At 44.0% G+C, this 52,479-nt stretch carries 40 protein-coding genes and 1 pseudogene; 24 read left to right on the forward strand and 17 right to left on the reverse strand.

What is annotated here, in order from left to right; genetic code table 11:
• The coding region (locus tag MiSe_RS19815) for a type I polyketide synthase (RefSeq protein ID WP_226584069.1) at nucleotides 1–2,260 on the reverse strand (2,260 nt) is incomplete at its 3' end.
• A complete protein-coding gene (locus MiSe_RS19820; protein WP_226584072.1) occupies nucleotides 2,257–12,075 on the reverse strand; it encodes a type I polyketide synthase in 9,819 nt (3,272 codons plus the stop codon). The genes MiSe_RS19815 and MiSe_RS19820, both read right to left, overlap by 4 nt.
• A gap of 197 nt (nucleotides 12,076–12,272) precedes the next feature.
• Here MiSe_RS19820 and MiSe_RS19825 point away from each other — a divergent pair, with 197 nt between their 5' ends.
• From MiSe_RS19825 to MiSe_RS19845, 5 genes are all read left to right on the forward strand, one after another.
• Nucleotides 12,273–12,515, forward strand: coding sequence for a hypothetical protein (locus MiSe_RS19825; protein WP_226584074.1), 243 nt, complete (start codon nucleotides 12,273–12,275; stop codon nucleotides 12,513–12,515).
• 352 nt (nucleotides 12,516–12,867) lie between these two features.
• Complete coding sequence (locus MiSe_RS19830; RefSeq protein ID WP_226584077.1) at nucleotides 12,868–13,164, forward strand: hypothetical protein; 297 nt, start codon at nucleotides 12,868–12,870, stop codon at nucleotides 13,162–13,164.
• A gap of 68 nt (nucleotides 13,165–13,232) precedes the next feature.
• Nucleotides 13,233–13,406, forward strand: a complete 174-nt coding sequence (locus MiSe_RS19835) for a hypothetical protein (protein ID WP_226584080.1) — start codon at nucleotides 13,233–13,235, stop codon at nucleotides 13,404–13,406.
• Nucleotides 13,407–13,473: 67 nt separating this feature from the next.
• On the forward strand, nucleotides 13,474–15,018 hold the full coding sequence (locus tag MiSe_RS19840) for a DUF2142 domain-containing protein (RefSeq protein ID WP_226584083.1): 1,545 nt from the start codon (nucleotides 13,474–13,476) through the stop codon (nucleotides 15,016–15,018).
• Between the two features lie 10 nt (nucleotides 15,019–15,028).
• Nucleotides 15,029–15,679: a class I SAM-dependent methyltransferase gene (locus tag MiSe_RS19845; protein WP_226584086.1), complete on the forward strand. Its 651-nt coding sequence runs from the start codon at nucleotides 15,029–15,031 to the stop codon at nucleotides 15,677–15,679.
• A gap of 163 nt (nucleotides 15,680–15,842) precedes the next feature.
• On the opposite strand, the gene MiSe_RS19850 is transcribed toward MiSe_RS19845, so the two are convergent.
• Nucleotides 15,843–16,085, reverse strand: coding sequence for a hypothetical protein (locus MiSe_RS19850; protein ID WP_226584089.1), 243 nt, complete (start codon nucleotides 16,083–16,085; stop codon nucleotides 15,843–15,845).
• 21 nt (nucleotides 16,086–16,106) lie between these two features.
• Here MiSe_RS19850 and MiSe_RS19855 point away from each other — a divergent pair, with 21 nt between their 5' ends.
• The 3 genes from MiSe_RS19855 (at nucleotide 16,107) to MiSe_RS19865 (ending at nucleotide 21,443) form a co-directional block, all read left to right on the forward strand.
• The gene (locus tag MiSe_RS19855; protein WP_226584093.1) at nucleotides 16,107–17,972 is read left to right on the forward strand and encodes a GtrA family protein; all 1,866 of its coding nucleotides are present in this window, start codon (nucleotides 16,107–16,109) and stop codon (nucleotides 17,970–17,972) included.
• A 200-nt stretch (nucleotides 17,973–18,172) separates the two neighbouring features.
• Nucleotides 18,173–19,861, forward strand: coding sequence for a hypothetical protein (locus tag MiSe_RS19860; protein ID WP_226584096.1), 1,689 nt, complete (start codon nucleotides 18,173–18,175; stop codon nucleotides 19,859–19,861).
• Nucleotides 19,862–19,997: 136 nt separating this feature from the next.
• Nucleotides 19,998–21,443 (forward strand): glycosyltransferase family 39 protein, encoded by a 1,446-nt coding sequence (locus tag MiSe_RS19865; protein WP_226584097.1) that lies wholly within the window; start codon nucleotides 19,998–20,000, stop codon nucleotides 21,441–21,443.
• A 389-nt stretch (nucleotides 21,444–21,832) separates the two neighbouring features.
• Here MiSe_RS19865 and MiSe_RS19870 read toward each other — a convergent pair whose 3' ends face one another.
• A complete protein-coding gene (locus MiSe_RS19870; protein WP_226584099.1) occupies nucleotides 21,833–22,714 on the reverse strand; it encodes a 3'(2'),5'-bisphosphate nucleotidase CysQ family protein in 882 nt (293 codons plus the stop codon).
• A gap of 94 nt (nucleotides 22,715–22,808) precedes the next feature.
• On the reverse strand, nucleotides 22,809–23,675 hold the full coding sequence (locus tag MiSe_RS19875) for a sugar kinase (protein ID WP_226584101.1): 867 nt from the start codon (nucleotides 23,673–23,675) through the stop codon (nucleotides 22,809–22,811).
• Nucleotides 23,676–23,740: 65 nt separating this feature from the next.
• Between MiSe_RS19875 and rsmI the strand changes: the two genes are divergently transcribed.
• A complete protein-coding gene (gene rsmI / locus MiSe_RS19880; protein WP_226584102.1) occupies nucleotides 23,741–24,589 on the forward strand; it encodes a 16S rRNA (cytidine(1402)-2'-O)-methyltransferase in 849 nt (282 codons plus the stop codon).
• Between the two features lie 121 nt (nucleotides 24,590–24,710).
• Here rsmI and MiSe_RS19885 read toward each other — a convergent pair whose 3' ends face one another.
• The 4 genes from MiSe_RS19885 to MiSe_RS52770 form a co-directional block, all read right to left on the reverse strand.
• Nucleotides 24,711–25,733, reverse strand: coding sequence for a hypothetical protein (locus tag MiSe_RS19885; protein ID WP_226584104.1), 1,023 nt, complete (start codon nucleotides 25,731–25,733; stop codon nucleotides 24,711–24,713).
• A gap of 449 nt (nucleotides 25,734–26,182) precedes the next feature.
• Nucleotides 26,183–27,205: a hypothetical protein gene (locus MiSe_RS19890; protein ID WP_226584106.1), complete on the reverse strand. Its 1,023-nt coding sequence runs from the start codon at nucleotides 27,203–27,205 to the stop codon at nucleotides 26,183–26,185.
• 364 nt (nucleotides 27,206–27,569) lie between these two features.
• Nucleotides 27,570–27,884 (reverse strand): hypothetical protein, encoded by a 315-nt coding sequence (locus MiSe_RS19895; RefSeq protein ID WP_226584108.1) that lies wholly within the window; start codon nucleotides 27,882–27,884, stop codon nucleotides 27,570–27,572.
• Nucleotides 27,885–28,070: 186 nt separating this feature from the next.
• Complete coding sequence (locus MiSe_RS52770; RefSeq protein ID WP_226584109.1) at nucleotides 28,071–28,160, reverse strand: DUF4291 family protein; 90 nt, start codon at nucleotides 28,158–28,160, stop codon at nucleotides 28,071–28,073.
• 119 nt (nucleotides 28,161–28,279) lie between these two features.
• Between MiSe_RS52770 and MiSe_RS19905 the strand changes: the two genes are divergently transcribed.
• The 3 genes from MiSe_RS19905 (at nucleotide 28,280) to MiSe_RS19915 (ending at nucleotide 33,387) form a co-directional block, all read left to right on the forward strand.
• Nucleotides 28,280–28,516 (forward strand): lipopolysaccharide assembly protein LapA domain-containing protein, encoded by a 237-nt coding sequence (locus tag MiSe_RS19905; protein ID WP_226584112.1) that lies wholly within the window; start codon nucleotides 28,280–28,282, stop codon nucleotides 28,514–28,516.
• 407 nt (nucleotides 28,517–28,923) lie between these two features.
• Nucleotides 28,924–32,844 carry a Rossmann-like fold-containing protein gene (locus MiSe_RS19910; RefSeq protein WP_226584115.1) on the forward strand — a complete coding sequence of 1,307 codons (3,921 nt, stop codon included), beginning with the start codon at nucleotides 28,924–28,926 and terminating at the stop codon, nucleotides 32,842–32,844.
• A gap of 3 nt (nucleotides 32,845–32,847) precedes the next feature.
• Nucleotides 32,848–33,387 (forward strand): hypothetical protein, encoded by a 540-nt coding sequence (locus MiSe_RS19915; protein ID WP_226584117.1) that lies wholly within the window; start codon nucleotides 32,848–32,850, stop codon nucleotides 33,385–33,387.
• 13 nt (nucleotides 33,388–33,400) lie between these two features.
• Here the strand turns inward: MiSe_RS19915 and MiSe_RS19920 are convergent, their stop codons facing one another.
• Nucleotides 33,401–34,021 carry an alpha-ketoglutarate-dependent dioxygenase AlkB gene (locus MiSe_RS19920; protein ID WP_226584119.1) on the reverse strand — a complete coding sequence of 207 codons (621 nt, stop codon included), beginning with the start codon at nucleotides 34,019–34,021 and terminating at the stop codon, nucleotides 33,401–33,403.
• 158 nt (nucleotides 34,022–34,179) lie between these two features.
• Here MiSe_RS19920 and MiSe_RS19925 point away from each other — a divergent pair, with 158 nt between their 5' ends.
• Complete coding sequence (locus MiSe_RS19925) at nucleotides 34,180–34,854, forward strand: Imm5 family immunity protein (protein WP_226584122.1); 675 nt, start codon at nucleotides 34,180–34,182, stop codon at nucleotides 34,852–34,854.
• On the forward strand, nucleotides 34,851–36,008 hold the full coding sequence (locus tag MiSe_RS19930; RefSeq protein WP_226584123.1) for a type III secretion system chaperone family protein: 1,158 nt from the start codon (nucleotides 34,851–34,853) through the stop codon (nucleotides 36,006–36,008). The genes MiSe_RS19925 and MiSe_RS19930 overlap by 4 nt, the downstream gene beginning before the upstream one ends.
• On the opposite strand, the gene MiSe_RS19935 is transcribed toward MiSe_RS19930, so the two are convergent.
• A complete protein-coding gene (locus MiSe_RS19935; RefSeq protein WP_226584125.1) occupies nucleotides 36,000–36,560 on the reverse strand; it encodes a thermonuclease family protein in 561 nt (186 codons plus the stop codon). The genes MiSe_RS19930 and MiSe_RS19935 overlap by 9 nt on opposite strands.
• Nucleotides 36,561–36,689: 129 nt before the next feature.
• Between MiSe_RS19935 and MiSe_RS19940 the strand changes: the two genes are divergently transcribed.
• The 8 genes and pseudogenes from MiSe_RS19940 (at nucleotide 36,690) to cbiD (ending at nucleotide 43,320) form a co-directional block, all read left to right on the forward strand.
• The gene (locus MiSe_RS19940) at nucleotides 36,690–37,565 is read left to right on the forward strand and encodes an SDR family oxidoreductase (protein ID WP_226584127.1); all 876 of its coding nucleotides are present in this window, start codon (nucleotides 36,690–36,692) and stop codon (nucleotides 37,563–37,565) included.
• A 56-nt stretch (nucleotides 37,566–37,621) separates the two neighbouring features.
• The gene (locus MiSe_RS19945) at nucleotides 37,622–38,041 is read left to right on the forward strand and encodes a UPF0175 family protein (protein ID WP_226584129.1); all 420 of its coding nucleotides are present in this window, start codon (nucleotides 37,622–37,624) and stop codon (nucleotides 38,039–38,041) included.
• Nucleotides 38,034–38,390, forward strand: coding sequence for a type II toxin-antitoxin system PemK/MazF family toxin (locus MiSe_RS19950; protein ID WP_226584132.1), 357 nt, complete (start codon nucleotides 38,034–38,036; stop codon nucleotides 38,388–38,390). The genes MiSe_RS19945 and MiSe_RS19950 overlap by 8 nt, the downstream gene beginning before the upstream one ends.
• A gap of 248 nt (nucleotides 38,391–38,638) precedes the next feature.
• A complete protein-coding gene (locus MiSe_RS19955; protein WP_226584134.1) occupies nucleotides 38,639–39,040 on the forward strand; it encodes a response regulator in 402 nt (133 codons plus the stop codon).
• Entirely contained in the window at nucleotides 39,033–41,042 is a 2,010-nt protein-coding gene (locus tag MiSe_RS19960; protein ID WP_226584137.1) for a response regulator, read from the forward strand. The genes MiSe_RS19955 and MiSe_RS19960 overlap by 8 nt, the downstream gene beginning before the upstream one ends.
• A gap of 8 nt (nucleotides 41,043–41,050) precedes the next feature.
• The gene (locus tag MiSe_RS19965) at nucleotides 41,051–41,230 is read left to right on the forward strand and encodes a hypothetical protein (RefSeq protein WP_226584140.1); all 180 of its coding nucleotides are present in this window, start codon (nucleotides 41,051–41,053) and stop codon (nucleotides 41,228–41,230) included.
• Nucleotides 41,231–41,617: 387 nt separating this feature from the next.
• Nucleotides 41,618–41,855, forward strand: a pseudogene (locus MiSe_RS52775) (ATP-binding protein).
• A 370-nt stretch (nucleotides 41,856–42,225) separates the two neighbouring features.
• Nucleotides 42,226–43,320, forward strand: coding sequence for a cobalt-precorrin-5B (C(1))-methyltransferase CbiD (cbiD, locus tag MiSe_RS19975; RefSeq protein ID WP_226584146.1), 1,095 nt, complete (start codon nucleotides 42,226–42,228; stop codon nucleotides 43,318–43,320).
• A 485-nt stretch (nucleotides 43,321–43,805) separates the two neighbouring features.
• Here the strand turns inward: cbiD and MiSe_RS19980 are convergent, their stop codons facing one another.
• From MiSe_RS19980 to MiSe_RS19995, 4 genes are all read right to left on the reverse strand, one after another.
• Nucleotides 43,806–44,144 carry a toxin-antitoxin system TumE family protein gene (locus MiSe_RS19980; RefSeq protein WP_226584149.1) on the reverse strand — a complete coding sequence of 113 codons (339 nt, stop codon included), beginning with the start codon at nucleotides 44,142–44,144 and terminating at the stop codon, nucleotides 43,806–43,808.
• Nucleotides 44,145–44,269: 125 nt separating this feature from the next.
• A complete protein-coding gene (locus MiSe_RS19985) occupies nucleotides 44,270–44,440 on the reverse strand; it encodes a hypothetical protein (protein WP_226584152.1) in 171 nt (56 codons plus the stop codon).
• A 148-nt stretch (nucleotides 44,441–44,588) separates the two neighbouring features.
• A complete protein-coding gene (gene polA, locus MiSe_RS19990) occupies nucleotides 44,589–47,477 on the reverse strand; it encodes a DNA polymerase I (protein WP_226584154.1) in 2,889 nt (962 codons plus the stop codon).
• A 94-nt stretch (nucleotides 47,478–47,571) separates the two neighbouring features.
• Nucleotides 47,572–48,300: a PEP-CTERM sorting domain-containing protein gene (locus tag MiSe_RS19995; protein WP_226584157.1), complete on the reverse strand. Its 729-nt coding sequence runs from the start codon at nucleotides 48,298–48,300 to the stop codon at nucleotides 47,572–47,574.
• A 432-nt stretch (nucleotides 48,301–48,732) separates the two neighbouring features.
• Between MiSe_RS19995 and MiSe_RS20000 the strand changes: the two genes are divergently transcribed.
• Nucleotides 48,733–49,614, forward strand: a complete 882-nt coding sequence (locus MiSe_RS20000; RefSeq protein ID WP_226584160.1) for a Cof-type HAD-IIB family hydrolase — start codon at nucleotides 48,733–48,735, stop codon at nucleotides 49,612–49,614.
• A gap of 52 nt (nucleotides 49,615–49,666) precedes the next feature.
• On the opposite strand, the gene MiSe_RS20005 is transcribed toward MiSe_RS20000, so the two are convergent.
• Together MiSe_RS20005 and MiSe_RS20010 are read right to left on the reverse strand one after the other, a co-directional pair.
• Entirely contained in the window at nucleotides 49,667–49,921 is a 255-nt protein-coding gene (locus MiSe_RS20005) for a hypothetical protein (RefSeq protein ID WP_226584163.1), read from the reverse strand.
• 268 nt (nucleotides 49,922–50,189) lie between these two features.
• Nucleotides 50,190–51,131, reverse strand: coding sequence for a DALR anticodon-binding domain-containing protein (locus MiSe_RS20010; protein WP_226584166.1), 942 nt, complete (start codon nucleotides 51,129–51,131; stop codon nucleotides 50,190–50,192).
• A gap of 227 nt (nucleotides 51,132–51,358) precedes the next feature.
• On the opposite strand from MiSe_RS20010, the gene MiSe_RS20015 reads away from it, so the two are divergent.
• Nucleotides 51,359–52,084 (forward strand): Crp/Fnr family transcriptional regulator, encoded by a 726-nt coding sequence (locus MiSe_RS20015; RefSeq protein ID WP_226584169.1) that lies wholly within the window; start codon nucleotides 51,359–51,361, stop codon nucleotides 52,082–52,084.
• Nucleotides 52,085–52,479: the final 395 nt, after the last annotated feature.

Raw genomic sequence — 52,479 nt, forward strand, 5'->3', positions numbered from 1 at the left:
ATACTTGTAATCGTTTTGTCTTGACTCCCTGTGCTTCTAACTTTTGACAAATAGTAGCCAGAGCGGCACTGGCTCCAGATATTACCACACTTTCCGGACCATTAATCGCTGCTAGAGCCACTGTCTGATCGTATGGTGCGATCGCTTCCCTGACCAGTTTCTCGGAAGCCATCAGTGAAATCATCTCACCGCCATTGGGTAACTGCTGCATCAAGCGTCCCCGTTGAGCAATCAGTTTCAGTCCATCTTCTAGGCTAAAAACTCCGGCGACAGTTGCAGCAACATACTCGCCAACGCTATGTCCCATTACTACATTTGGCTCTATCCCCCAGGATTTCCACAGTTGATAGAGGGCGTATTCAATGGCAAATAGTGCTGGTTGAGTATATGCGGTTTGATTTAATCTAGATGCGACATCTTCTCCGGTTTGGGCAGGATAGAGTATGTCTAATAATGAATGCTCCAACTCAGGACGGAGAATTTCATTGCATTGTTCTAATATTTGACGAAACAGGGGTTGGGTGTCGTATAGTTGGCGACCCATGTTGATATATTGAGAGCCTTGTCCAGTGAATAAGAAGGCTATCTTTGGTGATTTTTTGTTGGTTTCGGCTTTCTTTCCACTTTTCAAATCAGCGATTTGAGCGACTAACTGTTCTTTAGAATCAGCAACAAACCCTAGACGATAATTAAAATGTTCCCGTCCTGTATTCGCCGTATAGCAAATATCTGCTAGTGGCAAATCTAAATTAGTCTGAATATAGTTTTGATAGCGAGAAGCTAACTGTTCTAAAGCTGATGGTATCTTTGCCGATAGGGTGAGTAGATGTAAAGGACGTTCTATTGATGGGGTGACGGGATCAGATGTTGGGGCTTGTTCCAACACCACATGGGCGTTAGTACCGCTAATGCCGAAAGAACTGACTCCCGCTAAGCGTGGTTTGTCTGTTGTTTGCCAGGAAGTTTTATTTTTGGGCACTATCAGGGGCAAATTCTCCCAGTCAATATGAGGACTGGGCTGTTGAAAGTGCAAATGTGGTGCAATTTCAAGGTGCTGCAATTGCAACACTACCTTGATCAAACCTGCGATTCCAGCAGCAGCTTCTAAGTGTCCAATGTTCGTTTTGACCGAAGCAATAGTTAGGGGTTGGTCTAGTGGGCGGTGATTGCCAAATACCGCACCCAAAGCTCCCATTTCAATCGGGTCTCCCAAAGAAGTACCTGTACCATGAGCTTCGATATAGCTGACAAGTGATGCTTCTACCCCTCCATTTTCTAAAGCCTGACGAATTAACGTTTGCTGGGATGACCCGTTAGGTACTGTTAGACCGCTACTGCGACCATCTTGGTTGATTGCCGAGCCGCGAATCAATGCCAGGATACGATCTTTGTCTTTGATGGCATCAGATAGACGCTTCAGGACAATCACCCCACATCCCTCGCCACGCACATAGCCGTCGGCTGACTCATCGAAGGTTTTGCAACGCCCATCAGGTGACAGCATCCTGGCTTTGGAGAAATTAATACTTAATTCTGGCGAAACCATGATGTTCACACCGCCAGCGATTGCTAAATCACACTCTTGATTACGGAGACTTTGACAAGCCAAATGAACCGCCACTAAAGAGGAGGAGCAAGCCGTATCCACTGCCAAGCTAGGCCCAGTTAGACCCAGAATATAAGATAAACGACCTGCTGCCACACTATGACCATTGCCTGTAGCTTGGTAAGCATCTATCTGTGTAATTTCTCTGGTAAACAAACGTAGTAAATAATCATTGCTAGAGATGCCAATGAACACTCCCGTTTTACTCTCAGCCAGTCCCTCAGATTTGATCGCAGCATTTTCCAACGCTTCCCAACTTACCTCTAATAGCAGACGTTGCTGGGGGTCAAGGCTAACAGCTTCCTTGGGAGAAATGCCGAAAAACTGGGCGTCGAATTCCTCTAACTGACTGACAAACCCACCATAGCGAGTGGACATTTTTCCCGGAGCATCTGGATCTGGGTCGTAGAAAGCATCAATATCCCAGCGATTCGGTGGAACTTCGCTGATGGCATCTACCCCATCGCGCAACAGTTGCCAGAATGTTTCTGGGTTGTTAGCACCTCCAGGAAATCGGCAACCCATGCCAACGATCGCGATCGGCTCTTTTTTAGCCCTTTGCAAAGCATCAAGCTGAGATTTCATCTCCTTTAGTTCCAGGAGTGCCTTCTTCATCAAAGATTGGCGGTCTGTGTTCGCTGAATTTTCGCTCATTTGCCCTTACTTTCCTGAATAATTGTTAATTCTTGTGCCAGCAGCTTTTCAATTTCGCTTTCCGATAGTTCGTCGAGGGCGGTTGATAAATCAGAGCTTAGGCGCAGATTGCCTTCGGCATCGCTTGCTTGTTGTTCGCTAGCAGATGGTTCTATTGAAAGCACTTCTTTGGCTAGATAATCAGTGAGCTTTGTAATTGTGGGATAATCAAAGACTAAGGTAGAAGGCAAAGAGCAACCCAAAGAGTTTTGCAGACGGTTTCGTAACTCCAAAGCTGTTAGTGAATCGATTCCTAGCTCTAAAAACCCTTGCTGGAGGTCTAGCGTTTGCGAAAGGTTGTGCCCTATTACTTGAGCTACCTGTGAGCAAATGTGGTCAATTAAAAGCTGATAACGCTCGTCGGCTTTAGCCGCTGCTAATCGAGTCCGAAAATCAGATTGTTCAAGTTTCTTAGCTAAGGTATGGGTGAAGTTAGCGAAGAACGGCGATCGGAAACTTAATTTCATGAGAAATTCCGACCATTTGAGGGGTACTACCGCTACTTGGGCAGAAGATTGGCTTAACAATTGCTCCAGAGCAACTAATCCCTGTTCTGGGGTAAATGTTCCAATACCCTGCATTTTTGTTTGTTGATCAAGTTGACGCTGTGCGAAGGCTCCGATTTGCGACCAAGCTCCCCAGTTGATGCTCAAACCTGGTATTCCCTGAGCCTGACGATGATGCGCTAAGGCATCAAGAAAAGCATTGGCTGCTGCATAGTTAGATTGACCTGGATTACCAATTAAAGAAGCTATAGAAGAAAACATGACAAAGAAGTCTAAGGGCTGGTTCTGAGTTAAAGTATGGAGATGCCAAGCTCCTTGTACTTTTGGAGCCAGAACTTTTGTAAAGCGTTGCCAGTTCTGTTGTTGTATAACGCCATCATCCCAAACACCGGCCGAGTGAATAATTCCGCGCAGTGGTGGTAAAGTTTGCTCAATTTCTGAAAGTACTTTTGTGATTTGTTCGACATCAGACACATCCGCCTGAGCAACCTTTACCTGAGCGCCAGCTTGTTCTAATTCTTGAAGTTGCTCATTAACAGCAACACTTAAACCACTGCGCCCAACTAGCACCAAATTTCTTGCTCCCTGCTGTACCATCCAACGAGCTATCAGTAAACCCAAACCACCCATACCGCCAGTTATCAGGTAGGTGCTATCCTCACGGAAACTTAGAGGTTTGTGCGCTGCTGTTTCTACATCTTCAGGCTTTCGGTAGCGAGCTAACCTGGCGACATAACGCAACTGGTCTGTCAAGGCAATCTGGTCTTCTGTAGTCGGGAACCAAATTTCTTCAAATAGGGCTTGCACTACTTCAGCATCTGCCTTTGGAGTCAAATCTACCCGCACACAGTTGAGTTCTGGATGTTCGTTAGCAATCGCCCTTGCCATTCCCCACAAGCTTGATTGCGCTACTCCCTCCAGGTTGGTGATTGCCACTGCTCCTTGAGTTACTAACCAGAGGCGAGGATGAGCAGATAAATTAGCTCCTGTCAATGCCTGGACTAAATGCAAGGTGCTACCACATCCTAGCAAAGATGCCTGTGCTAAATCGGCTGCGGTGAGTTCTGCTGCTTTAACTGTATCTAAACTCCAGCAATGAACGACACCATACAAAGGCAATGGTTTGCTATTGATTGCCTGCAATAGCTTTTGATAATGTTGTGGATTGCTTGGGTTAATTTTGAACTGTTGCTGGTCTAATTGTTCATATTCCTCACCAACAAATACCAAAGTACAAAGTTGTGAGTGAGTAGCTAGCTTGTCAGCTAACTGTTGCGAGATGCCTTGCTGATCTGCCAATAACAGCCAATGTCTTGGCTCAACTTGTACCAACTCATATTGTGCCTGAAGATTAGGGCTAATTTCTGCAAGTGCTGGCAGATAATCTGGAGACAGTTGCTCACTGCTAAAGCGCACTTGAGGATGCCACTCTACTTCATACAGCCAATTCTCTAAATAATTTTCTTTTAACTCTTGCTGGAGACTTGGTAACAATGTGTTAGGAGTCGCTTTGCTAGCCTCAAAGCCTTTAATTTCTGCAATCAACTGTCCGTTAGCATCAAACAGCCTGATATCTGATTTCTCCGACTGCGATCGCACCAGATGACACCATAACTGCTGACTTTGAGGACGTTGGTAAAACTTGAAACTCTCAATTGCGAAGGGTACAAAAGTCTCATCGTCAGAGAAGAAAATGCTGCTCAGTTGCCCGCAGGAGTCCATCAGACCTGGATATAATTGATATTCCTCTAAACCATCTAATACTGAAAGCCATTTGAGCTTGGCTAGAGCTTCTCCTTCTCCACACCAGACCGAATCAAGCCACTGGAAGCTTGCACCCAATTGAATCTGTCGCTTTTGCCAACTTTGGTAAATTTCGATTGCAGGTATTTGTTGAGTACAGCGTGTCTGTATCTGTGGGAGAAAGACAGTTTCTGGTGTAGTGTTAACGCCTTGAGAGATTTTGCCTGTGGCATGAACTAGCCACTGATTTACCTGAGTACTATTATTGGGAACTGTATCAAAGCTGATGAGTTTGAAAGATGCGCCACTCTCCTCCAGAGACAGCACCAGCTGCACCGTGCGTGCCCGATCTTCGGGGATAGCCAATGCCTGCGGGAAAACTATATTTTCTAACAGACATGCCTCATTAGCGAAAGTCAGCTTTGCTGCACCCAATATCATGGAGAGATGACAGGCTGCGGCCACGACAACTTTGTTATAAACTTGATAATCTGCTAAAAACGGTAGGTTTTGGGTACTGAATTCAGATTCAAACAAGATTTCCTTGCTTAAGGGCAACTGGAGCTTTTTGTCTATTAAAGGGTGCAGTTTTGTTGAGTATTGTTGCTGTTGATGGCGAGGTGATGTATTTTCAATCCAATAGCGCTGTCGTTGAAACGGATAGGTCGGTAGTGCAACTTTGCGGTGGGGATAATCTTGCTCAAATCCTGACCAATTAACATTGACTCCCTGGACGTATAATTTAGCTAAACTCTCCAGCAGTTGTTGCCATTCTGGTATTCCCTCACGTAAAGAAGGTAGCCACAAACCCTCACTATCTGGCAAGCATTGATGTCCCATGCCCAACAAAATCGGCTTCGGTCCGATTTCTAAGAATACTTCATATCCCAGCTGATGCAATGTCTCCATACTATCAGTAAACCGCACTGTTTGGCACACATGATGCACCCAGTATTGCGCTGTTGTAATCGACTCATCAGCAATTTTTCCGGTGACATTGGATACTAAGGGAATTTGAGGCTGATTGTATGTGACTTGATTGGCTATTGCTTCAAAGTCAGCCAACATCGGTGTCATCAACGGGGAATGGAAGGCATGGGATACTTGTAAACGCTTTGTCTTGATTAAGAGTGCTTCTAGTTGCTGACAAACAGCTGCGATATCTTCCCTAGCTCCAGAAATTACCACACTTTCAGAGCCATTGATAGCTGCTAATGCCACCCGTCCATTATAGGGTGCAATTACTTGCCTCACCCTCTCCTCTGAAGCCATCAGTGAAACCATTTCACCCCCAGATGGCAATTGCTGCATTAACTGTCCCCGATTGGCGATGAGTTTAAGTCCATCTGACAAACTAAAAACACCAGCTACAGTTGCAGCCACATACTCGCCAACGCTATGCCCCATTACTACATCTGGTTCAATACCCCAGGATTTCCACAGTTGATACAGGGCGTATTCAATAGCAAATAATGCAGGTTGAGTATATGCAGTTTGATCCAGTAGAGATGAAGCTTGCTCAAGAGCTTGGCTAGGATAGAGTACCTCTAACAAAGAATGGTCCAGATAGGGGCGGAGAATTTCATCGCACTGCTCTAGAGTTTGGCGGAAAATGGGCTGGGTGTCGTAGAGTTGGCGACCCATGTTGATATATTGAGAGCCTTGTCCAGTGAACAAGAAGGCTATTTTTGGTGACTTGTTATTGGACTGGGCGCTGTTTGGAGATGTCAAATCAGCGAGTTGCTCTATTAATTGCTCCCTAGAGTCAGCCACAATAGCTAGACGGTGCTTAAAATGCTCCCGACCTGTATTCGCCGTATAGCAAATATCTGCGATGGATACCTCAGCATTTGTTGTCAACAATTCCCAATAACGCTGTCGCAATTCTGCCAAAGCCTGGTCATTTTTGACCGAGAGAGTGAGTAGGTGGTATGGGCGATTAAATTCATTTTTTACCTGTGCTATTTCTGGCGCTTCCTCCAGAATGACATGGGCATTAGTACCACCGATTCCCAAAGAATTGACCCCAGCACGACGGGGATAAGCTGAAGTCTGCCAATCCTGCAAAGTAGTATTAACGTAGAAGGGAGTATTGGGTAAATCCAGTTGGGGATTGGGTTGTTCAAAGTGCAGACTGGGGGGAATTTTTTTATGATAAAGTGACAGGACTGTTTTGATAAAACCCGCCACCCCGGAGGCAATTTGGAGATGACCGACATTGGTTTTTACTGAACCAATACCACAAAAATTCTTTTGTTGAGTACTAGCACGAAATGCTTGGGTTAATCCGCCAATTTCAATTGGATCTCCGAGGGGTGTTCCAGTTCCATGAGCTTCCACATAGGTAATAGTTTCTGCATCGACTCCAGCCATCGCGATCGCTTCTGTTACCACGGCTGCTTGACCATCTCCATTGGGAGCCATGTAGCCGACTTTTGTGCCACCATCGTTATTGACGGCGGAGCCTTTAATCACAGCATAGATGTGGTCTCCATCTGCGATCGCATCTTCCAATCGCTTCAAAACCACCATTCCCACACCACTACCAAAAATAGTCCCTTGAGCGCGAGCATCAAAAGCCCGACAATGTCCGTCTGGAGTGACAATCATTCCCTCTTGATACAAATGACCAGCTTTTTGCGGTACATGTACAGACACCCCACCAGCTAACACCATGTCACTTTCGCCACTCAATAAGCTGGCGCCAGCCATGTGAATTGTCACCAAGGATGTAGAGCAAGCGGTTTGCACATTCACACTCGGACCAGTTAGGTTGAGTTTGTAAGAAATCCTTGTGGTTAAATAATCTTTATCATTGGCAACCATCATTTGCAAACCGCCCATTGAATCCACAGTTGCGACTTGCAAATTATCGTTGACATCAAGCTGATGGCGGTTGGGATAAATATTATTCAGTAAGTAAGTGTTCATCACCGCACCGGCATAAATTCCAATCGCACCATCATAGGTGAAAGGATTGTAACCAGCATCTTCCAGGCTTTCCCAAGCACATTCCAGTAAAAGACGCTGCTGAGGGTCGATTAATTCTGCTTCTTTGCTGCTATAGCCAAAGAAATCAGCATCAAAGGATTCCACATCTGATAATATTGGCTTGGCTTTGACGTAGTTAGGGTTTTTCACCACTGCCGGATCTACACCTGTGGCGATAATTTCTTCATCGCTGAAAAACGAAATCGATTCTACGCCGTTGCATAAATTTTGCCAAAATTCATCGATGTTGTTAGCACCGGGAAAACGACACGACATCCCGATAACGGCAATATCCGATTTATTAGCAGCTTGGCGAGAACTGCGAACTTGAGCGCGTTTTTGACCTTGCACTACTGCAGGCGATTCTGTTTGTCCCTGACTTAAGTACTTGGCTAAGGTGCTGATGGTGGGATATTTAAACATATCCACAATCGACAATGGGATACGGAAGAAATCCTGTAATTTACTCTGAGCCTGTGCTAATAGCAGTGAATGTCCTCCTAGCTCAAAAAAGTTATCATGAATGCCTACTTCTTCCAGACCCAAAACTTCTTGCCAAATCCGCCCCACTTGACGTTCAATGTCTGTCACTGGTTGTGCTTGGTCGTTGGCTGGTTCGCGCAGATCGCCTCTAGTGAGCTTTTCTCGGTCAATTATCCCTCTCTGGGTTAACGGCATCTGTTGTAGCTGGACAAAATTGCAAGTACTGAGTATGCCAAAGCGATCGCGTACTACCAATTTGGACAATCCCTCTGCAACCGAGGAATCGCCACTAGCAGTAAAATAAGCAGTGAGTTTTTCCAGAGAGTAAGTATCTTCTACATGACCACGGATATGTCGGTTGCTACCATCCAATCCCACTAACAACTGCTCCTGCTGATAGTTTAAACCGATCAGCAAAGAATACAATCCTTGTCGTGCATTTATAGCACAGTAGCCCTTAGTAATCGCTAACTTGCTCCTTTGATAGTCTTGGCTAATGCCGATACCATCCCAGAGACTCCAACTAAAGCAGTAGCTATTTAGCCCACACTTTGAGCGCTGGTAGTGAGCAAAACTCTGCAAAAACTGATTGGCTGCTACAAATGCGCCAACAGTAGCGCCTCCTAAGAAACTACTTACCGAAGAAAAGCTGATGAAAACTGCTTGCGGATCATCTTTGAGTAGTTGATTTAGCACCCAAGCTCCCCCAACTTTTGAGCGTAAAGCTGCTGACCAACTTTCGTGACTTTCTTCGATCAGCGATCGCTGTTGATAAGTTCCCGCTAGATGCAGCACCCCATCTAATTGGCATCCCCAGCGAGATTTCGTCTGTGCAACCACCTGTTGCAAACGCTGCAAGTCGCAGACATCGACTGCTTCATAGGTGATTTCTCCTCCCAACTGCTCTAGTTCTTGATAAGCCGCGATTTTTTGAGATATGACATTGGACTGACCTATGTAAGTCTGCCATGTACTTTTTTCGGGTAAAGAAGTTCTACCAACCAACAACAGCCGTGCTTTGTAATGCTTCAGCAAATACTTAGCAATTTCAACACCAACACCTCCTAAACCGCCGCTAATCAAGTACATTCCACCTGATTTAAAGGGCAACTCTTGCTTTTGTGAGGAGCGAAAATCCACTTTCTCTAATCGAGGAATCCAACGCTGTCCGTCGCGATAAGCTACTTCAGACTCCCCTGACAACACATGGATCTCTTGCAGAATGCGCTCTGCATTCACCCCAGGTTCATCTAAAGTCAGATCTACATGACGACAAGTCAACCCTGCTATTTCTTGGGATATTACTTTCAGTAACCCAAGCAGAGGTGATTTTTCATAAGCAATCTCATCAGCAGGCGATGTGAACTGCGTATAATTGGAAACTACTAATAACTCCAAAGGATGATGAGATTTCGGGATATTAGCTAACGCTTTAATTAAAGACAGTAGACTGTAGACACGGGTTTGAGCCTGTGACAAGGACTCTAGACTGGAAATCTCACTAATGCAACTGTCATAAGTCCATAGGTGTACAATTTTATCGATTGGAAAATTGTTAGCTGTGAGAACAGACAGCAACCGCTGATAATGTTCGGGATTATTTGGCGCAATTTGATAGCGGTTATTGCTCAGTTGCTTAAAGTCTACCCCTGCTTCAATACCAACCCACGCCTGACCCTGCTTTTGGAGTTCTGCACCCAAACACTCCCCTAATCCCAGCTGGTCGAGGAATACCAGGAAGTGACCATTGATGGCAGACATTTGGGTTACAGGTAGTTTCCTGCGCCAAGTCTGGCGATAAAACCAGTCTGGTAGCAAGTTGGGATTGTCTAAATTGATCCCCAGTTCTTGAATTATACTGTCGAATTCACCATCTGCAAACATCCGGCTCAATTGCGCTCGCTGAATTTTCCCAATCGCCGTCTTGGGAATTACCTCCTTTTTCACAGGAATGATGTAATTCGGATTTACCCCAATATTTTTGACAACTGACCCACGAATTTTTTTGATTATTTCTTTCACCAACGTCTGGTGATAGACAGGAGGACTAAAAAAGATTGCCAGTTGATCGGCGTTATCCCCAGCTCTCACCGCACAAGCAGCTGTATAAGAAACCTCTACACCCTCAACTTCTTCCACCACTGATTCAATTTCATGGCTGTAATAGTTGACACCATTAATAATAATATCATCTTTATCTCTGCCAGTCAGTACAATTCTTCCTGACTGTAAATAGCCGATATCTCCAGTATTAAACCATCCATCTTCAGTGAAAGCCTCACGATTACGCTCTGGATTTTCGTAGTAACCAGAGGTCACTGAAAGCCCTTTGACTTGAAATCTACCAATCACCCCTTCGGCAACAATTTGATTATTGTCATCAGTAATGCGGATTGATGCTCCGGGAATTGGGGGGCCGAGTTCTACAAATGACATCTCATCTGATGAATTCTCTAAAGAAAACCCATCAGACCAAGTTATACCTGAGCAGGTTTCAGACATCCCAAAGGCTGGATGAATGGTATTAGATGGCAAACCATGCTGCTGGAGTAGCTTGAGAAAACTCCTTGCCGTTTTCGGCACTATTTGCTCCCCGGCGTTAACTAGAAAGCGCATGGAAGATAAATCCCATGAGCGCTGATTAATCTCACTATATCGTTCGTTGAGGAGTGAAAAAGCGAAATTTGGTGCCCAGGAAATCGAGGCTTTATGGCGGTGAATCAATTCCAACCAGCGGATGGGATTTTGCAGAATATATTCTGTAGACACGTGGATTTGTTGACAACCTAAATCAACTGCCATCAGTCCCAGAAATACAATTGCACCCACATGTTCTAGTGGCATCCAGTTCAAGGTGATATCCTGACTGGAAAAATTGTTCATTTGGGCGGTAGCTGCGGTCATACTTAACAGATTGCGATGAGTCAACATCACCGCTTTGGGAAAACCAGTACTACCTGAGGTGAGTAATAGCAGCGCTAAATCATCTGACTGGCTTTGGTGAATGTTGCTATCTGGTTGATTTTGGCGTAAGTTATCTACTGTCTCAACTTGAAAGTTTTCTATATTTAAAATTGCTGGCAATTCCCGAATGCTTGGAGCTAATCTTGCACTTGTCAGAATCAGCGGTTGCTTTAACATCTGCCACGCATTGTGCAATTTACTCACAGAGCTATTAACCTGTTCGTAGGTAGGAGCGAGGGAAATTGGTACGGGAATAAAACCGCCTAGTACACAGCCCCAAAAAGCGGGAATGAAATCCTGGCTCTGGTCTATCTGAAATATTATTTTATCTAGTGGCTTTAAACCGAGTTTTCTTAACCCAGCCAATATCTTTTGAGCATCTAATAGTAAATCTTGATAAGATTGAATGATTTCGGAACCATCAGACTGAATATAAACTAAACCTAGTTCTTTCTCGGAGGATTGAATAGCCGTTTTTTGCAAAACTTGTGAAAGGAGCGTTGGAGCATTTTTTTCTCGCTTCAACTCTCCACCATGACTGATAGCTAGTTTGCTGGAACTGGAAATCTGGTTGTTGGTTGAGTGGGAAAATTCGGTTCTAACTGGCGGATTGATTTCTTCCCTCGTGAAAGTTTTCCACTCAGGAAGCAATTCTGATAGACGCAGTGACTGCTGGTGCTTAACTTGTTCTTGAACTACTACTGCTACTTGCTTAATTTCAAGCAATGACTGGATTTGCTCTTCCCATCGCTGCACTAAATCAGTGTCTCTGATTTCCAGATGACTCAAAGCAGTCTCATCTATCTCTCCCCATGGCGTCAACGGCAGAGTCGATACTGGCACAATTGCCGTGGGCATCCATTCACTAGGCAGTATTTTTTGCAGTTGACATAATAATTGTTCTTGTGCAAATAAACCTGATGGAACTACATAAGCAACTAACTCCTGTTTGAACTTTTCTGTCTGTCTCTCTATTACTACACAATCGCTTACAGTCAAACTCGACCGGATGGCAGCTTCTACTTCTCTAGTTGGAAAATTTTTCCGACTTGAATTTGCTAAAGAGTGACTTTTATTATCTAACTGCATTAGCTTACATCCCCCTTAAAATTCTCTTTGCTTTATATTGAGAAATAGCTTGCACCCAACGCCAAGGCTTCTGGAGAAAAGCTACTGGTCACATCAGAATGGACGGTATACCCAAATACAGAGGCTGCAACACATTCCCAATCAGTCCCCTATCGTGGAATTAAGGGTAGCCAAATCACAAAAATTGTTTTCTCGGTATGCCCTCATGCTCTACAGTGAAGGCTGCCCCACAATCAAATCCCTGTGGTGAAGACTCTTTTGAACAGTTAACTCAATATCCTGGGCATAATTATTTTCTCCTGGTATTTCCGCCTGGACACTGGGTTAATGATTCGGAATCGACAATGGCGAAGATGATTTTGATTGGCAGCCAAATTAAAACTCCTATCCTCATCAATAGTGACAGTTTTATTCCCAATTCAGCCGGTGCAGGTAAATAATAGCAGATCGACGCTCGACGCTCAACACACTTACATAACTAACGCAAGTTGCTAGTTATAAACAAGGGCGTTGCCAGCTGGCTAATTGCTAATTGCTAATATATGATTTTTACCCAGATTAGCCATTAGCCATTAGCCATTAGCTGCTATGCATGAGATAACTAGCAACTTGAGTTAACTATTGTTATTTACCACGCTCTAACTTGTATATCAGAATTTTCTGGTTCTGGCAAGTCATTTTCATCTCCAAGTTTCGCGAGCAGATGGAAATAGTCGTGTTGCGGGTATTGTGTTCTGTAGCGCTCGTTACCATTATTGATGGGTCCTCAGCGCTCAAGCCGTCCTCCGACCCATGGTACACCCACTCGTCGCTGCCTCGATACCCGCACCCAAGTTGGGAAAAAAGGAGTGGGCTATACCACAGTCGGGTACTTTTATCAAAAATCGACGTACTGATGACAACAGCCGTTTTACTGAGGAGCGGAATGATGGGAAACTATCACGTTCCGTTTTGGAGAGCAGTGGAGGAGGTGACTCCTTCACTGACTTTAATTATCCTGCACAAAGGATTGTCGATAACCGGCTATATCACAAATACGCACAGGAAGCAGCGAAATTGAAGCTTGTGGAGAGATGGCGCTCTACTTAAACTTGGAAACAATGCTTGAAGCTTGCACCACTCTGTGAAACAAGAATCCCCACCCTCAACTTCGTAGGGTGGGGAGCGTCAAGCTGGGTGGTAAGGGTACATCGATCCGCATGGATACGCCAGAATTTATCGCCGCCGTTGGGTCAATTACCAGTAAACCCCTCAAACACCGCCTGGGTTTGTTCCTAGAAAATAAGATTTCTTGCTGTGGTCTGCGAAAAATAAAGGCGATCGCGACTTGAAAATGCCAAAAACCGGGTTTCTCAGTTCAACCAGGATGTATAATAATTTTTTTAAGCATTTTAGGCTGTGGAAAAAACTGGTTTTATACTGAAAAAACCGGAAAATTTATTTTTAGCGATCGCTCTCACATTCGGCCTTCTATTCACCCTAATAATTGCTCCCTTTCATGCCGAATCAGAACCGCAACATTACTATCGTTCTTACCAAATATCCGAATTCAAACTCAGAGCAGATAAAAAAATAGTAGACTGCTACGGACAACAATTTGAAACCTATCTCCCGTCAACAACCTGCGTGGGGGGAATGTTGCCAAAAAGTCTTCTAACGACTGCTAAAATAACCGAGGGTATTGCATCTCGCAAAAATCCCAAAAGAAAGCAAAATCTCCAAACTATTATTGCTTTACTCAATTTACCCCTTGATAGCAACAATCGAGTTTTTCTCCGCTTTCCCAATATCTCGCTATTTTTTCCAATCACCCATTTGCCACAAGCTTTTGGCATGGCAATTGGCAGGTTATTTAACGTTTCTCCCCTTGTCCTTCTCTACGTGGGTAGGATTTGCAATTTATTAGTTTGGGTGCTGGTTGTTTATCTGGGTATTAAAATTATACCATTTTACAAATGGTTGTTAATTTTACTGGCTTTAACTCCCATGTCTATTTTTCAAGCATCTTCGCTTTCTGGAGATACGCTAACCAATGGGTTATCTTTTTTGTTAATAGCCGTTATTCTGAAAACTGCTTTTGACAGAGGATTACAATCGAGTGAGGGAAAGCCTTTTCGCTTCGTTTGTGTAGCGGCAGCATTAATGCTGCCTGCACACCAAGAGCGTGTACCTCATACGGCTGCAATCCGCTATGAAGGGGGAAAGCAAGTAACAAAATCGGAAATTTTTATCCTCGCTTTACTCTCCCTGTTCCTGTCGCTTTGCAAATTAGCCTATAGTCCAATCTTGTTTCTAGTTTGGGTCATACCCGTGGAAAGATTCCGCAGCAAAAAACAGTATTTTTTAACGCTGTCGGTAATCATTTTATTCAGTTTAGCGGCAGTTTTATCTTGGTTGGTTCTCACTCGACATTTAAACGTTCCCCTCCGGTTAGATACACCGAACCTTACTACAGAACAACGGTTGAATTATCTAGCTATTCAACCGGGGAAATTGTTAGTTTTGCTTGGGAATACGCTTCGCGTTCATGGGTTGACTTATCTGGAGCAATACCTTGGTGGAATGGGATGGGTAGAAACAAAAATGCCCATCTGGCATATGGTATCTTACGGCTTAGTTTTACTGGGTGTCGCCGCGTGCAGTCACGAAAAAGATATCGCGATCTCTGTCAGACAAAAAGCGATTATCTTGAGCATTGCATTCACCAATATTGCTTTAATTTTTACCTTGCTTTATATTACCTGGACTGACTTGGATTCTGATGTAATCCAGGGATTTCAAGGACGATATCTTATTCCCATCTCACCGCTGCTGTTTTTATTGTTATATAATCAAAAGATTAAGCTGAATTTCAAAAAATTTGAGTATGCGCTCGCTTGCTATCTCCTGTTCTGCCAAACTCTGACACTTGCGGTACTATTAAATAGGTATTGGTTGTCATAAATCTTTACATATGCGTCTCGAACCGATTGAACGTAGCAAGTTAGACCCCACGAATGATGCGGAATTTTACTCTTTTCCCCGCTTCGTTACCCACGTGGATGAAGGGTTCATCGATCAGCTAACTAATTTATACCGGGATCGCCTCAAACCCAAAACCCGGATCTTCGATATGATGAGCAGTTGGGTGTCTCATCTCCCAGAAGAGATGGAATTTGACCATGTGGAAGGTCACGGAATGAACGCGGAAGAATTGGCGAAAAATCCGCGTTTGAACGATTATTTTGTCCAGGATTTGAATAAAGATCCTAAATTACCGCTTCCAGACCAAGATTTTGACGCTGTTCTCAACTGCGTTTCTGTGCAATACTTGCAATATCCAGAAGCAATTTTTAGCGAAATTCACCGCATCCTCAAACCGGGTGGTGTCGCTATTATTAGCTTTTCTAACCGCATGTTTTACCAAAAAGCAATTCAAGCGTGGCGGGAGGGAACCGAACTCAGTCGAGTTGAATTGGTTAAAAGCTACTTTCAATCTGTGCCTGGATTTACGATACCAGAAGTAGTTGCCAAACGTTCCAGCGCCCCCAGTATTATGCAATGGTTAGGCGCTGGTGGTGGCGATCCTTTCTACGCAGTCATAGCGTATCGCGCTCAAGTTTGACACTCTCCGTCCTAAAGGCGCGGAGATTCTTAAGACATTGCGGTCTTAATATCCTGAGAAATCAGGTTACCGGGCGCAATCCTTTTGCCTAATGGCTGTCTGCTATCCTAGCCTTGAAGCTAGCTCCTCGGTCGTCAACTTTCCCCCAGTCGGTCGGTAGGTTTTAACTTCTTGTACTGACAAGAGTAATTTTAGCACAAACATTGCGTTTCAAGACGGGACTTAAAAGTCCCGTTTGCACTAAATCCCCCGCATAAATGACGGGGGTTTTGTGCGTCTCGTCCTGTTTGATAAAAAGATATTGCTCCAAAAACCGGGTTTTTGGTAGAAACCCGGTTTTTTGGTTTTTTGCGATCGCATCACCCACGCCACAAAACCACAGGATGGGGTATAATACCCCCAACATTTCCAAATGTTATGTGGTGTGATGGAACCGATATATATTTTAGGTGCAGGCCCAGCTGGTCTTGCTGCTGCTTATGCCTTGACCAAGCAAGGCGTACCCGTCGTAGTCGTCGAAAGAGATGCTAAAGTTGGTGGATTAGCTAAAAGTATCGAGTATAAAGGCTTTATTCTCGACTTTGGTCCCCACCGTTTCTACACGAAATTGGCACCCGTCCTCAAACTTTGGGACGAAGTTTTGGGTAACGAACAAGTCACAGTTAACCGCCTGACGCGAATTTATTACGGTAGGAAATACTTTAGCTATCCCATCAAAGCTGTTGAAACTTTAGTGGCGCTGGGACTGTTTGAAAGCACTCGCATAGTTTTTTCTTACTTGCAATCTCGTTTATTCCCCAAACGCGACCCCAAAAACTTTGCCGAATGGGTGACAACGAAATTTGGTCAGCGACTATACGAGATTTTCTTTGAGGGATATACAGAAAAGCTGTGGGGAATTCCCTGTACCGAAATCAGTGCAGATTGGGCATCCCAGCGCATTAAAGGTTTGTCTCTCTCAAAAGCCATCCGCAACGCACTTTTAGGCAACGATGGCAAAACCAAAACTCTGATCGACCAGTTTCAGTTTCCCCGCTTAGGATCGGGGCAACTATACGAAAAGATCGGTGATTACTTACGCAGCAACAATCAACCAATTCTTTTAAATACAGAAGTTGTAAAGCTGCATCACGAGAATTTCAAAGTCACCCAAGTCACTTTAAAAAACCGTCAAACTGGCATTGAAGAAACCGTTAGTTGTAGCGGGGTGATTTCTTCTATTCCCATTACCCTATTACTCGAGCAAATTGCTGACCCACCCCCGCAGCGAATTCTAGATTTTGCCAAATCCCTGAAATTTAGAAACACGATTTTAACTTACTTGATTGTAGAAAGCGATCGCCTGTTCCCCGATAACTGGCTTTATATTAACGAACCTAACGTCCAGCTGGGAAGGGTGACAAATTTTGCCAATTGGTCGCCGGATATGCTGCCAAACCGTCACCAAACGCCGCTTTGTTGCGAGTACTGGGCTAATTTTGACGAATCTCTGTGGCAAGCGCCTGACGACGAAATGTTGATGCAGGCAGAAAAAGACTTGAGAAAAATTAAGTTGCTGCACGATGAAAAAGTGTCTGGGGGATTTGTCGTGCGCTTACCGCGTACCTACCCGATTTATGCAGGCAACTACAAAACCGCTTTAGCGGAAATTCAATCATATCTCCAGCAGTTTCAAAACCTGCAACTGGTGGGTCGCTACGGTGCTTTTAAATACAACAACCAAGACCACAGTTTGTTGATGGGAATTTTAGCGGCTGAAAATGTCATAACGCCAGGTAAGCATGACCTTTGGTCGGTTAATTCCGATAGCGAATATGTGGAAGAAGCCAAAGCAGATGTAGCGACGACTGCTGCTAAAAACACTCGCACCTCACGACGGCAGAAAGTTGCCCAAGTTTTACAACAATTTGGAGGATATCTGTTTACAGGTGGCACTGCGACTATAATCGACGTGCTGGTTTTTTCCATCCTAACTAAGTTAGGTTGGTGGTACGTTTCGGCACTCTGCATCAGCTATTTTCTGGGTTTAACTACCAATTTCTGGCTGAGTCGTCGCTTTGTCTTTGGCGTTTATTGGAAAAACTGGTTAACTCAATACGCCGTCTTTGCTACGGTTGCCCTCAATAGCTTACTGGCAAATTTAGGGCTGCTACAACTTTTAATGAACGATTTATCCTGGGATGCTACGACTTCCCGCCTCATCAGTGCTGCCTGCGTTGCGCTTCTCAGCTTCACAGGACACAAGTTGTATTCTTTTGCATCTAACAATCTAGTTTCCCATCAGAAACCATGAGCGTTCGCTGATAACAAAGGTTGAAAATCCCTCTTTCCCTAATCCCAGCGCCCCTAGCCCCTATTTTCAGTTGAGCCTCAATGAAAATCAAGATTCAGCCCCCCGAAAAACTTATTGTTTGCGAGATGGGATTGATAAGCTTGTTATGGTTTATCAGTTTAATCGTCACAACCCCTCTATTCATCTTCAGCGACAGACCCATGAGCGGTCGCTTTGAAGGAATAGCTGCCCACACGCTTGTAAGTCTTCAAGCTTTTGAAGAGTGGGGCTTTTGGAAAGTTTTGGGGGCTTCTCTTCTTTTTCCAAAAACCTACGAATTTAGCGATATAGACATAACTTCTTTAACTAAACCAGAAGTTTATCTCAGTTATCCAAGTTTATGGCTATATCCACCCTATATTATTTTAAAGTTGCTAAATGCTTTAGATTTAAATGTCATCGTGTCTCCCCAATATTTGCAGTTTTACAGCTTGGTAATTAATCGACTAATTTGTGGGATTGTTGTTTACTATTTGTTGATTGAAATCACCAAAATATACTCCGAAAAAAGTTTAACAGATACCCAAAAGAGGAGCGTTGCATTTTTAGGCTTGGTAGGGTGGATGTTTACTCCACCTGTGCTCTATTGGACACAAAACGTTTATTTCACTGACCAAGCAGTTTTATTGCCAATATACATTACATTATGGATTTCTCTGAAATGCATATTTAAATTTGAAACCTTATCTAGAGGGTTGAAATTTTTACTATTTGTCGCATCTCTTGGGGCTTGCGGTTTTGACTGGTATGGATGGGTAGCCGTTGCAGTTATTATCAGTCTTTCCCTGTTAGAAAAATTAATAGAAAAACGAAATAAGTCGTTGTTTTCGATAAGTTTTTTAAAGCAATACTTAAACTCAGTTAAGTTTATAATATGGGGGACGTTAATAGCTGCATTGACTTTTATCGGGCAGTTAATTTATTACAAAAATGGCATAATTCAACTTGTAGCTACCTATAATCTTAGATTGTCAAGTGGGGACGATACGGGTAACGAACTGACGCTAAAAGATTTTGCTGTGAGAATATTTCAGCACTGGATTCCTTATTTTCCTAAAGCATTTCAAAAATTTTTGTGGGAGTATACTTTAAGTTTTAAAGAACTAGGAAAAAGTAATTTATCTATGCAATTTGTAACAGTTGCGTTTATAAGTTTGTTGTTAATATCTCTATACCTGCTCTATAGACTAAGCGAAAATAGAAGAATTGCACTGTATGCCTACATCCTGGTACTTGGAGTGCCATTGCTCCAAATTTTTATTTTAAAGCAGCACTCCTATATGCATGATTTTTCTTCGTTTAAAATGGGGTTACCTATTGTTTTTAGCTTACTGTTAGTGCCAGTATTGCTTTTGAGCAAACTGTTAAAAATTAACGATTTCAATTGGAAACTCCGTGTTGTAAATACATTGATTCCACTTGCTGTTGGATCGTTATGTATAGCAATCATTATCAGCAGTAGAAGTGGAGCGATAGATTATGCATCTATAGGTGGACACAAAGCACACGGTCAAGACGTGGGCTTTCTGGTATCTAAAAATTTTGCAGCCGATGATTTACTCATAGCAGATTCACCTGAGCTGATTGTAGGAGCCTATCCCCCAGATAGGCTGTGGTATATTAAAAGGTTTATATATGCTCCTGAGCAAGTGAAAAATTTACAGCGTCGAGTCACCCTAGAAAAACTTAAGAGTATGAAGCCTATTTTTCTAACTTTTAAAGACACATCATCAAAGAGTATTGTTAATTCAATTTGTCAGAATCAGTGGATTGATTTACAACAAAATGTAGGCGGTCGTATAGTGGTTGCTTGCAGGGAGGCAAAACTCAGTCGCCTGCTGGAACAGTGAGCGCTTGGATTTGAACCGAATTCTCAAACTAATACAATTACAAAAATTAAATTAAAATAAAATAAGGCTAAAAATTAACACTATTCGTGGTTGGTTGGTGAACTAGCTTTTTCCCTATGCTCTTTTGCAATCATTTATGACAGCCGCTGCCAAACAACTAAACAGAGTTAATCCCCTTGTGTGGGTATTGTTAATTGCTTTTTCAATTAGATTGCTGCTGCCGCTCATAGCATTTATATTTACGAAAGAATTAGCTATATTCTATGGTGGAGACACCGCTTCATATCTAGTACCAGCAAAGGAATTACTTCGTTCTGGTCGATACATGACTGGAGGGTTTCCTGAGATATTTCGCGCGCCTGGTTATTCGCTGCTATTAATTCCTGGTATTATTTCAAACCGGCTAGAATTAGTGATGGTGGCGCTGCAAATTGGTTTGAGTTGTTTGACGGTTTATTTAGTTTTTAAAATCGCTCTGCTTGTATTTAACAATAATAAAATAGCCATAATTTGTGCTTGGCTTTATGCCCTTGAACCGCTTTCTATTGTATATGCGGGAAAGATTTTAACCGAGACAGCGTTTACAACTTTTTTGATGGCATTTTTATATTGCTTTTTGGTTTATTTAAACAAGCGCTCGCTTATCCTCTTGCTAGCAGCAGCAGTTATTTTAGTTGCTGCTGCGTATATCAGACCGATTGCGTATTACTTGCCTTTTCTGTTTACATTGATTCTGGTTGTATTTGCGAGCGCTAAGTTTTCCAATAAAAAAACTATCCTAATTCATGGCTTTCTTTTCTTCTCGCTCTCGATGGGTTCTATGTATCTATGGAATATCAGAAATAAAATTGTTGCTGGTTATTCAGGTTTCTCATCTGTCACCGAAATTAACTTATATTATTGGCACGCAGCGGCTGTACTAACTGCAAAACCGGGAACGAATTTCCTCGGTCAACAAGCAATGTTGCGCGAACAATTACAAAAAGCATTACCACCAGAAGTTTTTCAGGGTAAAAATATAGCTCATATCTGTGCTTGTGCGCCCGATTACGGTTCCCCCAGCGTCCTCAAATATATGCGCGAAGAGGCGAAAAAGATTATTTTTTCTCATCCTTTCAGTTACTTAAAACTGCGGTTAAATGGAATGGTAAATATTCTGTTTAACTCGACGCCTTGGCCTTATTTAACTATACTGAATTACTACAAAATAGGCGGATTTACTCAAATAGCAAATGCCTATGAAACCGAATTTTTTAGGAATGGTTGGCTAGCAGGAATGTCTTATTACTTAAATAACACACCGGCGGCAGTTAGGATAACTTGGTTAATTTTACAAGTTAATTTGTTAATTTACTGGTGTTTGACCTTCCTAGCGCTGCCATCAAAGTTTTTTATCAAAAACACTCCCGCCTTGATTCTGATAACTTTAGCTTCCTATTTTGTAATCATAACGGGTGGGCCAGAAGGCGGTAGCAGCCGTTATAGACACCCGATTATGCCCATTATTTGTATTGTAGCTGGTTATGGGTTGTATTTTATGATGGAAAAGTTTAAAGAGAAATTTAATCGGGAAACTAGATAACGCAAGTTGCTAGTTATAAACTTTGGCGTTGCAAGCTGGCTAATTGCTAATTGCTAATATAGGATTTTTACTGACATTAGCCATTAGCCTCGTGACCACGGCAGAGCCTAGTAACGCCATTAGCTGCTATGGATGAGATAACTAGCAACTTGAGTTAGATAAGTAGAAACCCGGTTGTTTAAATTTAGAAACCGAGGCAGATCCTCGAAGATTCGTTCCCAGGCGGGAGCCTGGGAACGAGGGGAGCGGGAGCCTGGGAACGAGGGGAGCGGGAGCCTGGGAACGAGGGGAGCGGGAGCCTGGGAACGAGGGGAGCGGGAGCCTGGGAACGAGGGGAGCGGGAACCTGGGAACGAGGGGAACACAAAAGAAGAGGTGGGTAATTTTGGATTATATTTGGGCTAAGATTGCTTGCGCTTGACCGCAAAGTGTTTGGTGACAGTGACCGTTGCTGGCTATTAAACAACCCCACTGATGCACGTCGCCTTGGTTGTATTTTAAAGGTTTGCCATCGGGGTGCGTGAATTGTCCGCCTGCTTCGGTTAAGATTAATTCCGGTGCTGCCATATCCCAATCTTTGGGGGCAGATTTGCCGGAAAGCGAAATATAAATGTCGGCATTTTGTTCGATAATGGTGGCAATTTTACAACCGACGCTGCCAACATATTTTTGATTTTTGCAGGCTAGGTTTTGCAATAGTTTGTTGAAGCGTTCGTCCCGGTGGGTGCGACTGACGACGAGGGAAAGTTCTTCGATGGCATTGCGGGAGGATACTTGCAATGGCGTTACTTTACCGTCGCGGGTTTCTACAAATGTCCCGCCGCCTTTGGTGGCATAATACAATTTCTCGGCTTCGGGCCATGCAACGACTGCTAAAATGGGGCGTCCTGCTTCTACTAATGCAATGTGAATTGCGTATTCTCCTGTTTTATCGATGAAGTCTCGCGTGCCATCTAAAGGATCGATTATCCAAACAAATGGTTGTGTTAATTGTGCGTCCTGGGATTTATGAGTTTCTTCGCTGAGATAACCAAATTCTTGCGTGCCAAAACAGGCTTGTAGGTTGTCTAAGATATAATGGTTGGCGGCTACATCTGCTGCTGTTACTGGGCCATCTTTTTTATCTTGAATTTCTAGGTTGCCGGTGTCGGGTTCGCCGCGATAATAGGAGCGGAGGATATCTGCTGCACCCCATGCTGTTTGGCGAGCGATCCCAAGTATTTCTTCTAACCCTTCGTATAGGTTTTCACCCAAAGATTTTAATTCTGTCACTTTACTATCCTTTGTTAATTTTAGGTTACTTCGATCATTTTATGGGAATTTTGAACCGCGAAGACGCTAAGAGCGCGAAGGAAGAAGGAGAGGTTTAAGTCAATTCTCGTTCCATCCAGCGGCGAGTGCCGAAGTATTGGCAGGAATAAGAGGCTATTTTTGCTGCTGCTGTTAGGGTTTCTCGCAAGGTGGTTTGTAAGATGTAATGGCAGAATGCACCGTGGAAGATGTCTCCTGCACCCAGGGTATCGATGGGGTTTATTTGAGGGATTTCTATTTCACCCTTTTCAGTGGGGGAAAGATATAAAATTGGTTTTTCTCCTCTGGTGATGGCGATGTGGGGAATTTCCATGTTTAATAAGTAGGACAAGACTTCTTCTGAGTTATGGCAGTTGGGGGGATAAAAGTTGTCGGAACAAATGGCATAATCTACGATTGGTAAGATGTTTTCTAAGCCTGGTTTCCAACTGCCGCCATCGATAACTATGGGGATGTTGTTTATTTTGGCTTGTTGCGCGATCGCATACCCGACTTCGATTTGATGTCCGTCAATCAGTACTATATCAACTCCCTGTAAAATATTGGGGGGAATGCGATCGCTTCCTACTTGCGCTTTGGTGGCGTTGAGGGAAACTACTGCGCGATCGCCTGTTGTTTGGGTGACAATAATTGATGAGACTGGTGGCGGTTCTGTGCGCGTGGGATCTAGGTCTGCGATTGCTACTTTATAATTGTCTAAATCCCTGCGAATTAACCCATTAATTGGATGGTTACCTGCTACAGTCAGTACTATTGCTTCATTTCCTAAGTAGCTGAAAGTTACCGCCGCATTTGTCGCTGGTCCTCCCGCTGATACTGTATAATCAGCCGCTGCAATTTTCTGGTTGGGACTGGGAAAGCTGGCTGTTAAATAAACTAAATCTAAGGTCAGCATTCCTACAAACAATCCTTTTTTACCCATAAGCCTATTTTTCTAAATTATTACAGCTTATAACATATAATTTAAGAGACTTAATATCCAATTTTATGCCCGAGCAAACACCAGGTATTTTATATTTAGTCGGGACGCCGATCGGTAACCTGGAAGATATGACTTTCCGCGCGGTGCGAATTTTACAAGCGGTCGATCTAATCGCCGCAGAAGATACGCGCCACACGGGGAAGCTGTTGCACCATTTTCAGATAACAACCCCTCAAATAAGTTACCACGAACATAACCAAAAAGCGCGAATTCCTGAGTTAATCGAACTGTTGAGTCAGGGCAAAACTATAGCACTCGTCACCGACGCCGGAATGCCAGGTATTTCCGACCCCGGATCCGAACTGGTCAAAGCTTGTATAGAAGCTAACATATGCGTAGTCCCCATCCCTGGCGTCACGGCGGCAATTACTGCGTTGACTGCAGCGGGGTTACCCACGGATCGCTTTGTGTTTGAAGGCTTTCTGCCAGCAAAAGGTCAACCGCGAAAACAGCGATTAGAAGCTCTCAAAATAGAATCAAGAAGTATTATTTTATACGAATCGCCACACCGCATCAGGCAAACCTTGCCAGATTTGGCAACTGTTTTAGGAGAAAACCGTCAAATTGTTCTGGCACGGGAGTTAACAAAGTTACACGAGGAGTTTTGGCGGGGGAGTATTAAGGATGCGATCGCTCACTATACCACCCGCGAACCTCAAGGCGAATTTACCCTCGTTCTTGCCGGTACTCTGTTAGAAACACCCCAGATGAATGATGCCGCCATTAAAAACGAATTACAGCATTTGCTCAGTCAAGGACTATCCCGCAGTGAAGCTAGCCGCCAATTAGCCGCATTAACATCTTTATCCCGCCGCCACATTTATCAATTAGCTTTGGAAATTGGGGATGGCTAATTGCTAATTGCTCATTGCTAATTGCTAATTGCTAATTGGTCATCGAGAAAGTTTATTCTTCCCCATTACCCTCGTGACCACGGCAGAGCCTAGTAACGCCATTACCCATTACCCATTACCATTATTCATTTTGAAACACTTCCTTAGAAAACATTTCTGAAAAAGTACGCAGATAAGGGAGAAATATCGGCACATCTTGTAACGGCAAGCGCTCCTGAATTTCCCAGCTCATAAACAATAGCATTTCCTGCACCAGCGTCCAGCTCACTTTCAAGCAGGGATATAACATGACGCAGAGGGGAAACAATTGCTGTTGTACTGAGTAGATACTGCGGTCTAAAACGCACAGACACAGGTAAACTTGAAACATCTCTACATCGCGGATACTAGAGATTATCACCGTTTCCGCAGTCAAAGCGCCGCTGTAGCTTTGATAGCCCGGATGCTGGCGACTGACACTTTGGCAAACTTTACAAGCAATTTTAGTGCTGATCGGTAGCAGGTGCTGCACTGCCAATAACATGGGAGAATTTTCCTCATGCTGGGCTGCCGCTTTATAGGCGGTCTGTAGCGGCATGTACATGTGGTCGTCCATCACCTTTAAATACGCCGCAAATACTTTTTGCTCGTCTAGGGTTAACCACTCCAGTAACTTTTGCCCTGTATAGTGAAATTGCATACTGACAAAGCCGATAGCACGCGGATCGACGCTAGTATATTTCTGGCGAACTCGACCGCAGTTTCTGCCTACCATCACCGATAAGCGTTGTGGCGGTATCCCTGATGCATAGGCATCTAAAGCTTTGTGGAATAGTTCGCGCGTATCTGCAGCAATCTCTAACGGATTGATTAATTCTGGGTTAATATTGTGCCGTCGCATCTCCTGAGCTAGCAGGGTTTCCGTTAGCGACCAAGCTTTGGCACTGGCTAAGTTTAGATTCTTTATTAGCTTGTTCGCTGTTTTTTTCCTACTTTCGATAGATGTTGTTTTCGTTAAATTTTGCTCTGGTTGCGGTTGACCCGGAGCTTGATTGGCAGCCACGGAAAGGTAGTATTTCCGCGCCCAAAGAACTGCCAGAGATTGAAGATTTTCCGGCTGTTGGGACTTAACTGTAGCGGCTGTAAATTCCAGGGATTGGTTCATGGCTTTGTCCAACTGGTTAAAACTAATGATGCATAAGCTGATAAAGTAATAAAAGGATCGCCCCCAAGGCTAGACAAGGGCGCTCTCGCTTTTAAGACAAAACCCTTCAATAATTTAAGTGTAATTTTTAGTTTAATTCACTGTTGAAGGTAAAGTCTGCTGTGTTTTTACTGAAAGATACAATTTAATATTTATAATTTTATAATATTGTTAAGAATTATTTAAAATAATGCCGACCAACAGCAGTTTAGGCTCGCGCTCCGAGCGCGCCTAAACTGCTGTACTTGTGACTATTCGCACCAAGGGATAAGCAAGATGGAGAGGGAGAGCCGATCTTTTGCCGTTCCCTCTCGCTGTTCTAAATCAACAATATATCAAAAGATATACAGTTGATTCTTTTGGATCGAACCAAGAAGCGCCAATTACCAATTACCCATCACCCATGACCGTTATTCGTTTTGGAATACGGCTTTAGAAAACATCTCCGAAAATGTACGTAGATAGGGTAAAAACACGGGGACAGATTTTAAGGGTAAGCGTTCCTGCATTTCCCAGCTCATGAATAACAGCATTTCCTGTACTAGCGTCCAGCTGACCTTCAAGCGGGGATATAACATCACGCAGAGGGGAAACAGTTCTTGTTGCACCGTGCGGATGTTCGATTCCAGAACGCACAGGCACAGGTAAACTTGAAACATCTCCACATCGCGGACGCTGGAGATTCTCACCATTTCTGAATTCAGCGCGCCGGTGTAGGTATGATAGCCCGGATGCTGCTGAGCTACGCGATCGCATACGGAATGGGCTATTTTCGTACTCATCGGTAGCAGGTACTGCACTGCCTGCAATTGAGGAGAATCTAACTCATGCTTAGCAGCTGCTTCGTAAGCAGCAGACAGCGGCATGTACATGTGGTCGTCCATCACCTTTAAGTACGGCGCAAATAGTTCTTTCTCGCTTCCCGATAGCCATTCGAGTAACTTTTGCCCCGTGTGGTGAAACTGCATACTGACAAAACCGATCGCCCGCGGATCGTTGCTGGTATATTTCTTGCGAACTCGACCGCAGTATTTACCCACCATCACCGACAAGCGTTGTGGCGCCACTCCCTCTGCATAGGCATCCAGCGCTTTTTCATATAAATTCCGTATATCTGCCGCAATCTCTAATGGATTAATTAATTCCGGGTTGATGCCGTGCCGTCGTATCTCTTTAGATAGCAACGTTTCCGTCAGCGCCCAACCTTTGGCACTCGCCAAAGTCAAATTCTGGATCAGTTTGTTTGACGTCCTGCTTCGAACTTGCTTCGAGCTAATTTCCGTCAGGTTTTCGGCGTTTTGCTGTTTCTGGTCATTCTGGGAAGTCACGGAAAGATAGTATTTCCGCGCCCACAACACTGCCAGCGAATGCAGGTTAGCTGCTGCTGGTTGGGATTGAATGCTAGCCGCTGCTGATGCTAAAGAGTGAGTCATCTTGCAATCCAAATTGTCAAAAGTGGTTTAAAACGAGCAAATCAAGCCATTTTGGTCAGGTATGCTGACGCTTATGAGCTTTAAGACGACTGGAAACAGCTTTGTGTTCAGCCAAAGACCTTGGGCGCACCTAGTACAAAACTGTCAAACCGACTTCCTAGTTTACACAAGCTTTATATAATTTAATTTTTAATTATGCCGTATTTTTGCGGAAATGTAAAACTTTTTGTTTACGATCGTTAATAACTATAATAGAAATTTGGTATTTTTCTCATATACTTACGTCTCAGGGCAGATTTGCGCTTCAGTTACTTAAGAAAAACTTAACAAAGCCTTGATAAAATTGATTTGCCCATTTGGCCAATCAATCTTTTTCGCCCCTCATCTCCCCTAGAGTAATTTTGGAAAATATATTATACCAGATAAATGTAATTTTGCCAAGGTGTGCTAGGAAAGGCAGGCGATTGTGCTGCGGAGATGGTAGGCAATCGCGCTTCCAGGTAAAATCGGATGGCATCGCTAAAATTATTTCAATTTCTGGGCTAAATTCATATACCCTTTCTTCAGGGGCTAAAAAAATTTTTTGTTCCCCTTGTTCCAGCAAGGCTTGGATTGTATCAGCTAATTCGGTAACATCCTCCATACTGAGAATCCAATTGTTCGCATATTGCTGAACCACAGTGCCGCGAATGCCTAATTAGATAGGGGGACGCTCAAGTTTTCTCAGCCATAAATCCCGCTCCGGGTGCGATTGATAGCGTACTTCACCCTGGGTTAAAGCGCGTTGCCAATCTTGTTCGGTTGTAAATAAATCTCGTGCAAAAGAAGTTGGTATGGTTTGAGAAAGTTTAATTTTGAGGATGCGTTATTGTCTGTGCTGGGTGGCATAATGAGAACGATAAAGCATCCAGCCAAAAGAAGGTTTAATCCCAGTCATTCCCCCGCAGTGCTGCATCAGCAATCGAGTGCTTGAAAGCTTGGTAAACGAAAATTACTGACCGCTCAAAGCAGGCAAAGATTTTTCGTGTCATCTTAGAGATATGCTGAAACTTGCTAATTATTGTGTGACCAGTTATGAAAAGTATCGCCAATTTAATTGCTTGTCTAATTTTAGCTGTTTGGGCGATGGCGATCGCTATCTTCTCGGTGCAAAACGCCACGCCGGTATCCCTGAAGTTGCTAGGGTTTGAGTCGATTCAAATGCCAGTAGGTGTAGTGCTGGCGGTTAGTGCGGGTATTGGCGTGATGCTGGGAGCGATCGCTCTCCCGGTGTTCAGTCGTTCCCATCGCCAATTAGAAGATGCTGAATGATTTTTAAACTCATCTAAACTGCCGCTCATACCCGGCAGTTATACATTGCTAATTGCTGATTGCTAATTGCTGATTGCTAGAAACGCTTGTCTTTCCCTGACTAACTTTTGCTGTCAGTTTATGACCGTCGGAAGTATAGAACTTATTCTGGCATAAACCAGGCCAATGTGCGCTGGGAACGCAAGTTTCAAGTTAGACCAAAGTTATAGCGATCGCGGGTAGTCTTATATCCCCAAAAAATTTGTAGTTAAAATTTACAGAGAAACCAAGCATTTGTGGGAATTGTACTGCTATAATGCCGGGTAAACACTAGCAGGCAATTGCGACCAATAGGGCGAGTGACATCAGGGTAGGGATAAAAGCTACGCAGCCTGTGCAATTAAAGCAATGTCTGGAGCAATGAGACAATGAGTGAAAGATCCTACGCCCAAACCAAAAACTCAGCTACCCCCTCCCACTCAACTCAATCAAGTTCGCCTCTATTGGGGCAACGCCCTTTTACTGATGAACGATATGACGCTAGTGCAAGCGATTCAAAGATATCGACAGAAGGGCAAGCGCAACAGCCAAAAATCCCCCGTTCTAGGTTAGACTGGCGAAATATTACTATAGAAGCACCTAATCGTAGTGCAATTCAACGCCAAGACGACAAAGAACAACAACAAGACATCCAGTTGCAACCAGAGGCGGTTTCAATTCAACGTCAAGAAACAACCTCAATAGAAGAAAAAAGGGCACAGGAATTAGCCACATCCAACAATCCCACAATATCAACAGAAGGGCAAACACAACAGCCAAAAATCGCCCGTGCTGGCTTGAATTGGCGAAATATATCCATCGAAGCGCCTCCAAGAGCGGTAGAATCAAGCACCTACCCAGGAGGAATTCAACGCCAACAAGAGGAAGAACAACTTGCGGAAGCGCCAACAATTCAACGTCAGGTTTCAGCAGCATCAGAAGAAAAAAGCACAGAGGAATCTTGCAATTCAACCAGATCGACAGCAGGGCAAGCAGAACAGCCAAAAATCGCCCGTTCTAGGTTAGACTGGCGAAATATTTCCATAGAAGCGCCATCAAGAGCGGGAGTTTCCAGCACTTACCCAGGAGGAATTCAACGTCAACAAACCTCAGAGGTGAAGCAAAAAGAAGACACAAATGAATCTCTCCAAATGCAGTCAGATGGGGCAATTCAGGCTAAATGCAGTGAATGCGAATCTTCAGTTCAAACCAAACTAACCGTTGGCGCACCCGGAGACAAGTACGAACAAGAAGCTGACAACATGGCAGCGAAAGTCATGACCATGCCAGACTCAGCCTTACAACAACCGATTCAACGCCAAACTGAGGCAGAGCAAGAACAGCTTCAAACGCAACCTCTGGTAAACTCCATCACCCCGCTCGTACAACGCTCACCCGATAGCAGTACCCAGGCGAGTTCCAGCATCGAAAGCCGTCTCAACAGTTCAAAGGGTGGAGGTAGTCCTTTACCCAATGATGTACGTAGTTTCATGGAGCCGCGTTTCGGCGCTGATTTTAGCTCGATCAAAGTGCATAGCGACTCGAATGCCGTGCAGATGAATAAGGAATTGGGGGCGCAGGCATTTGCTCATGGTAGCGATATTTACTACGGGGCCGGGAAATCTCCCGGTAAGAATGAATTGACGGCGCACGAGTTGACGCATACCATCCAGCAGGGTGCAGCGATGCGGATGAATAAAGAAGTGCGGCGACAACCTCAGCAAGAGGAAGAACAAGTTTCGCTTCAGGCGAAAGAAATTTCTTCTCTTCAAGAAGACCGCCAGGGATTAAAATCCCAAAGCTTAAGCTCAAGTCGGTTAAAACCGACTATTAATAATATTGCTAGTCCGTTTCAACGGACTTTAGCTATTAGCCCGGAAATTGATTTCCGGGCGGTCGATGATTCAAATCAAGCAACCCCCCTTAACTTTGAAAGCAGCGAATTCCGCTCGGAAACGCAAGGTGAAACCATCGCTGCAAAAGAAATACCCAGTTATAATACCAACCTGAACCAGAATAAGGAACTGCGCCAAAAACCACAAGAGGAGGAACAAGAAGAAACACTTGATGAACCAATTCAAGCCAAGCAATTCACTAATTCTTCTCCCTTTAACAATAAAAATAGCATCCAGCGTCAGTCATTGGCGGTGACTTCTGTTAGTCCTCGCATCCAGGGAGACTTTCTGGGAATTGGCAACCCGATTGATAAAATAAAAGGAGCGATCGCCGGATTTGCCAAACAACTTCCAGGCTATCCTTTACTCACATTAATATTAGGAAAAGACCCGATAAGCGACGCGCCAGTCCAGCGCAATGCTACCAACCTAGTTCGCGGTCTGCTCAGTTTAGTACCAAACGGAGACAAGATTTTTAACAATTTACAACAATCAGGAGCATTACAGAAAGCATTTGACTGGTTTAATGGGGAAGTCGCTAAACTGAACCTGACTTGGGATGCAATTAAAGGACTGTTCGGGAAGGCTTTAAACTCATTGGGAATAGGTGATGCGCTCAATCCAATCGGGGCATTTGAGAAGGTTAAAAACGTCTTCATAGAACCGATTGGACGCATCAAAAACTTTGCCGTCGCTGCTGGTACAAAGGTGATGGAATTCGCCTTTGAAGGCTTCCTGAATATGGCAGGCGGCGCAGGGGCGAAGGTAATGGGAATCCTGCGTAAAGCGGGCGGTGTTTTTACCAGTATTCTCAAAGATCCAGTGGGTTTTTGTGGCAACCTCGTCGGGGCGGTGCGCGGTGGCTTCCAGAAGTTTTCTGGTAACGTCGCCACTCACTTAAAGAATGGCTTGACAGGTTGGTTATTTGGTGCATTAGCGGGTGCTGGTTTAACACTGCCAGCCCAGTTTGACTTGAAAGGAATTGTTTCTATTGTCCTGCAAGTTTTGGGTGCTACTTATGAAAGATTGCGGGGTAAATTAGCCAATAAAATAGGGGAACAGAAAGTATCGCGACTGGAGAAAGCATTTGATTTTCTCAAGACAATTGTCACGGGTGGGTTAGCTGCGGCTTGGCAGAAAATATCAGAATTTGCCGGAAATCTGCAAGAAATGGTAATCGGCGGGATTAAAGAATGGGTGATGAACAGTGTAATTACCGCTGCGATTACTAAGTTGATTTCCATGTTTAATCCAGCGGGGGCAATTATTCAGGCGGTGATGGCAATCTACAACACCGTCATGTTCTTTATCGAGCGGGGTTCGCAGATAGCGGCGTTAGCAGAAGCGGTATTTAATTCGATTGGAAATATCGCGGCGGGGAATGTAGCTGGCGCGGCTAATTATGTCGAACAGACGATGGGGCGTTCTCTTCCCGTGATGATTAGTTTCCTGGCGCGATTGATAGGTTTGGGAGGGATTAGCGAGCATATTAAGAATGTAATTAAGAAGATTCAGACGCCGATAGAAAACGCCATGAATAAGTTGGCGAATTTTATCGTCGAGAAGGGTAAGAATTTGTTGGGTAGGGGTGAAGGTCAGAGAGGGGGCGGCGAACAAAACCCGCAAGAGCGACTAGATCGAGCTATGGCTGCTGCACAGTCTGCTGTTAACCGTTTCACGGGCAAGCGCGTTGGTGCCCTTGTTCTCAAACCATTGCTGAGTGCCATCCGTCTGCGTTATGGGCTAAAATCACTGGAGCTGGTGCCGGATGGGGAACGTTGGGCAATTGAGGGTATCGTTAACCCGAAGAAGATAGAGACAACGGGCGTACTCAGGGGTGAGGATCTCGCCCCCAGCGAAGGAAAAAGGATTTTGCTTTTGGGAGAAGGAGATTTTAGTTTTGCATTAAGCCTTGCTAAGCAGGTTCAGCCAGCACAACGTAGTGGCATAGTCGCGACCTCTTATGACAGCGAAACTCAAGTCAAACAGTTGTATAAAGGCGCTGAACAGAACATTAGTAACTTGAAAAACAGTGGAGTTACAGTTTTACATGGAGTCGATGCCACTAAAATAGACTCAAGCCAAGGTTTATTCACTGGTATCGTGTTTAACTTTCCATTCGTGCCGGGAGATAGACCCACAGCTGTGACACGCAATGTTGCCATGCTCCAAAATTTTTTCGCCAGTGCTGCCCAATCTTTGGAGCCTGGTGGCAAAGTATTTCTAACTTCCAAAGAGTATTGGCTGAAAAGATTTAAACCCGTTGAGCTGGCTGCTAGTGCTGGTCTGACTCAGGATGGGACACCGCGTAGATTTGACGCTGGAGAATTTCCAGGCTATCAACATAGGGAGAGCCACGCAGATGTATCCGCAGCAGACACGACAACAGGTATCACTTATATTTTCAAGAAATAGCTTATGAAAGACAACAATAGTATCCACCAGGCGATTGATAGAATTCACGAGTTGGGGAACGTAGAAACTGGTCGAGGTCCAAAGCACCCCACCTCCCCAAACCCTCAATTAGCTTCAGAAATAGCGGACTTTATTGACAAGTATTCATTTTTGAAGAAAGACCAAAGCTACGTGGAATTTCTCGAATGCTACGCTGGGTTGCTTCTTTATCGAGATAACGACTTTATGTCTCTAGGTATTTATGGATTTGATGATGATGTTAGCTTGCATCTTGTCAAGGGTGAAGGTGAACTCATTGACGAAGCAGGTATGTTAACATTTGCCGACCTGACGCTTCCTTTACAAGAAGGGGATAAGAGGGCAGACAACCTGATAGGAACTGGTTTTGCCTTCGACGCCACACAACAGCGACCTTGGGGTGTCTATCGATGTATCAACAATCAACCATACCACTGGTACTGTGGAACGTTCCTGGAATGGCTGGAGAAGTTAGCCAACCAAAAAGGACGATTGCTGGAAGATCCGACTCCCTTATTACGGTAGGATTATCGGTTTGCTACTTTGTCTGGAAAAGTTGCCGTATGGAGGTATTTTGTGGCTGTGAAATATTTCTAAACGTCATAGATACCCTTCTCGTTCTGACAAATTCCCTACATCCATACTTATCTATTTTGCGAGCCGGAATACCATGCTTCCATTGATATCTGGCTTGCCCTTGTAGCACAATTAAACTTCTGGGATATAACAGAATAGGAATTTTTTCTGGAGTTGTTACATGGGAAAATTGCATAATACAAGTAGACACTAGGCTTAATGAAATTATCGTGTTTTCAAAACAACGTGGACAATCTACATGGTCAGCTATGCCTTGCCCTGGTTGATATTCATTTATAATTACTTGATCGGGGATTTTTCCCAATATTCTATTATCATAAAGTCTCCTGGCTATACTTAATAGCCACTCAGGCAGTTCTCCCAAATACATAGATGGGTTGACAGAACGTTTTTTATAATCATATTTATATCCGTAATGCTGCACCCTTCTTTTTAAGTCTTCCAACCATGTTTGTCGGTCAATCATCTCTAGCAAATTGTCATGTTCATCTTCAGTGATATAATCAGGAATATACTTCATCCCTGGAATTTGTGTTAGCTCAGTGTCTCGATTATTTTGCATATGAATAGTTTTTATCGACTGTATTAAAAGTATAACTCGCGACAGCAATTAGCGATCGCACTCCCTCCCCCCTCCCCCAAAAAAACTCCATCGGTACAGGTATAACTTGAAATGAACGCTAATACCGAAACTCATCAACTGGACAAATAAACAAACCTATGAAGGCTCTGGAAGTTGTAGCAAAGATAGAAGATTTGGTAAAAATTACCTTTGAGTTAGAAAAACTAATAGCAGATGCTTTGGAATCCGTGCATCATCATCCTCAGCACGATCTAAATCTGGGATATCGACAAGCAATTTGGGCTGCACTTGAACCAGATAATGACAATTTAGGTCATCAAAGACGTGCATTTTTAGCTAATCTGACAGTGCGTCGCGTACTCCCTATCTGGTATCAGACATTTCCCCATGATGATACACCACAGCATATCCTTGCTGAAGCAGAGCAAGTTATAGCTGGAACCATCAACAAAGAAGTTGCCCAAAAAGACTCTGAACGCTTTTGGCAAGAAATGCAACAGTTAGGTTACAAAGATTCTAGTATGGCTTTTACTGTCGGATGTGCCGCTGCTCAAGCACTAAATACCGCTATAGAAGACGAAATTTTTGACCCTGATGACATTGACTACAATCTAACTGATAATCAGGATACTGAAGGTAATGATGCCTCTTTCTTTGCTGCTTGTGCCTACGCCAATGGACCTGTTTGGCAGATAAAATCAGGAAAATCTGACTCTACCAAGCGTCAGGAATTCTGGGAATGGTGGCTAACACAAGCTGTTCCAGCAGCATGGGAAGCGGTGAGAGAACAAAAAGAATTTGTCAATCTATGACCACTCATACCGAAACTCACCAACCCGACACCGAATTAACCCTGCGCGACTCCTCCCAATCCCCCCTAAGTGTCCACGCAGTAACTCTCACCCTAACAAAAATTGACGACACCCTCATTGAGTCGCGTCTCACCTTTCAAGTAACTCCCGAACTCTACCAACGCATTGACACAGAAGCATTATTCAATCTCAAACCGGAATTGCGCGGTTCCCTAACAGCGGGAGAATTCCAAAGTGAATCTAATATCGAAATTACAGCGAGTCTAAAACCAGATTTACTAACACACCTCACCCCCCACCTCGCTGATGTACCAACTTACCTCAAAACCCTCAGCGAACAACAACCCGAAAATCCACTTTTATCTACTGAAAGTTGGTTAGCTTTGCAGGTAAAACAGCTTCAAACAGGTTATCGCACCTTCTGGGATTATCTTAGTCCAGAGGCAATGACCGCCGACAGCATCGATAGCGACAAAGTTAACGATGCTATCATTAATTTTTTCAAAGATTGGGCTGAAGTTAATCTTCAGACAATGAGTAGCGATGCAGTTTCTCAGGCGCTGATTGAAGTAACCAAGGGATTTGAAGAGTGGGTTGATACGACTTTATCAAATATCAATGAAGAAAGTATTGCTCAAGCAATAGAGTCAATGGGCAAGGCTTTTGAAGAATTAGCTGAATCTAGTTCTTCTGGCATCAGTCAGAATATTTTGTCAGCAATTGTCAATTTCTTTACAGAAGATGACTGGCCTTTTGCTAAAATTAAAGGGGAGCCAGTTTTGCGGATGGCTTTTCAAGGTAAAAATGGTAAGTGGACTTGTTACGCTAAAGCTAGAACTGAACAAGCACAATTTGTCTTTTACTCGATTTGCCCCGTTACCGTACCAGAAAATAAGCGCTTAGCTATAGCAGAATTTATCACAAGAGCTAATTCTGGCACGATTATTGGCAATTTTGAACAAGACTTTAGTAATGGTGAAATTCGCTACAAAACCAGTATTGATGTAGAAGGTTCGACGCTGACTTTTCCTCAGATAAAACAGTTGGTTTATACCAACGTGATGATGATGGATGAATACTTGCCGGGAATTATGTCTGTGATTGATGGGGAGGTGGAAGCAGTGGATGCGATCGATCAAATAGAATCACTTTGATTTACGCCGATATTCCCAAGGCGGTGTAAACTTCGGATCTCCCCAAACACCGCGCAAATTTTTCTTGGCATCAGCTTCTGCTTGCTCAATTATAGCGGCACTGGGACACTTTTTTAAATAGGGACGATAAACTAAGGCTAATCCTTCTTGAATCAAAACTTGTTGAATTAAAGTGCCGTTGGGCAAGCGAACTTCACTCACTTGGCGTCCGTATTGGTCGGTATCGGTTACTGTTAAAATTACGCGATCGCCTCCATTTTTCACCAACTGCTGCACTCGACTTTGAGCTTTGATTCCCCAGTTGAATTGATTTTTATCCAGGATTTTTTGGCTTTGTTTTTCTTTTTGGGTATGGGGAATCTCCGGCGCATCCACGCAGGCAAAGCGCACGGTGGTATTCTTATCGCCATCAACGACAACGATAGTATCTCCGTCGCTGACTCGCTTGACTGAGTAGGTGGGCGATCCAAACAAGCGATCGCATCCGACTAAGCTAAAAATCAGGCAGGCGACTCCAAGGGAAATCGCCAATTTTCGGGTGATTTGATGCATCGGGTTCATTGATTAATATTTTAGATCAACAGGGTTAAGAAACCCGGTTTTTTTCAAAAAACCGGGTTTCTGGGAGTTTATATTGCTCAATCCATCCTACAATTATTTTGGTAGATTTGGTGTTGGCATATGCAAAAACTCTTAGTCACTGGTGCAAGCGGTTTTCTGGGATGGAACCTTTGCCAACTCGCCAAACAGCAATGGGACGTTTATGGAACCTACTTTTCCAAAACTGTCGAAATTCCAGGGGTAACTACGATTAAAGCAGACGTGAGAGACTTTGAGCAAATTAAGCACCTGTTTCAAGAAATTAAACCAGCAGGAGTAATTCATACCGCCGCACAATCGAGTCCCAATTATTGTCAACTCCATCCTGATGAATGCTACTCACTTAATGTTACCGCTGCTTGGAATATTGCCGGACTCTGTGCCGATTATTCTATCCCCTGCGTTTTCACATCCACCGATCAAGTTTTCAATGGTCTTAACGCTCCTTATAGAGAAACAGATAGCGTATGTCCTATTAGTCATTATGGCGAACAAAAAGTTAAAGCAGAACAAGGTATGTTAGAACGCTATCCTAAAACGGCTGCTTGCCGAATGCCTTTAATGTTTGGCATCGCGCCTGCGGGTGCTACTAGCTTTATTCAACCATTTATTCAAATTCTGAGATCCGGGAAAGAATTAAGTTTATTTACCGATCAGTTTAGAACGCCAGCTAGTGGAAAAACAGCAGCAAGCGGACTGTTATTAGCACTGGAAAAAGTGGAAGGGATTCTGCATTTAGGTGGAAAAGAGCGCGTGTCGCGCTATGAATTTGGTCGGTTAATGGCAGAAGTGTTTGAACTGCCTCAAGATAAGTTAAAAGCTTGCTTGCAAGAAGATGTACCAATGCCCGCACCCAGACCACCCGATGTATCTTTAAATAGCGAGAAGGCTTTTGCTTTAGGATATCGACCTTTGTCTTTACGGGAAGAATTGGAAACGTTGCGGGGTTGTTTGTAGTCTTTGTTATAGCCTTAAAGTTAATAAGCTATAATATAATTGACAGGAGGTGTTTTATGATAACAGTTTCGATTGAATTTCCAGAAACAGTTTTTGATTCCCTCGGTCAAGAACCTGATGATTTTGTTAAAGAAATGCGGGTTGTTGCTGCTGTTAAATGGTACGAATTAGGAAAAATATCTGAAAGTAAAGCAGCAGAAATATCTGGATTAAATTTAGGAGATTTTATTGAGGTATTGTCGCGGTACAAAGTTTATACGGCTCAAAACAAGAATGAAGAAATAACTAAAACATCAATAGAAGCCGAACCTCAAACAAAACTATCCTTGCAGCAAATAGCAGTTTTGCCTTTAAAAGAACGCCATAAGTTGCTAGCTGCTTCCATTGCTTTAACAGCCGAGGATTTTTTAAACGATCCTGAGTTGACCGAGTTTTCTATTTTAGATGGGGAAGACTGGGACCCAGGAAATGACTAACGCTAAACGCGGCGAGATTTGGCTGGTGCAACTCGCTCCGACTAGAGGACAAGAAATTCAAAAAACTAGACCCGCTGTGGTTATTAGTTCGGACTTATTTAGTGCTATTGGCGTGCGGATTATTATTCCCGTGACAAGATGGCAACCAAAATTTGTCAATCGTCCTTTTATGGTATTTATTCAAAAAACTGATGAAAATGGTCTAGAGCAAGACTCGGCGGGTAACGTGCTGCAAGTGCGTAGCGTTTCTAATGAAAGATTTGTCAGCAGTTTAGGAAAAGTTTCGACAACAGTTATTAAAGAATTATTAGCGGGTTTGATTATATGTGTTGATTATGAAGTTGAGTAAACTACGCTCTTCGGAGGCGATCACCTTTGTTTCGACCTAGATCTCTAGTTTCCTTGCTCAACGATTTTTCTCGCGAAACCCGGTTTCTTTGCGTAAGTCCTTTCTAATTGTGAAGAAAGCTGTAGGGGATGAGTTAGCGCTACACTTTAGAATAAAAAACTGAATCATTTTGAAACTTAAAGAGATACATTGGGCATACTACCTGAGGATGGGGTTGCCTAGTCGCAGAAGTTGAGATTGGGGAGAACATGTCGAACAAGGCAATTTTATGTGTGGATGACGAACGCATCGTCTTGGTGAGCTTGCGCGACCAAATAACCAAACACTTTGGCTCGCGCTACCGCTCCGAGTTTGCAGAGAGCGTGGAAGAAGCCTGGGAAGTGATAGAAGAGTTAGACTTGGATAAAGTCAAAATTCTGATTATCGTCTGCGATTGGCTGATGCCCGGTATCCGAGGCGATGAGTTTTTAATCCAAGTTCACCAACGCTTCCCTGAAATCGTCACGATCATGCTAACCGGGCAGGCAGATGAAGCAGCGATTGAACGCGCACGCCAGTACGCAGATCTACATGCTTATATCCCCAAACCCTGGAGCGAGGCAACCCTAGTCGCAGCAATCGAGTCGGGTTTGGAGAAAATTAATGTTTAAAGGGGCAATTGTCTGTGTAGACGATCAAAAACTGGTGCTGATCGGACTTCGCGATCAGCTAATCCGCCTCGTGGGTGATGAGTACGCAATTCAATTGGCTGAAAGTGGAAAAGAAGCCCTGGAAATTTTTGCCGAACTAGAACGAGAAGGCATGGAAATTCCCCTGGTTATCTGCGATCAAATTATGCCGAAAATGCGAGGAGATGAACTGTTGATTGCGCTCCACGCCCGCTATCCGAAAACGCGAAAAATACTATTAACCGGAGAGGCGAGCATGAATGCTGTCATCAATGCAGTCAACCGTGCCAACTTGTATCGATACATCAGCAAACCTTGGGATGAAGAAGATTTGGGTTTGACAGTCCGAGAGGCGATTCGCAGCTATTTTCAAGATAAACAACTGAACGAACAAAATGAAGCGTTGCGAAGATTTAATCAAGACCTAGAACGACTCAATGCATCCTTAGAACAAAGAGTTGACGAGCGGACTGGCGAACTGATGGAAGCGAATCAACACCTTCAGCAAGCCAAAGAAGCTGCCGAGGCGGCTAACCTTGCCAAAAGCACTTTTTTGGCAAATATGAGCCACGAACTGCGAACGCCGCTAAACGCAATTTTGGGCTTCACCCAAGTGATGAGCGGCGATAGTTCGATTAGCTCAGAAAATCGGCAATACTTGGATATTATCCAGCGCAGCGGAAAGCACTTGCTCAAACTGATTAATGACGTGCTGGATATGTCCAGAATTGAAGCAGGTCGGATCAAGTTGGAGGAAAAGAGCTTTGATCTGTATCGCTTGTTGAACGATTTGGAATTGATGCTTTGTCTTAAAGCTGAGGAAAATCAACTGCTACTAATTTTTGAGCGTTCGCAACAAGTGCCGCAGTATATAACTGGAGATGAAAATAAACTGCGGCAAGTGCTGCTTAACCTGTTGGGTAACGCACTCAAGTTTACCCAGCAAGGTAGCATCATCCTGAGAGTAAAAGTAGAAAAAAAAGAAGAATCTAATCTTCAAAATACCATAAATCTGCTGTTCGAGGTCGAAGATACAGGTCCCGGGATTAATGCAGAGGAAATGGAACTGTTATTTGAAGCTTTTATGCAAGCAAAAAACAGTCAAAAATCTCAGGCGGGAGCAGGTTTAGGTTTAGCAATTAGCCGTAAATTTGTCAACTTGATGGGGGGAGATATTACCGTTGATAGCGTAGTTGGCAAAGGGAGTACATTTAGATTTAACATTCAAGCGAGTTTAGCTGAGGCGTCTGACTTGCCAGAGCAGTCGTCGAGGTGGCGCATTATCGGGTTAGCACCCGATCAACCTGTGTATCGCTTGCTAGTTGTAGAAGACAATTGGGAAAACAGCCTACTTTTGGTTAAACTGCTGTCATCGCTTGGATTTGAGGTGAAAGAAGCGAAAAATGGATTGGAAGCGATCGCGCTGTGGGAAAGTTGGAAGCCCGATTTAATATTAATGGATATGCGAATGCCGGTGATGAATGGTTACGAAGCAACTAAGCGCATCAAAGCCACCGTCAAAGGGCAAGCTACGGTGATTATTGCCGTCACCAGCAGCGCTTTTGAAGAAGACCGATCGGAAATTTTATCCATCGGTTGCGATGATTTTGTGCGGAAACCATTTCAAGAAGAAATCATCTTTGCCAAATTAGCCGAACACCTGGGAGTTCGCTACCTTTATCAAGAGATTACCGCGGAGTCGATCGCGAGCAAACCGCCAACAGAACCAGCTAACTTGGACTCGCTCACACCTAATAGCTTAAAGGTAATGCCCAAGGAATGGATTGCCCAACTGTACTTAGCTGCTAGTATGTGCCGAGACGATTTAATTTTAGAACTGCTCGAACAAATACCGCAAAACTATACAGATATGGCCAAAGATTTAGGCGAACTAAACTATAATTTTCAGTTTGAAGAAATTATGCATATGACAGAATTCGCTGCGCCTGACAGCGTGAACTCCAACATCAATTATTTGACATAGGGTTTTCCATGTTCATCAAACCTTTGAGGAGTTTTGTGGCAAATACGGCTGGCAACTTACCCCTACGAAAGGTTTTTAGGACTTACGCTTATATTCCCGGTTTCTCTGAAAAATCCTTGGGAAAGGGAACCAGAGATCAAGGTCGAAACCGGGTTTCTGGCCTCGACCTGCCTAAGTCCTGGTTTTGATAATCCTTTTTGTTTTGCAAATTGTTGGGACAGTGGGGTTGGTGGGTTATCTTTCGTTTAAAAACGCTTAAAAGTTATGCCCGTCAGGATAAATCTGGCACAATGGTTAGCGCCTCCATCACCGATGAAATTGATCCCGTATTGACGCTGTATCAAAATCAAATTAAGCGGGGAGATGAAGTTAGGAAAACCTCTGCATCGGTGACGCAAATTTTGTTTTATCCCGAAGAAATAATGCAAGTTTGGTCGAATTTAATTAGCACAGGAATTACGCAAAGAAACAAAGGTTATCCGAAAAATCGTTGGGAAAGGAAACTCGAGAGCAAGGTCGAAACCGGGTTTCTGGCAACGCCCTTGCGTCAGTCCTGTAGCAATGCAATTCAGGCGATGAACTATCAGGGGGAATTAGGGATCTCTGTCTGCCAGAACGATGAATACGTAGTTGTAGAAATTACCGATTCAGGTGTTGGCATTCCCCCAGAAATTCAACATAGAATTTTTTACTACCAAACCCGCTGGCGAAGGTAGTGATTTAGGATTGGATATCGCCCGCAAGATCGTCGATAAACATCGGGGAAAAATTGAGGTGAAAAGCAACCCTGGTCATACTAACTCAAGTTGCTAGTTATCTCTCGAAGAGCGGCTAATGGCTAATGGCGTTCCCAGGCAGGAGCTGTGGGAACGAGGCGAAATCAGTAAAAATCCTATATTAGCAAGCGAGCAAGCTCGCAATTAGCAACGCCCTTGTTTATAACTAGCAACTTGCGTTACTACCTTTAGGGTATGGTTGCCGATTACCGCTTGAGAATCCCGGTAACTCTTACGAAACCGGGATTCTGTCTGACGCTGATTTAAGTTACAGCTGATTGCCAGCGAGTGAAGTACAGCCTTAAGGCTTTGTTTGTGTAGCGGGTATTTAATACCCGCTACACAAACAAAGGTCTACCTGATCCGGCTGCAAACCGCTATAATCCCTAAAAAAACTCTCCCCAATTATGTCTCGTACAGGTTACACCCTTCCAGTTTTCGCCGTTGCATCTGCTAAAGCTGCTTTATTGCACCTGCAAAAAAAGCTAGAATTGCCCTGTGAAGTTGCTCTCGATTTGCTGGGAGATACTGCTTATATTTCGATTCAACAAGTTGCTAGATTAGATGATACAAGTGCATTAGCAATTACCAAGAGCGCTCCGGGAGATAATTTAGATTTAACCCGCAATACCCCGATTTGGGCATGGGTAAAATTAACTGCTAAACAATCCCAAGCCTTAATATTAGAAGCTGGGGAAGGTTTAGGAAAAACTGCCACACAAGAACCGGCAATTTATAGCTACGCTCGTCGCTTATTTGATGCCAACTTGCTACCATTAATTCCACGGGATAAAACGGTAACGGTATCGATTATTCTGCCAGAAGGTCGCGAACTTGCTCAACGCACTTCTAACGAAGCATTTGGTATTTTAGAGGGATTGGCATTACTAGGAACCAGTGGCATTTCTCAACCTTTGTCAGCGGCAGATCATCTGGAAGAATTTCAAAAAATCTTGCAAGCGAAGGTTAAAAATTGTCCTAACTTAGTATTTTGCATTGGTAGCAATGGGATGCAAGTGGCACAAAAATTAGGGATAAAAGAAGAAGCGATCGCACCGACAGGTAACTGGATCGGCGCGTTGTTAGTAGAAGCCGGATTGCGTGGTGCAGAATCTGTTTTACTTTTAGGTTATCAAGGTAAATTGATTAAACTCGCGGGTGGTATATTCAACACCTCTAGTCATTTAGCAGATGCCAAATTAGAAATTATCAGCGCCGCTGTAGTGCGAATTTGTGGTAATATTGAAGCAGCGCAAGCAGTTTTAAATGCTAATACAGCCGATGCCGCGTATAAAACTTTGGTGGAATTAGGATTAGCTGAATCCGCCTTCAAAGCCTTAGCGGAAACGATTAGCGAGAAAGCGCAAGCATATGTCCAAAAGTATGCCAATGTGGCGTTACAGGTGGGGACAGTGTTATGCGATCGCCAGGGTAACATCATTGTTCGGGATGCGATCGCTTCTGAAATCTTATATCAAATCGGGTTGCATCGGAATAATTAGCTTTCTTGCTAATTGCTAATTGCTAATTGCTAATTGCTAATTCCCCCTACAGGTCGTAATTCCGATGCAACGGTCAACCATATTACAGCGGATTGCAGCCGTATGAGGCACACCTTTGTGTGCAAGCACCCTTAATGCTGCGCGCTTGACAAACGAAGCCCTTGGGCTGTACATCACTAAGAAAGCAATCGGCTGTAAAATCGCACATCTTATAACTTTAAAGCTTTCTTAGTCGGATTTATCCGACTTTAGCTATTAGACGGGGAATTTATTCCCCGTCGGGTGATGGCAACAGGTGCAACATCTGAGTTAACTACACGACTTACGCACTTCAAAGCCTAGAAACCGCTTTTAGTTTCCAGTCAGCACCATTAAAATTGAGCCAGAGTGCTTCTCGCTGATACATGGGAATAAAGACGCCGCCATGTTCTTTCCACGCAGCAGGTACGCTATCGGCATAGTCATCAACTTTGCATTTTCCGCATTCATTGGTTCGTGAGGCAATACATTTTCCTCTGCACCATCGTGGAGATGAGGGGATACGTTGCTATTTCTGGATGGTGTGCTGCGTTATCCCAGCGCTTGTGCAATTGACCATCAGCACTCTGCCAATGAAAGCGATATTTTGTGACTTGTACCCCTGCTGCTGTGACGATAAAAAACTCAAACATCTCTAAAAAGCTATTGTCTTTCAAGGTAAGCCGGTAACGCAATAGTCCGCGATTGCCTTGTTCTTCTTCACGAACTATTGTCCAATTTACCACTTGTGGATTCAAAACGATCTGTGCTTTGATGTGAGCTAGATAATCGCCTGCGTTTGTCACACAGATAACTCCAAGTGATGAATTTTATTTAAAATATCTTGCCGAAGTTCCTATTAGCCAGACCATTCAAAAAAATCTATTTCATCACCTAACTCTCCCGCTTCAAAACGTTGGTAAAAATTTTCTTAATTCATCTCGTAGCGCTGCTCAAATTCGCGCATATCTTGTTCGTACCGCTTTAAGCGCAATCGATATTGACTGAGAGCGATATCCAAGAGCTTACCTAATATTTGGTCTAGTTCAGATTGAGCGGGATAAGTTTCTTTGAGAAGTTCAAGTTTACTTAATGCATCCATTACTAAACCTCTGCTCGCTTTATCCTATGGTAAACCCTCTAGAGCGATCGCACTGCTAACAGATGCTTGGTTTACTCACTTCGCGCTATAACATTACCAATCTCTTCTTTTCCTTTCACCCCGGTTCGTGCGTCTGGAGCGGTTCGTTCTATTTCGTTTCCATCCAATTTGGTCCTGCGTGAACATCCACCACTAACGGCACGCTTAAATCTACAGCAGTTTCCATCGTTGTGCGAATCTTACCTTGCAATTCTTCCCACTCAGATGGAGGAATTTCAAACACTAATTCATCATGCACTTGTAATAGCAATCGCGCTTGGTAACTCTGTAACACTTCGTGCAGTTTTACCATGGCAATTTTGATAATATCTGCACTAGAACCCTGAATTGGAGCATTCGCAGCAGCGCGTAAAAGTTGGGCATCGTTTTGACCCATTTTCTTCAATTCGCCTAAATTAATATCATCCGGATTGCTACCTTTGAGTTGGCGCAGACTACCTGCCTCGAATTTAAAATAGCGACGGCGTCCTAGAATTGTTTCTACATAACCGTTAGCGATCGCTTCCCGTTTCATCCGTTCCAAATACTCAAAAACTTTGGGATAACGGCTATTAAATCGCTTAATAAAATCGTTCGCACTCGCCTTATTAACTCCTTTAGTTGATCGCGAAAACCGCAAAGCACCCATCCCGTAAATCACGCCAAAGTTGATAGTCTTCGCCAACCGTCTTTCATCAGCGGTTATTTCGTCTTTCTCAAACACTAACCGCGCCGTCACCGTGTGAATATCCTCATTATTCTTGTACGCTTCAACTAATACGGGTTCTTGACTTAAATGCGCCAAAATTCTTAACTCAATTTGGGAATAATCCGCCGCTACTAGCAACCATCCCGTTTCCGGTAAAAACGCCTTGCGAATTTGCCGACTAAATGCAGTGCGAATCGGAATATTCTGCAAATTCGGGTTAGAAGAAGATAACCTTCCCGTCGCCGTCGCAGTTTGGTTAAAATCCGTATGAACGCGCTGGGTATCAGCACGCATCAATGCTGGTAGTGCATCAACATAAGTAGATTTCAGCTTAGACAGGGTGCGATATTCTAAAATTGCATCAACGACCGGGTGATCTCCCTGCAATTTTTCCAGCGTCGCCGCGTCGGTGGAATATCCGCTTTGGATTTTGCGAGATTTTTTAGTACTTAATCCCAGCTTTTCAAATAATATTTGACTTAGTTGTTTGGGCGAACCTAAATTAAATTTTTCCCCCGCAGCTTCATAGGCTTTTTGTTCCAGTGCGGCTAAATCTTTTCCTAATTGTTGCGACAGTTCCCCAAGATAATCTGCATCAATGCGGATCCCAATATGTTCCATTTCTGCTAAAACTGGTTCTAGGGGCTGTTCCACTTCCTCTAGCAGCGATTTTAGGCGAGGTATTGCTGCTAATTCCTCGCCCATTTTTGCCACTAATTGAAATGTCACATAAACCTGCATTCCGCAGTAATCCGCAATTTTGGCAATGTTGATATCGGCGATATTTTTTCCCTTGGGAACCACATCTCCATAACTGCTGATGCTTGTTCCCAAATATCGTTGACAAACGTCGCCTAGATTACTGCTATCTTCTGGATTTAGTAAGTAACCCGCTAGCATGGTGTCAAATACAACTCCAGCTAGTTTAATTCCCTGACAGCGCAATACTAAGCGGTCGAATTTGGCATTTTGTAATGCTTTGGGATATTTTCTATCTTCTAAAATAGGACGCAACGCTTCTAAAACCTTTGCCTTGTCTATATTTTTACCATTTTTATGATTAATAGGAATATAAGCAATATCCCTTGGCTCGGTTCCCCAACAGCAACCAATTCCTACTAATTCAGCATCGCGCGGTTCTATATCGCTGGTTTCTGTATCCCAAGCAACGGGAATATCTGGGTTGGTAAAAGTTTGCAGTTTAGCGACCAGTTGGGTCAGCTTTTCAGGGGTATCAATAATTTGCGGAGTAATAGGTGAAGTTTTTTCTGACTGCGCTGCTTGTGTTTCCTCGAAACTGAAAAATGACAGTTGCTCACCTGCAAAGAAATCTTCTGATGGGGTAGCTTCTGGTTGTTTATTTTCTTCGAAAATACCTCCAAATGCTTGCTGAAGTTGCCTGACTCTTCCCAAAAAAGATTTAAATTCTAACTTTTCTAGCAGGGGTTCTAAAATCTCGCTATCAAAACCTTTTAGCTTGCAGTCTTCTAAAGTAACTTCCAACTGCACATCGAGTACCAGTTGCGCCAAGTGCTGAGAATGATAAGCGGCGTCTTTGCCTTCGAGTAGCTTTTTCTTAGTTGCACCCTGAATTTGCTCGATAGAGGCATAAATTTGGTCTAAAGAACCGTATTCGGTAAGTAACTTAACCGCTGTGATTTCGCCAATGCCTTTAACGCCGGGAATGTTATCGGATTTGTCACCGCACAGCGCTTTGAAATCAACAACTTGCTCTGGGAATACTCCCATTTTTTCTTTAACTTGCTCTCTGCCAAACTCTGTAAATCCAGTATTGCTACTGCGCTGCAAGAAAGTTTTACCTAGATACAAAATGGTGATGCACCCATCTGAATCTACGAGTTGAAATAAATCTCGATCTCCGGTGATAATTTTGACTTTATATCCAGCAGTAGTTGCTTTTTTTGCCAAAGTGCCTAGAACATCATCCGCCTCGTAGCCGGGAGCAGTTACAATGGGCAAGTTAAAGGCATCTAGTAAGTCGTGGAGATTTTTTAGGTCGGTGATGAAATCTTCCGGTGTTTCGACGCGATCGCCTTTATAAGTATCGTCCGCTTCGTGGCGGAAAGTCGGTAATCCCAAATCGAATGCGATCGCTATACTATCTGGTTTCTCTGACGCCATTACTTCCAACAGCGACTTGATAAAGCCAAAACAGACGCTTGTCGGAATTCCCGTGGAAGTTTTCAACCCCCCATCTCGTCCTTTAGCAAAGGCATAGAAGGAACGAAACGCTAACGAGTGACCATCAACCAAAATAATTAGCGGCATTTCCACGGTAGCTAAAATGGATTTTGCGACAAACTCCATTTTAGCTACCAGCGAAGCCTTTCCACATTCACCGGAAGAAATATCCCGTCGCCGATTAAACTCTACCCACGCGACGACGACGCCAGAAGGCTAAAGCACCCCCACTCAGCGCTAAACCAGCCAAAGCCGTGGGTTCGGGAACTGCTGTTCTTCTGGCAACCGCCGTAATTGTAAAATCTTGGAAGTCGCCGTCGTTACCGTTTCCGGTATCCTCGAAGCCAATTCTGACAACTCTAGACAACGGATCGCTTGATTGAAACTGAGCTGCATTTACACCTGTAAATATAGTTGTATCCTCTTCTGCTTGCGAACCGAAAGAGTTAAACACAGCTTGTTGCGTTCCACCTGGAGCGAAAGTATTTAATGCCGTTGTCGAGTAAACAATTCCGTTCACCCCGCTATCTAACCCTAAGCTATAGGTTTTATTCGCTATAAATGTGAAATAACTCTTACAACTCGTGCCTTCTGTAAAGGCTACCGTATTTCCGCAAGTCCCCCGCCAACCGTTCTCCGACAGGTTATCTGAGCCTTTCGTTTCCACAAACAAATCTTTAACAAATGTCAGTCTGTTGCCCGCCCCTATTTCAAACAGTTTGACGCTTGATTTAAACGCACCATTCGATTGAACAAAGTTAAATTTTACTTCGGTATTTTCAATAAATTTGATGCCCTGAGTGCCAAATATTTCACCTGGTGTTAGAGAAACTGCTTGTCCAGGAGCCGTATAGCTAACCAAAGCCGTAGTAGCAGTCGCAATCAAACCTAGAATCTGTTTACCTTTCATTTTAGTATTCCTTTTCTGCCAGAATCAACCCTACTTATATTCAACCTTATACCTTCGCTACATATGCCGTTTATTCGGCCTTTTATTCAACTCTTTATCAAATAAAACATTTTTCTAAATTCTTGTAAATTTGATTTTATCAAGCTAAAAAAATGATATTAATTAAATGTAGTTAAATTGATTTACTAAGTGAGTATACGTCAAATATCCAGAAATTTAAATCCAAGTTAAGTGCAATTACTAATCTTGTCTTTTTTGACTGGGTTTTGCTATGGAAAAATTCATTATTTTTTAGATAAAAAAGCCACAAAAAACGAGTTGTTGGCATCGCGTATTAGTGGAAATACGAATAAACTTTAGAGAAACTTGGTTTCTTTGTCAGTTCGACTGCTACCCTCTAAAAGGAAGACATGAGAAAACCGACAAGCAATCATGCAGAAAGCATCTGTTGCTCATCTAGCTGCGGCATCCAGACAAGAAGCGATCGCTGCTAACGATATTCAACTGCTCGTTTTGGATATTGACGGCACGATCGCCGGCGAGTCGAACCAAATTCGCCCACCCGTATTGCAAGCAATTGAAGCAGCACGAGCAAAAGGGGTGAGGGTAGCGATCGCAACTGGTCGCATGTACCGTTCCGCCTTGCGTTTCCATCAAGCAATTGCCTCGGATCTGCCCCTGTGTGCCTACCAAGGCGCGTTAATTAAAGATCCGGCAACGCAAAATGTTCTGCGTCACCTGCCGGTTTCTCGCCAACTCGCATCCCAACTGTTGGACTACTTCGAGCAAAGCGAACTGCGAAATCTGCTCTCAGTCCACTTTTACATCAACGACCAGCTATACGTGCGGGAACTAACCGAGGAAACCAAACTTTATGCCCAACGCTCTAATATCGAGCCTATTGCCGTTGGCGACCTCCGCAACGCCTTGGGAGAGGAACCGACGAAAGTATTAGCCCTCAGCGACGATAGCGACTTAATCGCACGCTTGCACGGTTCGTTGCAGCAGCAATACACCCCCGCCGAACTTTATCTGACCACATCGGTTGCAACGTTTTTTGAAGCAGCTAACCCCTTGGTGAACAAGGGAACCGCAGTCCGTTACCTCGCCGAAGAAATTCTGGGACTGCAACCGAGTAACGTGATGACCGTTGGCGACAACTTCAACGATGTGGAGATGCTCGCATATGCCGGTATCGGCGTGGCGATGGGAAATGCACCGGAAAAAGTGCAACACTTCGCCGATTGGGTCGCCCCCAGCGTCGAGCAAGACGGCGTCGCCGCAGCAATCGAAGAATTTATCCTTTCCCAGTAAAGGCACGGCAGCAGCAAAACTTTGAGCTGCGGACAAAACTTACTGATGTTCCCTACCGCCGAACAATCAACCGCTTGCTCGATGACCAAGAAGACACGGGGACGCGGGGACGCCCAGACGCGGGGAATTGTCTAGAAAAACTCTCCGCGTCACCGTGTCCCCGTGTCCCCGCGTCCTCTTCAACGATCCCTACTTTGTTGCTATTGTCATAAAAATTTAATAAATTAGGCGTGACAAATCCGGGTGACCTCCTGTATAGTGACAACTGTGTGAGGAGCGAACCAGTTGGAGGACCGAGACGAAACACGGCCAGTCGTCGGTCCTCTTTCTGATCGGAACTTATTCAGGACTTACCCCAAGAAACCGGGTTTCTATGAAAAACTAGAGCTTGACGCAGAAACCCGGTTTCTAACATCGTCGTGGGTAAATCCGATTATTTAACTCAAGTTGCTGGTGATCTCTCGAAGAGCGGCTAATAGCTAATGGCTAATGGCTAGATTGGTAAAAATCCTAGATTAGCAATTAGCAATTAGCAATTAGCAACGCCCTTGTTTATCACTAGCAACTAGCGTTATTTATAGTTCGAGGGGTGCTGGTACGCCTAACAAGTCTTGCAGCAACAAGTGCAGCAACGGTTGAGTTGCCAGAATTAATCCCAATCTGGCTTGAGCGAGTTGGGGAGTTGCTGTCTTTACTTCCCCCCAAATGCGGCATTGGCTATAGAAAGTCAGAAACTCTTGACTTAAAGTCCGAGCAGCTTTTTCCCAATCAACTCGATAGCGGGATGGGGAAAGCGAGTAGAGGTGATCGAGCAATGTCAGCAAATGGAAAATCAAGCTACTTTCGGCAGGATGCACCAAACGCAGTTTTTGGTCCCTATCGAGCCAAGGAATGGGGTTAGGAGCGATCGCCCTAAACAAAGGACGAATCTCCGGATCCACTTGGGCAAGCTCGATAATGCCTTCTCGATGGGCAAGGCGCAGCAGCGAGCAACAACGCCCATGAGCATATTGAGCATCAAATAGAGGACGCGGGTAATGTTCCACCTGCTCACCTACCCACCTGCTCCCCTGCTCACCAGCTCCCCCGCTCCCCGCCCAAGGGGGTGCTTGAGCTAGGCGCTGTAACCACGCTGCCGTTCCTAAGTCGCTCAATTGCAAGTAAATCCAGCCAGGAGGGACAACTTTGACGGTAAAATTTTGTAACGCGGCATTTGTGGCGCTGTCGTTGGATTCATCCGAGCAAAACAGATTTGCCGCTATCAGGGTGGCAATGTCTGTAACTGCCGTTTTCCAGGGGTTTGCCAGTTTGGGCGCGATCGCAGATACATACACCACCTGCGTCTCACCTTTCACCGCCCGCAAGGGAATTGCTTGTAACTCCAGATATTTCTGCCCAAAGGTAGAGATTCCCAGCATTTGGCTGGATAAAACCGCTGCCGCTTGCAACCTGGACCGTAAAAGATGCGCGATCGCCGGAAATTCAACCCCAATCGACTCCTCTTTACCTCTTGCCATCTATCTTAGGGTGTATCTTCAGACACACATAAAAAATCGAAATCTGAATAATCGGAGAATTTGTGAAAATCTAAAGTATCTTTTATTACTTTAGAGTTACAGTAAGAGTTATATAAAGATCGTATAAACGACTCAACGCTTGCTACCGCAAAAAAGGTAGTCCGTAGAGTTAAACCCAGCTTGGCAAGCAAAAACCCATTGTTTACTCGTTTCTGAGAGCTTGACTTATGCTCCAACAATCCCTTCCCGTTCAACCCAATTCTGCATCATCAGAGGCATCTGTATCTTCAGAGTCAGCAAGGCCATTTTTAACCTGGCAGCGGATTCTAGACTGGGCGCAAGAACACTATCGGTGTCGCCCGTTCAGTAAAGACGAGAAAATACCTGCACGACCCGGACTGCTCTACCTAGTCCAGCGCGGCGCTGTCCGAATGGTCGGTGTCGCCCAGGTAAGTGCCACGAGTCGCTCAGCTCGCGCCACTAACACAACGGCGGAGGAAGCATTCTTAGGCTTTGTTGGTGCAGGACAACCGTTTGAAATCGTCGCTCAATCACCCTTTACACTCCACAGTTATGCCCACGTTGACCAAACATCGGTAGTTTGGATGTATTGGCACGACCTCGACAACTGGCCTCACTTCCGGCGCGAAGTATTAGATGCCTTTCGCTATCAGCACCAGCGCAAGTTGTTGTGGCTGAGTACCCTGGGACAGCGGCGCACCATTGACCGCTTGTTAGGATTTCTCACCCTGTTAATTGAAGAATATGGCGAACCTGCCGAACAAGGCTACTGTCTGCCTTGGACTTTGACTCACGCTCAAATTGGCAGCGCCATTGGTTCGACTCGCGTCACCGTAACGCGCTTGATGGGTAAATTACGGCAACGCGGCTTAATTCACACCCAAGATGATAATCTCATCTGCTTACCCGGAGATATAACGCTTCGTCGCTAGGACAAAAGAAACCGTGGCAAACTTGTAGGGGCACGGCAATCATCAAATCTTTCCTTGTAGATAATTTTCGGATGCCGTGCCCCTACTATTTCACCTCGAGGGCAATCATCAAATCTTTCCTTGTAGATAATTTTCGGATGTTCCCTACTATTTCACCTCGAGGGCAATCATCAAATCTTTCCTTGTAGATAATTTTCGGATGTTCCCTACTATTTCACCTCGAGGGCAATCAGAAAATCTTCCCTTGGAGATAATTTTCGGATGTTCGCTACTATTTCACCTCGAGGGCAATCAGAAAATCTTCCCTTGGAGATAATTTTCGGATGTTCGCTACTATTTCACCTCGAGGGCAATCAGAAAATCTTCCCTTGGAGATAATTTTCGGATGTTCGCTA

Source organism: Microseira wollei NIES-4236, from assembly GCF_020521235.1.
GTDB lineage: Bacteria > Cyanobacteriota > Cyanobacteriia > Cyanobacteriales > Aerosakkonemataceae > Microseira > Microseira wollei.

Excerpts from the sequence above, each read along its gene's own strand:
- MiSe_RS19960 (WP_226584137.1), top strand. The coding sequence starts at position 39,033 with ATGTTTAAAGGGGCAATTGTCTGTGTAGACGATCAAAAACTGGTGCTG.
- MiSe_RS20010 (WP_226584166.1), bottom strand. The coding sequence starts at position 51,131 with ATGGCAAGAGGTAAAGAGGAGTCGATTGGGGTTGAATTTCCGGCGATC.
- rsmI (WP_226584102.1), top strand. The coding sequence starts at position 23,741 with ATGCCCGAGCAAACACCAGGTATTTTATATTTAGTCGGGACGCCGATC.
- MiSe_RS19905 (WP_226584112.1), top strand. The coding sequence starts at position 28,280 with ATGAAAAGTATCGCCAATTTAATTGCTTGTCTAATTTTAGCTGTTTGG.
- MiSe_RS19935 (WP_226584125.1), bottom strand. The coding sequence starts at position 36,560 with ATGCATCAAATCACCCGAAAATTGGCGATTTCCCTTGGAGTCGCCTGC.
- MiSe_RS19930 (WP_226584123.1), top strand. The coding sequence starts at position 34,851 with ATGACCACTCATACCGAAACTCACCAACCCGACACCGAATTAACCCTG.
- MiSe_RS19965 (WP_226584140.1), top strand. The coding sequence starts at position 41,051 with ATGTTCATCAAACCTTTGAGGAGTTTTGTGGCAAATACGGCTGGCAAC.
- MiSe_RS19875 (WP_226584101.1), bottom strand. The coding sequence starts at position 23,675 with ATGGGTAAAAAAGGATTGTTTGTAGGAATGCTGACCTTAGATTTAGTT.
- MiSe_RS20000 (WP_226584160.1), top strand. The coding sequence starts at position 48,733 with ATGCAGAAAGCATCTGTTGCTCATCTAGCTGCGGCATCCAGACAAGAA.
- MiSe_RS20015 (WP_226584169.1), top strand. The coding sequence starts at position 51,359 with ATGCTCCAACAATCCCTTCCCGTTCAACCCAATTCTGCATCATCAGAG.
- MiSe_RS52770 (WP_226584109.1), bottom strand. The coding sequence starts at position 28,160 with ATGCAGCACTGCGGGGGAATGACTGGGATTAAACCTTCTTTTGGCTGG.
- MiSe_RS19940 (WP_226584127.1), top strand. The coding sequence starts at position 36,690 with ATGCAAAAACTCTTAGTCACTGGTGCAAGCGGTTTTCTGGGATGGAAC.
- MiSe_RS19985 (WP_226584152.1), bottom strand. The coding sequence starts at position 44,440 with ATGGATGCATTAAGTAAACTTGAACTTCTCAAAGAAACTTATCCCGCT.
- MiSe_RS19995 (WP_226584157.1), bottom strand. The coding sequence starts at position 48,300 with ATGAAAGGTAAACAGATTCTAGGTTTGATTGCGACTGCTACTACGGCT.
- MiSe_RS19925 (WP_226584122.1), top strand. The coding sequence starts at position 34,180 with ATGAAGGCTCTGGAAGTTGTAGCAAAGATAGAAGATTTGGTAAAAATT.
- MiSe_RS19920 (WP_226584119.1), bottom strand. The coding sequence starts at position 34,021 with ATGCAAAATAATCGAGACACTGAGCTAACACAAATTCCAGGGATGAAG.
- MiSe_RS19830 (WP_226584077.1), top strand. The coding sequence starts at position 12,868 with ATGGTACACCCACTCGTCGCTGCCTCGATACCCGCACCCAAGTTGGGA.
- MiSe_RS19915 (WP_226584117.1), top strand. The coding sequence starts at position 32,848 with ATGAAAGACAACAATAGTATCCACCAGGCGATTGATAGAATTCACGAG.
- MiSe_RS19945 (WP_226584129.1), top strand. The coding sequence starts at position 37,622 with ATGATAACAGTTTCGATTGAATTTCCAGAAACAGTTTTTGATTCCCTC.
- MiSe_RS19860 (WP_226584096.1), top strand. The coding sequence starts at position 18,173 with ATGAGCGGTCGCTTTGAAGGAATAGCTGCCCACACGCTTGTAAGTCTT.
- MiSe_RS19950 (WP_226584132.1), top strand. The coding sequence starts at position 38,034 with ATGACTAACGCTAAACGCGGCGAGATTTGGCTGGTGCAACTCGCTCCG.
- cbiD (WP_226584146.1), top strand. The coding sequence starts at position 42,226 with ATGTCTCGTACAGGTTACACCCTTCCAGTTTTCGCCGTTGCATCTGCT.
- MiSe_RS19890 (WP_226584106.1), bottom strand. The coding sequence starts at position 27,205 with ATGACTCACTCTTTAGCATCAGCAGCGGCTAGCATTCAATCCCAACCA.
- MiSe_RS19955 (WP_226584134.1), top strand. The coding sequence starts at position 38,639 with ATGTCGAACAAGGCAATTTTATGTGTGGATGACGAACGCATCGTCTTG.
- MiSe_RS19910 (WP_226584115.1), top strand. The coding sequence starts at position 28,924 with ATGAGTGAAAGATCCTACGCCCAAACCAAAAACTCAGCTACCCCCTCC.
- MiSe_RS19820 (WP_226584072.1), bottom strand. The coding sequence starts at position 12,075 with ATGCAGTTAGATAATAAAAGTCACTCTTTAGCAAATTCAAGTCGGAAA.
- MiSe_RS19825 (WP_226584074.1), top strand. The coding sequence starts at position 12,273 with ATGCCCTCATGCTCTACAGTGAAGGCTGCCCCACAATCAAATCCCTGT.
- MiSe_RS19855 (WP_226584093.1), top strand. The coding sequence starts at position 16,107 with ATGGAACCGATATATATTTTAGGTGCAGGCCCAGCTGGTCTTGCTGCT.
- polA (WP_226584154.1), bottom strand. The coding sequence starts at position 47,477 with ATGCCGCTAATTATTTTGGTTGATGGTCACTCGTTAGCGTTTCGTTCC.
- MiSe_RS19850 (WP_226584089.1), bottom strand. The coding sequence starts at position 16,085 with ATGTTGGGGGTATTATACCCCATCCTGTGGTTTTGTGGCGTGGGTGAT.
- MiSe_RS19885 (WP_226584104.1), bottom strand. The coding sequence starts at position 25,733 with ATGAACCAATCCCTGGAATTTACAGCCGCTACAGTTAAGTCCCAACAG.
- MiSe_RS19845 (WP_226584086.1), top strand. The coding sequence starts at position 15,029 with ATGCGTCTCGAACCGATTGAACGTAGCAAGTTAGACCCCACGAATGAT.
- MiSe_RS19865 (WP_226584097.1), top strand. The coding sequence starts at position 19,998 with ATGACAGCCGCTGCCAAACAACTAAACAGAGTTAATCCCCTTGTGTGG.